The 57,671-nt window shown below is 61.9% G+C and carries 51 protein-coding genes (2 of these 51 only partly in view); 29 read left to right on the top strand and 22 right to left on the bottom strand.

All coding sequences use genetic code 11. From position 1 onward, the window contains the following. From BOP93_RS16400 to BOP93_RS16375, 6 genes are all read left to right on the top strand, one after another. Positions 1-1,180, top strand: the 3' portion of a protein-coding gene (locus BOP93_RS16400; RefSeq protein ID WP_104503456.1) for an autotransporter assembly complex protein TamA. It extends 548 nt beyond the left edge of the window; only the last 1,180 of its 1,728 coding nucleotides appear in the window; its start codon lies off the left edge, out of view; the stop codon is at positions 1,178-1,180. After that, on the top strand, positions 1,180-4,866 hold the full coding sequence (locus tag BOP93_RS16395) for a translocation/assembly module TamB domain-containing protein (RefSeq protein ID WP_205885758.1): 3,687 nt from the start codon (positions 1,180-1,182) through the stop codon (positions 4,864-4,866). The genes BOP93_RS16400 and BOP93_RS16395 overlap by 1 nt, the downstream gene beginning before the upstream one ends. A gap of 238 nt (positions 4,867-5,104) precedes the next feature. Then, on the top strand, positions 5,105-5,578 hold the full coding sequence (locus tag BOP93_RS16390; protein ID WP_104503454.1) for a MarR family winged helix-turn-helix transcriptional regulator: 474 nt from the start codon (positions 5,105-5,107) through the stop codon (positions 5,576-5,578). Then, a complete protein-coding gene (locus BOP93_RS16385; protein ID WP_104503453.1) occupies positions 5,575-7,026 on the top strand; it encodes an efflux transporter outer membrane subunit in 1,452 nt (483 codons plus the stop codon). Before BOP93_RS16390 ends, BOP93_RS16385 begins: the two co-directional genes overlap by 4 nt. 15 nt (positions 7,027-7,041) lie before the next feature. Then, positions 7,042-8,241, top strand: coding sequence for an efflux RND transporter periplasmic adaptor subunit (locus BOP93_RS16380; RefSeq protein ID WP_104503452.1), 1,200 nt, complete (start codon positions 7,042-7,044; stop codon positions 8,239-8,241). Further along, a complete protein-coding gene (locus BOP93_RS16375; RefSeq protein WP_104503451.1) occupies positions 8,241-9,770 on the top strand; it encodes a DHA2 family efflux MFS transporter permease subunit in 1,530 nt (509 codons plus the stop codon). Before BOP93_RS16380 ends, BOP93_RS16375 begins: the two co-directional genes overlap by 1 nt. Positions 9,771-10,623: 853 nt before the next feature. Here the strand turns inward: BOP93_RS16375 and lpxH are convergent. Both lpxH and BOP93_RS16365 read right to left on the bottom strand, forming a co-directional pair. Further along, entirely contained in the window at positions 10,624-11,373 is a 750-nt protein-coding gene (gene lpxH, locus BOP93_RS16370) for a UDP-2,3-diacylglucosamine diphosphatase (protein ID WP_065894900.1), read from the bottom strand. Beyond that, on the bottom strand, positions 11,370-11,873 hold the full coding sequence (locus BOP93_RS16365; RefSeq protein WP_104503450.1) for a peptidylprolyl isomerase: 504 nt from the start codon (positions 11,871-11,873) through the stop codon (positions 11,370-11,372). Before BOP93_RS16365 ends, lpxH begins: the two co-directional genes overlap by 4 nt. 261 nt (positions 11,874-12,134) lie before the next feature. Between BOP93_RS16365 and BOP93_RS16360 the strand changes: the two genes are divergently transcribed. From BOP93_RS16360 to BOP93_RS16340, 4 genes are all read left to right on the top strand, one after another. After that, a complete protein-coding gene (locus BOP93_RS16360; RefSeq protein ID WP_104503449.1) occupies positions 12,135-13,835 on the top strand; it encodes a glutamine--tRNA ligase/YqeY domain fusion protein in 1,701 nt (566 codons plus the stop codon). A gap of 22 nt (positions 13,836-13,857) precedes the next feature. Then, positions 13,858-15,246: a cysteine--tRNA ligase gene (cysS, locus tag BOP93_RS16355; protein ID WP_104503448.1), complete on the top strand. Its 1,389-nt coding sequence runs from the start codon at positions 13,858-13,860 to the stop codon at positions 15,244-15,246. Positions 15,247-15,669: 423 nt separating this feature from the next. Next, positions 15,670-16,434, top strand: a complete 765-nt coding sequence (locus BOP93_RS16345) for a GNAT family N-acetyltransferase (protein ID WP_104503446.1) — start codon at positions 15,670-15,672, stop codon at positions 16,432-16,434. Between the two features lie 166 nt (positions 16,435-16,600). Further along, positions 16,601-17,611 carry an acyl-CoA dehydrogenase family protein gene (locus BOP93_RS16340; protein ID WP_157943513.1) on the top strand — a complete coding sequence of 337 codons (1,011 nt, stop codon included), beginning with the start codon at positions 16,601-16,603 and terminating at the stop codon, positions 17,609-17,611. Positions 17,612-17,721: 110 nt separating this feature from the next. On the opposite strand, the gene BOP93_RS16335 is transcribed toward BOP93_RS16340, so the two are convergent. The 7 genes from BOP93_RS16335 to BOP93_RS16305 form a co-directional block, all read right to left on the bottom strand. Beyond that, positions 17,722-18,060, bottom strand: a complete 339-nt coding sequence (locus tag BOP93_RS16335; RefSeq protein ID WP_104503444.1) for a Na+/H+ antiporter subunit G — start codon at positions 18,058-18,060, stop codon at positions 17,722-17,724. Beyond that, on the bottom strand, positions 18,057-18,335 hold the full coding sequence (locus BOP93_RS16330; protein ID WP_104503443.1) for a K+/H+ antiporter subunit F: 279 nt from the start codon (positions 18,333-18,335) through the stop codon (positions 18,057-18,059). Before BOP93_RS16330 ends, BOP93_RS16335 begins: the two co-directional genes overlap by 4 nt. Further along, positions 18,332-18,820, bottom strand: a complete 489-nt coding sequence (locus tag BOP93_RS16325) for a Na+/H+ antiporter subunit E (RefSeq protein WP_104503442.1) — start codon at positions 18,818-18,820, stop codon at positions 18,332-18,334. The genes BOP93_RS16330 and BOP93_RS16325 overlap by 4 nt, the downstream gene beginning before the upstream one ends. Continuing rightward, positions 18,817-20,499 (bottom strand): monovalent cation/H+ antiporter subunit D, encoded by a 1,683-nt coding sequence (locus BOP93_RS16320; protein WP_104503441.1) that lies wholly within the window; start codon positions 20,497-20,499, stop codon positions 18,817-18,819. The genes BOP93_RS16325 and BOP93_RS16320 overlap by 4 nt, the downstream gene beginning before the upstream one ends. After that, entirely contained in the window at positions 20,496-20,840 is a 345-nt protein-coding gene (locus BOP93_RS16315) for a Na+/H+ antiporter subunit C (RefSeq protein WP_003192163.1), read from the bottom strand. The genes BOP93_RS16320 and BOP93_RS16315 overlap by 4 nt, the downstream gene beginning before the upstream one ends. Beyond that, positions 20,840-23,764: a monovalent cation/H+ antiporter subunit A gene (locus tag BOP93_RS16310; RefSeq protein ID WP_104503440.1), complete on the bottom strand. Its 2,925-nt coding sequence runs from the start codon at positions 23,762-23,764 to the stop codon at positions 20,840-20,842. Before BOP93_RS16310 ends, BOP93_RS16315 begins: the two co-directional genes overlap by 1 nt. 266 nt (positions 23,765-24,030) lie before the next feature. Further along, entirely contained in the window at positions 24,031-24,960 is a 930-nt protein-coding gene (locus BOP93_RS16305; protein ID WP_104503439.1) for a DMT family transporter, read from the bottom strand. Between the two features lie 92 nt (positions 24,961-25,052). Between BOP93_RS16305 and BOP93_RS16300 the strand changes: the two genes are divergently transcribed. The 12 genes from BOP93_RS16300 to BOP93_RS16245 all read left to right on the top strand — a co-directional run bounded on the left by BOP93_RS16300 (position 25,053) and on the right by BOP93_RS16245 (position 37,738). Continuing rightward, entirely contained in the window at positions 25,053-25,616 is a 564-nt protein-coding gene (locus tag BOP93_RS16300) for a helix-turn-helix domain-containing protein (protein ID WP_104503438.1), read from the top strand. Between the two features lie 226 nt (positions 25,617-25,842). Further along, the gene (locus BOP93_RS16295) at positions 25,843-27,357 is read left to right on the top strand and encodes a hypothetical protein (RefSeq protein WP_157943512.1); all 1,515 of its coding nucleotides are present in this window, start codon (positions 25,843-25,845) and stop codon (positions 27,355-27,357) included. Positions 27,358-27,554: 197 nt separating this feature from the next. Further along, positions 27,555-28,751, top strand: a complete 1,197-nt coding sequence (locus BOP93_RS16290; protein ID WP_104503436.1) for an SfnB family sulfur acquisition oxidoreductase — start codon at positions 27,555-27,557, stop codon at positions 28,749-28,751. A 13-nt stretch (positions 28,752-28,764) separates the two neighbouring features. Further along, positions 28,765-29,103 (top strand): acyl-CoA dehydrogenase, encoded by a 339-nt coding sequence (locus BOP93_RS16285; RefSeq protein ID WP_104503435.1) that lies wholly within the window; start codon positions 28,765-28,767, stop codon positions 29,101-29,103. Continuing rightward, positions 29,103-30,536 carry an LLM class flavin-dependent oxidoreductase gene (locus BOP93_RS16280; RefSeq protein ID WP_104503434.1) on the top strand — a complete coding sequence of 478 codons (1,434 nt, stop codon included), beginning with the start codon at positions 29,103-29,105 and terminating at the stop codon, positions 30,534-30,536. The genes BOP93_RS16285 and BOP93_RS16280 overlap by 1 nt, the downstream gene beginning before the upstream one ends. Positions 30,537-30,647: 111 nt before the next feature. Continuing rightward, positions 30,648-31,496, top strand: a complete 849-nt coding sequence (locus tag BOP93_RS16275) for an AMP-binding protein (RefSeq protein ID WP_104503433.1) — start codon at positions 30,648-30,650, stop codon at positions 31,494-31,496. Then, entirely contained in the window at positions 31,493-32,263 is a 771-nt protein-coding gene (locus tag BOP93_RS16270; protein WP_104503432.1) for an ABC transporter ATP-binding protein, read from the top strand. The genes BOP93_RS16275 and BOP93_RS16270 overlap by 4 nt, the downstream gene beginning before the upstream one ends. After that, entirely contained in the window at positions 32,263-33,144 is an 882-nt protein-coding gene (locus BOP93_RS16265) for a branched-chain amino acid ABC transporter permease (RefSeq protein ID WP_104503431.1), read from the top strand. Before BOP93_RS16270 ends, BOP93_RS16265 begins: the two co-directional genes overlap by 1 nt. A gap of 4 nt (positions 33,145-33,148) precedes the next feature. Further along, positions 33,149-34,198, top strand: a complete 1,050-nt coding sequence (locus BOP93_RS16260; RefSeq protein WP_104503430.1) for a branched-chain amino acid ABC transporter permease — start codon at positions 33,149-33,151, stop codon at positions 34,196-34,198. A gap of 21 nt (positions 34,199-34,219) precedes the next feature. Beyond that, entirely contained in the window at positions 34,220-35,560 is a 1,341-nt protein-coding gene (locus BOP93_RS16255) for an ABC transporter substrate-binding protein (RefSeq protein WP_104503429.1), read from the top strand. Between the two features lie 3 nt (positions 35,561-35,563). Next, on the top strand, positions 35,564-36,331 hold the full coding sequence (locus BOP93_RS16250; protein ID WP_104503428.1) for an ABC transporter ATP-binding protein: 768 nt from the start codon (positions 35,564-35,566) through the stop codon (positions 36,329-36,331). 12 nt (positions 36,332-36,343) lie between these two features. Beyond that, positions 36,344-37,738, top strand: a complete 1,395-nt coding sequence (locus BOP93_RS16245; protein ID WP_104503427.1) for an FAD/NAD(P)-binding protein — start codon at positions 36,344-36,346, stop codon at positions 37,736-37,738. Positions 37,739-37,789: 51 nt separating this feature from the next. Here the strand turns inward: BOP93_RS16245 and BOP93_RS16240 are convergent, their stop codons facing one another. From BOP93_RS16240 to BOP93_RS16225, 4 genes are read right to left on the bottom strand one after another with little or no spacing between them, the layout of a single operon-like run. After that, positions 37,790-39,037, bottom strand: a complete 1,248-nt coding sequence (locus BOP93_RS16240) for an efflux RND transporter periplasmic adaptor subunit (RefSeq protein ID WP_104503426.1) — start codon at positions 39,035-39,037, stop codon at positions 37,790-37,792. After that, positions 39,027-40,505, bottom strand: coding sequence for a TolC family protein (locus BOP93_RS16235; protein WP_065897537.1), 1,479 nt, complete (start codon positions 40,503-40,505; stop codon positions 39,027-39,029). Before BOP93_RS16235 ends, BOP93_RS16240 begins: the two co-directional genes overlap by 11 nt. Further along, positions 40,498-41,697 carry an ABC transporter permease gene (locus tag BOP93_RS16230; protein WP_104503425.1) on the bottom strand — a complete coding sequence of 400 codons (1,200 nt, stop codon included), beginning with the start codon at positions 41,695-41,697 and terminating at the stop codon, positions 40,498-40,500. The genes BOP93_RS16235 and BOP93_RS16230 overlap by 8 nt, the downstream gene beginning before the upstream one ends. Continuing rightward, a complete protein-coding gene (locus BOP93_RS16225) occupies positions 41,694-42,401 on the bottom strand; it encodes an ABC transporter ATP-binding protein (protein WP_104503424.1) in 708 nt (235 codons plus the stop codon). Before BOP93_RS16225 ends, BOP93_RS16230 begins: the two co-directional genes overlap by 4 nt. 354 nt (positions 42,402-42,755) lie before the next feature. Between BOP93_RS16225 and BOP93_RS16220 the strand changes: the two genes are divergently transcribed. Then, positions 42,756-43,508 carry a TetR/AcrR family transcriptional regulator gene (locus tag BOP93_RS16220; protein ID WP_104503423.1) on the top strand — a complete coding sequence of 251 codons (753 nt, stop codon included), beginning with the start codon at positions 42,756-42,758 and terminating at the stop codon, positions 43,506-43,508. Between the two features lie 167 nt (positions 43,509-43,675). Here the strand turns inward: BOP93_RS16220 and BOP93_RS16215 are convergent, their stop codons facing one another. Both BOP93_RS16215 and BOP93_RS16210 read right to left on the bottom strand, forming a co-directional pair. Beyond that, positions 43,676-44,737 carry an FUSC family protein gene (locus BOP93_RS16215; protein WP_104503422.1) on the bottom strand — a complete coding sequence of 354 codons (1,062 nt, stop codon included), beginning with the start codon at positions 44,735-44,737 and terminating at the stop codon, positions 43,676-43,678. Between the two features lie 264 nt (positions 44,738-45,001). After that, positions 45,002-46,618: an NADP-dependent glyceraldehyde-3-phosphate dehydrogenase gene (locus BOP93_RS16210; protein ID WP_104503421.1), complete on the bottom strand. Its 1,617-nt coding sequence runs from the start codon at positions 46,616-46,618 to the stop codon at positions 45,002-45,004. Between the two features lie 138 nt (positions 46,619-46,756). Between BOP93_RS16210 and BOP93_RS16205 the strand changes: the two genes are divergently transcribed. The 3 genes from BOP93_RS16205 to BOP93_RS16195 all read left to right on the top strand — a co-directional run bounded on the left by BOP93_RS16205 (position 46,757) and on the right by BOP93_RS16195 (position 49,580). Further along, positions 46,757-47,632, top strand: a complete 876-nt coding sequence (locus BOP93_RS16205) for a Dyp-type peroxidase (RefSeq protein WP_104503420.1) — start codon at positions 46,757-46,759, stop codon at positions 47,630-47,632. A gap of 80 nt (positions 47,633-47,712) precedes the next feature. Beyond that, a complete protein-coding gene (locus tag BOP93_RS16200; RefSeq protein ID WP_157943511.1) occupies positions 47,713-48,099 on the top strand; it encodes a hypothetical protein in 387 nt (128 codons plus the stop codon). Between the two features lie 116 nt (positions 48,100-48,215). Further along, the gene (locus BOP93_RS16195) at positions 48,216-49,580 is read left to right on the top strand and encodes an MFS transporter (RefSeq protein ID WP_104503418.1); all 1,365 of its coding nucleotides are present in this window, start codon (positions 48,216-48,218) and stop codon (positions 49,578-49,580) included. A gap of 27 nt (positions 49,581-49,607) precedes the next feature. Here the strand turns inward: BOP93_RS16195 and BOP93_RS16190 are convergent, their stop codons facing one another. Further along, positions 49,608-50,129 carry a DUF3087 domain-containing protein gene (locus tag BOP93_RS16190; RefSeq protein ID WP_104503417.1) on the bottom strand — a complete coding sequence of 174 codons (522 nt, stop codon included), beginning with the start codon at positions 50,127-50,129 and terminating at the stop codon, positions 49,608-49,610. A gap of 113 nt (positions 50,130-50,242) precedes the next feature. On the opposite strand from BOP93_RS16190, the gene BOP93_RS16185 reads away from it, so the two are divergent. Both BOP93_RS16185 and BOP93_RS16180 read left to right on the top strand, forming a co-directional pair. Further along, positions 50,243-50,422: a hypothetical protein gene (locus BOP93_RS16185; RefSeq protein ID WP_104503416.1), complete on the top strand. Its 180-nt coding sequence runs from the start codon at positions 50,243-50,245 to the stop codon at positions 50,420-50,422. A gap of 14 nt (positions 50,423-50,436) precedes the next feature. Continuing rightward, entirely contained in the window at positions 50,437-50,646 is a 210-nt protein-coding gene (locus BOP93_RS16180; protein WP_104503415.1) for a DUF6021 family protein, read from the top strand. 30 nt (positions 50,647-50,676) lie between these two features. Here the strand turns inward: BOP93_RS16180 and BOP93_RS16175 are convergent, their stop codons facing one another. Beyond that, positions 50,677-50,913, bottom strand: coding sequence for a DUF6555 family protein (locus BOP93_RS16175; RefSeq protein WP_065884944.1), 237 nt, complete (start codon positions 50,911-50,913; stop codon positions 50,677-50,679). 250 nt (positions 50,914-51,163) lie between these two features. On the opposite strand from BOP93_RS16175, the gene BOP93_RS16170 reads away from it, so the two are divergent. After that, entirely contained in the window at positions 51,164-51,916 is a 753-nt protein-coding gene (locus BOP93_RS16170) for an outer membrane beta-barrel protein (RefSeq protein ID WP_065894933.1), read from the top strand. A 61-nt stretch (positions 51,917-51,977) separates the two neighbouring features. Here the strand turns inward: BOP93_RS16170 and BOP93_RS16165 are convergent, their stop codons facing one another. The 5 genes from BOP93_RS16165 to nuoK form a co-directional block, all read right to left on the bottom strand. Beyond that, positions 51,978-52,292 (bottom strand): helix-turn-helix domain-containing protein, encoded by a 315-nt coding sequence (locus tag BOP93_RS16165; protein WP_104503414.1) that lies wholly within the window; start codon positions 52,290-52,292, stop codon positions 51,978-51,980. A gap of 278 nt (positions 52,293-52,570) precedes the next feature. Further along, entirely contained in the window at positions 52,571-54,034 is a 1,464-nt protein-coding gene (nuoN, locus tag BOP93_RS16160; RefSeq protein ID WP_104503413.1) for an NADH-quinone oxidoreductase subunit NuoN, read from the bottom strand. A 7-nt stretch (positions 54,035-54,041) separates the two neighbouring features. Beyond that, positions 54,042-55,574: an NADH-quinone oxidoreductase subunit M gene (gene nuoM / locus BOP93_RS16155; protein ID WP_065884948.1), complete on the bottom strand. Its 1,533-nt coding sequence runs from the start codon at positions 55,572-55,574 to the stop codon at positions 54,042-54,044. A 49-nt stretch (positions 55,575-55,623) separates the two neighbouring features. After that, positions 55,624-57,477, bottom strand: a complete 1,854-nt coding sequence (nuoL, locus tag BOP93_RS16150; protein ID WP_065894935.1) for an NADH-quinone oxidoreductase subunit L — start codon at positions 57,475-57,477, stop codon at positions 55,624-55,626. Beyond that, positions 57,474-57,671 carry the 3' portion of an NADH-quinone oxidoreductase subunit NuoK gene (nuoK, locus tag BOP93_RS16145; RefSeq protein WP_003174727.1) on the bottom strand. The gene runs 111 nt beyond the window's last position, so the window shows 198 of its 309 coding nt (coding positions 112-309); its start codon lies off the right edge, out of view; its stop codon occupies positions 57,474-57,476. The genes nuoL and nuoK overlap by 4 nt, the downstream gene beginning before the upstream one ends.

Here is a 57,671-nt window from a genome sequence, read left to right as displayed (position 1 = left end):
CAGCGGCCCGCGCTACAACATGGGCAAGGTCAGCTTCAGCGGCGACACGCCCTTTGACGAAGAGCTGTTGCAGCGCATGGTGCCGTTCAAGCCAGGTACACCCTATGACTCCGAACTGATCGCCGAACTCAACCAGAACCTGCAGGCCAGTGGCTTTTTCGAAAGCGTGCGCGTGGACGCCAGCCCCGCGGCCTCAAGCAATGACGTGATTCCGGTGGCCGTGCAACTGGACACGCGCAAGCCCCGCACCATGGGGCTGGGCCTGGGGTTCTCGACGGACGTCGGCCCGCGGGGCAAGGCCAACTGGACGCGCCACTGGGTCAATCCCCAGGGCCACAGTTATGGCTGGGAAGCCGAGTTGTCCGCGCCGCGCCAGAACGTCGGCCTGTGGTACGACATTCCGCTGGACCCTCCGCTCACCGACAAATTGCGTTTTGCCGGCGGCTATCAGAATGAAGAGATCGCCAACACCGACACCCTGAGCAAGCTGCTCACCCTCGGCCCCGAATGGCACAGCAAGTTGCCCAGCGGTTGGACCCGGGTCATCTCGCTCAAATACCAGCGTGAAGAGTATCGCCTGGGCAATGACTCGGGCTTGAGTAACCTGGTGATGCCGGGCATCAGCTACTCCTACCTGCGCAGCGACAACCGCATCGATCCGCACAACGGCTATCGCCTGATGTTCGACAGCAAAGTCGCCAAGGAAGGGCTCGGTTCCGACACCAACCTGCTGTATGGCACCGCCACGATCAAGGGCCTGACCACCTTGTGGGATAACCACCGGTTCCTGGGCCGCGCGCAAGTCGGCGGCAGTGCCACCAATGGCTATCAGTCGGTGCCGCCGTCGCTGCGCTTCTTCGCCGGTGGCGACCAGAGCGTGCGCGGTTATGAATACCAGACCCTGTCGCCGGAAAACGACCGTGGCGACCGCATCGGCGGCCGCTACATGGTGGCGCTGAGCGCCGAGTATCAATATTCCATCACTGAGAAATGGCGGATCGCGACCTTTATCGATCAGGGCAACTCGTTCAATACGCTGGACATGCCCAGCCTGAAAACCGGCGTGGGTGTGGGGGTGCGCTGGGTCTCGCCCGTGGGTCCGATCCGCCTCGACCTGGCCCATGCCCTGGAAGATCCGGGCGGCATTCGATTGCACTTTTCCATGGGGCCTGAGCTGTGATGCGTGGTTTGAAAATAGCGGGGCTGGCATTGATCGCCGTCCTCGCGCTGTTGCTGTTGACGCTGTGGGCGCTGCTGGGTACCCAGGCCGGCAGTCGCTGGGTACTGGGCCAGGTGCCGGGCTTGAGCGTGGAGAATTTTCACGGACGCCTGGGCGGGCAGTGGAGCGCCGACCACCTGCTGTGGCAGCAGGACGGCAGCCGCGTCGAGCTCAATGCGCCGACGTTTGACTGGTCGCCGGGTTGCCTGTTGCGCATGACCTTGTGCATCAACCGGCTGGATGTGGACCAGGTCAGCCTGACATTTGCACCCAGTACCGAAGAAAGCGACAGCGGGCCGATCCAACTGCCCGACCTGAAGCTGCCGGTTGCTATCCAATTGGGCGATGTTCGTATCGGCAGCCTGCTGTTCAACGGCAGTGAAGCACTCAAGGGCTTGCAACTGGCGGCGCATTGGACCGCCGCCGGCATGCAGATCGACTCCGTTCATGTGCAGCGCGACGACCTGGTGCTGGACCTCGCCGGCCTGCTGCAACCCACAGGCGATTGGCCGCTCAATGCCACCGGCACGCTCAGTTTGCCCTACGCTCCGGGTGGCGCACCCTGGACCGTCACGCTCAACATCAACGGCGACCTGCTCAAGACCCTCAAGCTCGACGCCGACAGCAGCGGTTACCTGCCGGCCAAGCTCAGTGGCGAGCTGCAACCCCTGGCGGAAAACCTGCCGGCGCAGTTGCGCATCACCTCCGAGGCGTTCAAGCCCAGCGCCGATCTGCCCGACACCTTGCAACTCAACCAGTTGGACCTGAGCGCCAAGGGCGACCTTAAAGCGGGTTATCAGTTGCTGGGCAAGGCGGTATTACCGGCGCAAAAAGGCCCGGTGGATTTACTGCTGCAAGGCAAGGTCGACGCCAAGGGCGCGCAGATCGCCGGCCTCAACTTGAATGCCGGCGACAAGCAAAGCCTCAAGCTCAGCGCCAACCTGGACTGGCAGCAAGGTTTCAGCGCCGATGCCAAAATCGACTGGCTGGACTTCCCCTGGCAGCGCCTCTATCCGCTGATCGACGAACCGCAGGTGGCCTTGCGCACCTTCAACGGTGAAGTTTCCTATAAGGATGGCAACTACCTGGGCAACCTCAAGGCCGACCTTGACGGCCCGGCGGGCGCCTTCACGGTGGTCACGCCGTTCAGCGGCGACCTCAAGCAAGTGTTCCTGCCCGAACTGAAATTGAGCGCCGGCCAGGGCAAGGCCGAGGGCCATCTGAACCTACAGTTCGCCGACGGTATCGCCTGGGACACCGCGCTGGACCTGTCGGCATTGAACCCGGCGTACTGGGTCGCCGAATTGCCCGGCACCCTGGCCGGGCCGCTGCGCAGCAAAGGCGAATTCAAGAACGAGCAGCTCCAGCTCAACGCCGACCTCGACCTCAAGGGTCGCCTGCGCGGACAGGCCGCCGTGTTTGCAGCCAAGGCCGAAGGCGCGGGGCCGCAATGGACCCTTGCCAACCTGGACATCCGCCTGGGCGACAACCGCATCAACGGCAGCGGCAGCCTGCAGCAACGCCTGGCCGGGCAGATCGACATCAAACTGGCGCGCCTGGCCCAGCTCTGGCCGCAACTGCGCGGGCAGGTCAATGGCCGCCTTGATGTCGCCGGCACCTTGCAGGCGCCCCAAGGCAAGCTTGCCCTCAAGGGCCAGCAACTGGCATTGGCCGACAACCGCCTGCAAAGCCTCAACCTCGACGCCACACTGGACAGCGCCCAGCGCGCCAGGCTCGACCTCAAGGGCAGCGGCATCCAGAGCGGCGAGACCCAGGTCGGCACGCTCACCGCCAGCGCCCAGGGCGATATCAAGAACCAGAAGGTTCAACTGGACCTGGCCGGACCATTGCTCAAATTGGCCCTGGCCCTGGATGGCAACCTCGACAACGGCAACTGGCGTGGGCGCCTGGCCAGTGGTGACGTACAAGCCGGCGGCCAGGACTGGCGCCTGCAAGCCCCGGCGAAAATCGAGCGCCTGGCCGATGGCAAGCTGACCTTCGCCGCGCACTGCTGGGTGTCCGGTGGCGCCAGCCTGTGTGGCGAAGACCAGCGCCTGATGCCCGAGCCCAAGCTGCGCTACCACCTCAAGCAATTCCCTATCGACAGTCTTGCGGCGTTCCTGCCCAAAGACTTCGCCTGGCAGGGCAGGCTCAATGCCGACGTACAACTCGACCTGCCGGCCAGCGGCCCGAAGGGCGTGGTCTCGGTAGACGCCGGTGGCGGCAAGCTGCGGGTGCGGGACAAGGGCCAATGGCTGGATTTCCCTTACGACACCCTGAAGCTGGAAACCACGCTCAACCCCAAGCGTATCGATACCCAGCTCAACTTTCGTGGCGGCAAGCTCGGTGAACTGCTGTTGCAGGCGCAGATCAACCCGCTGCCGGCCAACAAGCCGATCACCGGCAACTTCAGCCTCACCGGCCTGGACCTCGCCGTGGCGCGACCCTTTGTGCCGATGGTGGAAAAGCTCAACGGCAAGCTCAACGGCAATGGCCGCATCTCCGGCGGTTTGCTCGCGCCCCTGGTTAACGGCAACGTGAATCTGGTGGACGGTGAAGTCTCGGGTCCTGAACTGCCCATCAGCCTCGAGGGCCTGAACCTGCAGGCGCAGATCGCCGGCGAAAGCGTGCAGCTTGACGGCGGCTGGCACAGCGGCAAGGCCGGGCAGGGCAGCCTCAAGGGCCAGATCGACTGGGGCCGCGCCCTGGTGGTCGACCTCAGCCTCAAGGGCTCGCAACTGCCGGTCACCGTCGAGCCCTATGCCAAGCTGGAAGTGGCTCCCGACCTGAAGATCAGCCTCAAGGACGACAAGCTGGCGATTGCCGGCAAGGTGCACATTCCGCGCGGCGATATCACTGTGCGCGAGCTGCCGCCCTCGACGGTCAAGGTGTCCGATGACACGGTGATCGTCGGCAGCCAGACCGAAGAAGGCAAACCGCCGATGGCGATGGCCATGGATATCGACGTGGAAGTGGGCGAAGACCAGCTCAACTTCGCCGGCTTCGGCCTCACCGCCAAAGTGCAGGGCCATGTGCATATCGGCGACAACATGGACACCCGTGGCGAGCTGTGGCTCAACGACGGCCGCTACCGCGCCTACGGCCAGCGCCTCAACGTGCGCCGTGCACGGCTGTTGTTTGCCGGGCCGTTGGACCAACCGTTCCTGGATATCGAAGCGGTGCGTGTGGTGGTCGAATCGTCCCGCACCGTGACCGCCGGGATTCGCCTGAGCGGCAGCGCCGAGCAGCCGACCACGCAGATCTTCTCCGAGCCCGCCATGGCGCAGGAGGACGCGCTGTCCTACCTGGTGCTGGGACGTTCGCGCACCAACAACGGTGAAGACAACAACATGCTTGCCGAAGCCGCCCTGGGCCTGGGCTTGATGGGCAGCGCAGGCGTGACCTCGGATATCGCCAACAAATTGGGCATTCAGGATTTCGATCTGGATACTCAAGGCACTGGCAACAGCACGGCCGTGGTGGCCAGCGGCAAGATCAACGAGAAGCTCAGCCTGCGTTATGGGGTTGGGGTGTTCGAACCGGCCAACACCATTGCCTTGCGTTATTTGTTGAGCAAGAAGGTGTACCTGGAAGTGGCCACAGGCGTGGCCAGCTCCCTGGATATCTTCTACAAGCGCGACTTCTAAGCCGTATTCGGTGAAAAAATGTGGGAGGGGGCTTGCCCCCGATAGCGGTGGGTCAGCTATAGATTAGCTGACTGAAAGATCGCAATCGGGGGCAAGCCCCCTCCCACATGGACAACTATTTTCACTCAAGCTTTCCGCCAACTACCAAGCAACCTAACTATTCCATTTGACATTCGCTGCCTAAGCAGTAATATCGTGTCACACATTCACTGCCTAGGCAGTAATAAGGTGACTTTCGATGCCTCACTTCACCCCTGACAACTTCCACAACTGCCATCTCGGCCTGTTGCTGGGCCGCGCTGCGATTCTCAAGGACCGCATCATCGACACCCATATGGAACCCCACGGCATCACCGCCGCGCAGTTCAAGGTGTTGATCATCATGGCCCAGTTCGGCGTCGATACCCCGGCCGAGTTATGCCGTCACCTGTCTCTGGACAGCGGTTCGATGACGCGCATGCTCGACCGGCTGGAGCAGAAAGACTTGCTCAGCCGCAGACGTTCCGAACTGGACCGCCGCCAGGTGCAGTTGGTGCTGACCGCCGACGGCCAGCGCCTGGCGGACATGCTGCCGCACATCGGCGCCCAGGCCCTCAATCAACTGGCCGGCGTTCTCGAGACGGGCGAGTTGGAAACCCTGGAACGCATCCTCAAGAAAATTCTGATCGCCGCAGGTGACCCCATCACGATCCAGCGGGTAGGTAACCAATGAATATACGCGCACTCAGCCTGGTGCTGGCGGCGATGACGCTGGCCGGTTGCGCCAACTACAGCGGCCTCGACACCCAGGGCCAACGCCTCGACGCCAATACCCTGCAAACAGGTAAATCCCTCAGCGGTGTGACACTGTCGAGCGCCGCCTGGCCGGCGGCTGACTGGTGGAAAAGCCTCGGCGACCCACAGCTCGACGGGTTGATCCAGGAAGCGCTGCAAAACAGCCCCGACATGCAAGTGGCCGACGCGCGCGCCCACCAGGCCGAAGCGGCGGCCTATGCCGCCAACGCCGCGCGCATGCCTACTCTGGATGCCAGCGCAGGTGTGAGCCGCTCGCGCCTGGCCAAGGACCAGGACCCACGCGGGCAGGGCGATGCCTATTCGACGGTGCGCAACATCGGCGCCAGCTTCAACTACAACTTCGACCTCTGGGGCGGCCAGCGTGCAGCCTGGGAAGCCGCCCTGGGCGAGGCCCGGGCCGCCGAAGTCGACCAGCAGGCCGCGCGCCTTACCCTGGCCGCCAACGTCGCCAAGGCCTACAGCGATCTGGGCCAGGCGCACATCGTGCGTGATCTGGCGGTCGATGACCTCAAGCGCACCCGTCAGATGCTCGACCTGAGCAAGCGCCGCCTGAGTTCCGGTATCGACAGCGAGTACCAGTACCAGCAGACCGAAAGCCTGGAAGCCAGCTCCCAGTCACAACTGATTGACGCGGAAAAACAGCTGCAAAGTGCCAAGATCGCGTTGGCTGTGTTGCTCGGCAAAGGCCCGGACCGCGGTGACGAGTTGGCTCGCCCAACGGTGCTCAAACCCAGCGCCGTGGCCGTGCCCGCAGTGTTGCCTGCCGAGCTGCTCGGCCGTCGCCCGGACCTGGTCGCCGCACGCTGGCGAGTAGAGGCAGCGAGCAAGAACATCGACGCCAGCAAGACCCGTTTCTACCCCAACCTCAACCTGAGCGCGAGCGCAGGCGCCGAGTCGTTGCTGGGTGATGCGATGTTCGGTTCGGCCAGCCGCTTCTTCAATATCGCGCCGACGATCTCGTTGCCGATCTTCGACGGCGGCCGCTTGCGCGCCGACCTCGATGCCCGCGACGCCGACTACGACCTGGCCGTGGCCCAGTACAACAAGACCCTGGTGCAAGCCCTCGGCGATATCGGCACCACCCTGTCGCAACTGCGCGACACCGGGCGGCAGATCCAGGCCCAGCAACACGCCGCCGACATCGCGCAGCAGTCCTACGACACCGGGGTGCAGCGCTACAGCTCCGGCATCGGTAATTACCTGGATGTGCTCAGCATCGAGCAGCAACTGCTGCAGGCCCAGCGTCAGTTGGCAAGCCTGAATGCTGCGCAGATCGATCTGTCGATTCAATTGATGCAGGCCCTGGGTGGCGGGTTCAACGCCAACAACGTCGCCGCGACCACCCCAGCCACCCGCACGGAATAATTTGAGGTATTTGTCATGGCCACTGCCGACAGCAACAATGCAACTGAACAACCCAAAGACAACAACCCGCGCAAACGCAAAGTCATGCTGATCGGCCTGGCGCTGATCGTCATCTTAGGTGTCGTTGGCGTGTGGGCCTGGTACGAGTTGTACGGGCGCTTCAATGAAAGTACCGATGACGCCTATGTAAATGGCAACGTGGTGGAAATCACTCCGCTGGTCACCGGCACCGTGGTCAGCATCGGCGCCGACGATGGCGACCTGGTCCATGAAGGCCAGGTGCTGGTCAACTTCGACCCCAACGACGCCGCCGTCGGCCTGCAAAGCGCCCAGGCCAACCTGGCCCGCACCGTGCGCCAGGTGCGTGGCTTGTACAGCAACGTCGATGGCATGAAAGCCCAGGTCAACGCGCAGAAAGCTGACGTGCAGACGGCCCAGGACAACTACAACCGACGCAAGACCCTGGCCCAGGGCGGGGCGATTTCCCAGGAAGAACTGTCCCACGCCCGCGATAGCCTGACCGCGGCGAAAAACGCCTTGACCAACCTTGAGCAGCAACTCAAGACCACCAACGCCCTGGTGGATGACACGGTGATTTCGTCTCACCCGGATGTGCAAGCCGCCGCCGCGCAACTGCGCCAGGCTTACCTGACCAACGCGCGCAGCACCTTGATCGCGCCCGTCACCGGTTATGTGGCCAAGCGCACCGTGCAACTGGGCCAGCGCGTCCAGCCGGGTACCGCGCTGATGGCGGTGATTCCGCTGGACCAGCTGTGGATCGATGCCAACTTCAAGGAAACCCAGCTGCGTGATATGCGCATCGGCCAGCCGGTGGACATCGAGTCGGACATCTACGGCAGCGACGTGAAGTACAGCGGCACCGTCGACAGCCTCGGCGCCGGTACCGGCAGCGCATTTGCCCTGTTGCCCGCGCAGAACGCCACCGGCAACTGGATCAAGATCGTGCAGCGCGTACCGGTGCGCATCCATATCAATGCCGAAGAACTGGCCAAGCACCCGCTGCGCGTTGGCTTGAGCACCGTGGTCAATGTGGACCTGCACGACCAGAGCGGCCCGGTCCTGGCGCAACAGCCGCCGCAGAAGGCCTCGTTCACCACCAACGTGTATGACCGTCAACTGGCCGAGGCCGATGCCATGATCAACCAGTTGATCCATGACAACAGCGTCGCCGCCCCCAAGGCTGCGCAACGCTGATGAGCAATAACGCCTCGTTCACGCCACCCAGCCTGTTGATGGCCACTATCGGGCTGTCGCTGGCGACCTTCATGCAGGTGCTCGACACCACCATCGCCAACGTGGCGTTGCCGACCATTTCCGGCAACCTGGGCGTGAGTTCGGAGCAGGGCACGTGGGTCATTACCTCGTTTGCGGTGAGCAACGCCATTGCCTTGCCGCTCACCGGTTGGTTGAGCCGGCGCTTCGGCGAGGTGAAGCTGTTCCTGTGGGCGACCATGCTGTTCGTGCTGGCCTCGTTCCTGTGCGGTATTTCCACCTCGATGCCCGAGTTGATCGGCTTTCGCGTGCTGCAAGGGCTGGTGGCGGGGCCGTTGTACCCGATGACCCAGACGCTGCTGATCGCGGTCTACCCACCGGCCAAGCGCGGCATGGCCCTGGCGCTATTGGCGATGGTCACGGTGGTGGCGCCGATTGCGGGACCGATCCTCGGCGGCTGGATCACCGACAGCTACAGCTGGCCGTGGATCTTCTTCATCAACGTGCCGATCGGCATCTTTGCGGTGATGGTGGTGCGTGCGCAGTTGAAGAAACGCCCGGTGGTCACCAGCTACCAGCCGATGGACTATGTGGGGTTGTTGAGCCTGATCGTCGGTGTCGGCGCCTTGCAGATCATCCTCGACAAGGGCAATGACCTGGACTGGTTCGAATCCAACTTCATCATTATCGGTGCAGTGATCTCGGCGATTGCCCTGGCGGTGTTCGTGATCTGGGAGATGACCGACAAGCACCCGGTGGTGAACCTGCGCCTGTTCGCCTACCGCAACTTCCGCATCGGCACCATTGTGTTGATCGGCGGGTACGCGGGCTTCTTTGGCATCAACCTGATCCTGCCGCAGTGGCTGCAAACCCAGATGGGCTACACCGCCACCTGGGCCGGCCTGGCGGTGGCGCCGATCGGCATTCTGCCGGTGCTGATGTCACCGTTCGTGGGCAAATACGCGCACAAATTCGACTTGCGCCTGCTGGCGGGGTTGTCGTTCCTGGCGATGGGCTTGAGCTGCTTCATGCGCGCAGGCTTCACCAATGAGGTGGACTTCACCCATATCGCCCTGGTGCAGCTGTTCATGGGGATCGGCGTGGCGCTGTTCTTCATGCCGACCTTGAGCATCCTGATGTCCGACCTGCCGCCGCAGCAGATTGCCGACGGCGCGGGGCTGGCAACGTTCTTGCGCACCTTGGGCGGCAGCTTCGCGGCCTCGCTCACCACCTGGATCTGGATTCGCCGCGCCGATCAGCACCATGCGTACATGAGCGAGAACATGACCACTTATGACTCGGCCACGCGCGAGGCGATACAGGCGCTCGGCGGGGCGGGGCACAAAGCGTATGCGCAGTTGGACCAGATCCTCACTAGCCAGGCCTACATGATGTCCACCGTGGACTACTTCACGTTGATGGGGTGGATCTTCGCGGGCTTGATGTTGCTGGTGTGGCTGGCCAAGCCGCCGTTTACCGCGAAAGCGGGGCCTGCGGCTTCGGGGCACTGACTGCCCGGGGCTGAAATGCAATCAACTGTGGGAGGGGGCTTGCCCCCGATGGCGGTGGGTCAGTCACAGATGCATCAACTGACACTCCCTCATCGGGGGCAAGCCCCCTCCCACATTGGATGTGTGTTGTCAGGTACCAAGCGCCTGGCAGCGCCAACTGTGGATTGTTGCTGGTATGGCTGGCCAAGCCGCCGTTTGGCGCGAAAACCGGGCCGGAAGCAAGCGGCCACTGATCCGAACGGATTGGAACGCAATCAACTGTGGGAGGGGGCTTGCCCCCGATGGCGGTGGGTCAGTCACAGATGCATCAACTGACACACCCTCATCGGGGGCAAGCCCCCTCCCACATTGGATGTGTGTTGTCAGGTATCAAGCGCCTGGCAGCGCCAACTGTGGATTGTTGCTGGTATGGCTGGCCAAGCCGCCGTTTGGCGCGAAAACCGGGCCGGAAGCAAGCGGCCACTGATCCGAACGGATTGGAACGCAATCAACTGTGGGAGGGGGCTTGCCCCCGATGGCGGTGGGTCAGTCACAGATGTACCAACTGACACTCCCTCATCGGGGGCAAGCCCCCTCCCACATTGGATGTGTGTTGTCAGGTATCAAGCGCCAGGCAGGGCCAACTGCGGATTGTTGCTGGTATGGCTGGCCAAGCCGCCGTTTGGCGCGAAAGCCGGGCCGGTAGCAAGCGGCCACTGATCCGAACGGATTGGAACGCAATCAACTGTGGGAGGGGGCTTGCCCCCGATAGCGGTGGGTCAGTCACAGATGCATCAACTGACACTCCCTCATCGGGGGCAAGCCCCCTCCCACAGTTTGATCTCTGTTCACATGGGATCAGTGGTGTTGCGGATCAAGCGCCGGGAAGGGCCAACTGCGGATTGACGAAGTCAAACGCCGCCAGTTGAAAGCCTTGCTCATCCACCTGCAACGCCCAGCCTTGCTTGTCCCAATCCCCCAGCACAATCCGCTTGGCCGCCTGGTCGCCAATCTGCAACTTATGAATGGCGGGGCGGTGGGTATGGCCGTGGACCAGGGTGCGCACGCCGAATTGCTGCATCACTCGCGGTACTTCTTCGGCGGTGACATCGACAATGTCGTTGGCTTTCATGCGCGTCTGTGCACGGCTCTCGCTGCGCAGCTTTCGCGCCAGCTTGTGGCGTGTGCCCAGAGGCAGATGGCGCAGGATAAACAGTACAATCGGGTTACGCAGGATGCGCCGCAGCTTCATATAGCCGAGGTCGCGGGTGCAGAGGCTGTCGCCGTGCATCAGCAGCACGGGCTCGCCATAAAACTGCACGACACTCGGGTCCTTGAGCAAGCTGGCGCCTGCGGCTTTACAGAACGCCTTGCCGATCAGGAAATCGCGGTTGCCGTGCATGATGAAAATCGCGGTGCCGCTGTCGCTCAGTTCGCGCAGCGCGTCACAGATGGAACGCTGGAACGCGGTCATCCCATCGTCGCCAATCCAGGCTTCGAAGAAGTCCCCCAGAATGTACAACGCCTGGGCACCACGGGCGCGGCCGTGGAGCAGATCCAGAAACGCCCGGGTGATGTCCGGGCGTTCCTCTTCCAGATGCAAGTCTGAAATCAGCAATATCACCCAACGATCTCGGCTTTCTCGACGATCACGTCTTCGACTGGAACGTCCTGGTGACCGGCTTTGGACGTGGTGGACACGCCTTTGATCTTGTCGACGACGTCCTGGCCTTCGGTGACTTTACCGAATACGGCGTAACCCCAGCCCTGCACGTTCTTGCCGCTGTGGTTGAGGAAAGCGTTGTCAGCCACGTTGATGAAGAACTGCGCGGAGGCCGAATGCGGCTCCATGGTACGGGCCATGGCGACGGTGTACTTGTCGTTGGAAAGGCCGTTGTCCGCTTCGTTCTGGATGCTTGGGCGCTTGTCTTTCTTCTCTTTCATGCCTGGCTCGAAACCGCCGCCCTGGATCATGAAGTTGCCGATGACACGGTGGAAAACGGTGTTTTCGTAGTGGCCGGCGTTGACGTACTCGATGAAGTTGGCGACGGTGATCGGCGCTTTCTCGGCGTTCAACTCGATGACGATGTCACCGTGGTTGGTGGTCAGTTTGACTTGAGTCATGTTCACTACTCTTTTCAGGGAATTCGTGGGTTTGAGTGCCCGGGGCACCTTACCTGTCTGGCTTAAACGACGGCCAAGGCGCGCAGTTTAGCGTGCCCCGCAGGAATTTCGAGGTGGTTTTTTACCGCCCCGGCCATAAAAGCAGTAATTAAACAGCAGTTTTCGGTCCCGGCCTGTCAGTGTCTTGACTGCATCGGCTATTATGAGCCCTTTGTTTTATCTGGCCCCACCTGGCCACGAACCTGTCTGTTCAAGGATCCTATGAGCAAGCCCACTGTCGACTCTACCCCGAATGCCAAGGCCGGACCTGCCGTCCCGGTCAATTTCCTGCGCCCGATCATCCAGGCGGACCTGGATTCGGGCAAGCACACGCAGATCGTCACCCGTTTCCCGCCAGAGCCCAACGGCTACCTGCACATCGGTCACGCCAAGTCGATCTGCGTGAACTTCGGTCTGGCCCAGGAGTTCGGTGGCGTCACTCACCTGCGTTTCGACGACACCAACCCGGCCAAGGAAGACCAGGAGTACATCGACGCCATCGAAAGCGACGTGAAGTGGCTGGGCTTCGAGTGGTCCGGTGAAGTGCGCTATGCCTCGCAGTACTTCGACCAGTTGCACGACTGGGCCGTGGAGCTGATCAAGGCCGGCAAGGCCTACGTTGACGACCTTAGCCCGGAACAGGCCAAGGAATATCGTGGCACGCTGACCGAGCCGGGCAAGAACAGCCCGTTCCGCGACCGTTCGGTGGAGGAGAACCTGGACTGGTTCGCCCGTATGCGCGCCGGCGAATTCCCGGACGGCGCCCGCGTACTGCGCGCCAAGATCGACATGGCCTCGCCGAACATGAACCTGCGCGATCCGATCATGTACCGCATCCGCCATGCCCACCACCACCAGACCGGTGACAAATGGTGCATCTACCCCAACTATGACTTCACCCACGGTCAGTCGGACGCCATCGAAGGCATCACTCACTCCATCTGCACCCTGGAGTTCGAGAGCCATCGTCCGCTGTACGAATGGTTCCTGAGCAACCTGCCGGTACCGGCCCAGCCGCGCCAGTACGAGTTCAGCCGCCTGAACCTGAACTACACCATCACCAGCAAGCGCAAGCTCAAGCAACTGGTGGATGAAAAGCACGTGCATGGCTGGGATGACCCGCGCATGTCGACCCTGTCGGGCTTCCGCCGTCGCGGCTACACCCCGGCGTCGATCCGTAACTTCTGCGACATGGTCGGCACCAACCGCTCCGACGGCGTGGTTGACTTCGGCATGCTCGAGTTCAGCATCCGCCAGGACCTCGACGCGAACGCGCCGCGGGCCATGTGCGTGCTGCGTCCCTTGAAAGTCGTGATCACCAACTACCCGGAAGGCCAGGTCGAGAACCTCGAACTGCCGCGTCATCCGCAGAAAGAAGAACTCGGCGTGCGCAAGCTGCCGTTTGCCCGTGAAATCTACATCGACCGCGATGACTTCATGGAAGAACCGCCAAAAGGCTACAAGCGCCTGGAGCCGAACGGCGAAGTGCGCCTGCGCGGCAGCTACGTGATCCGTGCCGACGAAGCGATCAAGGACGCCGACGGCAACATCGTCGAACTGCGTTGCTCCTACGACCCGGACACCCTGGGCAAGAACCCTGAAGGCCGCAAGGTCAAGGGCGTGGTTCACTGGGTGCCGGCCGCTGCCAGCATCGAGTGCGAAGTGCGTTTGTACGATCGTCTGTTCCGCTCGCCGAATCCTGAAAAGGCCGAAGACAGCGCCAGTTTCCTCGACAACATCAACCCTGACTCCCTGCAAGTGCTCACCGGTTGTCGTGCCGAACCCTCTTTGGGCGACGCACAGCCGGAAGACCGGTTCCAGTTCGAGCGCGAAGGTTACTTCTGCGCGGATATCAAGGACTCGAAACCGGGTCAGCCGGTATTCAACCGTACCGTGACCTTGCGAGATTCGTGGGGCCAGTGATTCAAGTTTTAAGGGAAACATCGTGCTAACCATCTACAACACGCTCAGCAAGACCAAAGAAGTCTTCAAGCCGCTCGATGGCAACAAGGTGCGCATGTACGTGTGCGGCATGACCGTGTACGACTACTGCCACATCGGCCACGGCCGCAGCATGGTTGCCTTCGACCTGGTGACCCGCTGGTTGCGCTTCAGCGGCTATGACTTGACCTATGTGCGCAACATCACCGACATCGACGACAAGATCATCAATCGTGCCAACGAGAACGGCGAGGCGTTCGACGCGCTCACCGAGCGCATGATCGCCGCGATGCACGAGGACGAGGCACGCCTCAATATCCTCAAGCCGGACATGGAGCCGCGTGCCACGGACCACATTCCGGGCATGCACGCGATGATCCAGACCCTGATCGACAAGGGCTACGCCTACGCCCCAGGCAATGGCGACGTGTACTACCGCGTCGCCAAGTTCATGGGCTACGGCAAGCTGTCGCGCAAGAAGATCGAAGACCTGCGCATCGGCGCGCGCATTGAAGTCGACGAAGCCAAGCAGGACCCGCTTGACTTTGTGCTGTGGAAAGCCACCAAGCCCGGCGAGCCGAGTTGGGAATCGCCGTGGGGCGCCGGGCGTCCGGGCTGGCACATCGAATGCTCGGTGATGTCCACCTGCTGCCTGGGCGAGACCTTCGACATTCATGGCGGCGGCAGCGACCTGGAATTCCCGCACCACGAAAACGAAATCGCCCAGAGCGAAGCCGCCACCGGCAAGACCTACGCCAACGCCTGGATGCACTGCGGCATGATCCGCATCAATGGCGAGAAGATGTCCAAGTCCTTGAACAACTTCTTCACCATCCGCGACGTGCTGGAAAAGTACCATCCGGAAGTGGTGCGTTACCTGCTGGTGTCCAGCCACTACCGCAGCGCCATCAACTACTCGGAGGACAACCTCAAGGACGCCAAGGGCGCCCTGGAGCGGTTCTACCATGCGTTGAAAGGCTTGCCCGCAGTGGCCCCGGCTGGCGGCGAAGCCTTCGTGGCACGCTTTACCGACGTCATGAACGACGACTTCGGTACGCCGGAAGCCTGTGCGGTGCTGTTCGAAATGGTGCGTGAGATCAACCGTCTGCGCGAGACGGATATCGACGCAGCGGCAGGCCTGGCGGCGCGCTTGAAAGAGCTGGCCAGCGTGCTGGGCGTATTGCAGATGGAAGCCGATGACTTCCTGCAGGCAGGCGCCGAAGGTCGTGTGGATGCCACGCAGGTGGATGCGCTGATCCAGGCGCGTCTGGCTGCGCGGGCTGGTAAAGACTGGGCGCAATCGGACCGTATCCGTGACCAACTGACCGCGATGGGTGTGGTCCTGGAAGACGGCAAGGGTGGGACGACATGGCGGTTGGCGGATCAGGCCTGATTGTTCACCCGATCCAAATGTGGGAGGGGGCTTGCCCCCGATAGCGGTAGTTCAGTCAGTTCATCTGCAACTGACCCACCGCCATCGGGAGCAAGCTCCCTCCCGCTTTTTTTTCCGTGCTCACTTGCTCAGTCTTCGGGTTCAGATCTATCTCTACGCTGCGCATGGGAATGCATCCCGTGACGCTCTGCGTCACACGTACGCACCTGAGTTGTTGCAGCGACCGCTGAACGCTGTGCAGCCATTTCCCGAACAAGAACCCTGAACGCTGTGGGAATTTACTGGCGGTCAACGGGCTGCTTTTTCCCATATGTTTAGTCTTACCGAATTCACCCGAGGTTTCAGAGTTTCCTTACAGTCCCCCCCTCAAGAGTGGCAGGTAATGTTTTGTTTGTTACTTGGTGTAATAAGAAGGGGACATATATGCAAATGCTCACACAGACCGCGGATGCGGGTTCGGGCTTGCCGCCTCATATTGGTAAGTTGATTATTGGTCTTGCCAATACGCCAGAGCAACTGCGAGAGGTACAAGCCCTTCGTTATAGCGTTTTCAATGAAACATTCCAGACACCGGCACTTGCAAATGCGCAAGCACTGCATGTCGACGAGTTTGATGACTATTGCGACCATTTGATGGTGCGAGATACCACCACGGGGGTTGTGGTCGGTACGTATCGTGTCATGAGCCCGACGGCCGCCCGACACATGGGACACTACTATTCGGACAAAGAATTCGACCTGAGCCGACTGGATCCTCTACGTGCCCATATTATCGAAGCGGGGCATGCCTGCGTGCACCCTGACTACCGAAGCGGTAGCGTCATCATGCTGCTATGGTCGGGCTTGGCAACGTATATGCAACGTGAAGGCTGTGATTACTTGATGGGGTGTGCCAGCGTCAGTCTGGCGGATGGCGGTCATCACGCATCAGCGATCTATCATTCGTTTACACCCGAACAATTTGCGCCGCCTGAATATCGTGTCATTCCCTATGCGCCGTTTGCGGTTCATGAAATCCAAGCTGAAAAACCTGTATCCATGCCGCCTTTGTTAAAAGGTTATTTGCGCAGTGGTGCGTGGGTGTGTGGCAAGCCTGCCTGGGACTCGGACTTCCAGACTGCTGATTTCTTTATGTTGTTGCCGTTATCGAATTTGAACCAGCGTTATGCGCGCCACTATTTGAAGTGAATAGCCGCACTGCATCCGGAAGGTTGGATATTTAAGACTAATGAAGGGTTTGAACAGTATGTTTTTGACAGAAGAACGAACTACGGCGTTGGAGTTGGTACCGCAACTGGCAGCGTGTCTTGAGTCCGCATCGCTGTTGGAACTTGAGCGAGGAGCGTCTCAGCGATTGGCTGATCTGTTTCGAACAGCGGGTCGGCCTGGGCTTGCCATTGCGCAGGTGCTGGGTGGCGGGGGCGTCAGTGCACGTAAGTTGGCGCAGTTGCATACGTGGGTCGGCGCTCATTGCCCTTCTCTGGCGGTGATGATGACCATGCACCACCACACCGTCGCGGGCATGATGGCGGCCAGTCACTTCTTTCCTGACCTTGAAGGGCTGCTGAGCATCGTTGCACGCAACGACTTGTTGGTTGCGTCCGGGTTCGCCGAAGGCCGCGCGCATTCGGATATCCTGGCCTCGACCATGGCCGTGGAAAAAACCGCCGAGGGTTACGTGGTCAATGGCAGCAAGAAACCTTGCACCATGACCCATCATTTCGACGTGATTACGTTTGGTGTCAATTACGTTGATTCAGAAGGTCATACTCATTTAGGCATCGGCGCGGGGCTGGCGGGTGATCCCTGTATCGAGCGGAAAAAGTTCTGGTCCGTTCCCCATTTGCAGGCAGCTGACAGCCACGAGGTCCGGTTCAATAACCTGGTGGTTCCTGAGTCCATGATGCATTTCAGCAAAACCGTGGATGAGCAGCTCGGTGAGGATAAACAGGGAACGGGTAACCATTTGTTTGCGATCTGGTTCCAGTTGCTGGCTTCAGCATCCTACCTGGGCATGGCGAGCGCATTAGCGTCGCGCGCACTGACGGCGGGTAAAGGTTCGGCGCAGGATCGGGCGCAGTTGTTGATTGATCTGCAAGGGGCGAAGATGGCGTTGCAGGGGTTGGCGACGTCGATAGATGAAAACCGATTCCTGCGCGCTGACCTGGCGCGTGCTCAGGCCACACGCTTCTCGGTGCAGGAGGCAGTCAACCGTATTGGCACGCGCGCTTTCGAACTCATGGGGGGTATGGCGTTCATGTCATCTGAAGAGGTCGCCTATCTGCTGGTGGCAACGCGAGTGCTGGCGTTCCATCCGACGTCCAAGGTCGCCAGCAGTGCATTTCTGTGTGAGCAGTTGAGCTAGTGTGGGAGTGGGCTTGCTGCGATAGCGGTGGATCAGTCAGCTCATCTGTAACTGACCCACCGCAATCGGGGGCAAGCCCCCTCCCACATTTTTAACCGTGCCCGCTTTAATCAGCGGCGACTGCTGACCTCGGCAGGCACGTCATCGCCGGCCATACGCTTGCGGAACAAGGCAGTACGCGCCAGCAGCAGGGTGGTCACTGGCACGGTGATCGACAGCAGAATCGGAATCAACCAGCCGTGCAGCACCGGCCCGGACTTGAGCACCGAAAAATAGATGATCGACGCGAGCGCCACGCACCACGCGCCCAGTGTCGAAGCCAGCGCCGGCGGGTGCATGCGCTGGAAGAAATCCTTCATGCGCAACAGCCCAAGCGCGCCGATCAGCGCAAACAGGCTGCTCAGGACCAGCAGCAAACCGACGACGATTTCCATCCATAACGGCATCATTCAATCACCTCCCCACGCAACAGGAATTTGGCCAGGGCGAACGAGCCGACAAAGCCGAACAGCGCTATCAGCAGCGCCGCTTCAAAGTAGGTGTCGCTGGCATAACGGATGCCCAACACCAGCATCATCAGCATCGCCAGGATGTACAGATAATCCAGCGCCAGTACCCGGTCCTGGGCTGACGGGCCTTTGAACAGGCGGATCAACGTCAGCACCATCGCCAGGGAGAACAGGAACAGGCTGCACAGGATCGCATTGGAGAGCAGGGCGCTCATTCGAAGATCTCCATCAGGGGCCGTTCGTAGGCGGATTTGAAGTGCTCGATAAACTGCGCCTCATCGTCCAGATCGAACACATGCAGCAGCAGGACACTGCGGTCCAGCGCCAGTTCCGACCAGATCGTGCCAGGAATCACCGTGGTGATCATCGACAGCGCCGCGAGGCCGTTGGGACTGCGCAGGTCGATGGGGATTTTGATGAAGCGCGCGCGCGGCGGGCGTGAGCCGCACGTCAGGACACCCCAGGCCACTTGCAGGTTGGAAACGATGACGTCGCGCCCCACCAGCAGGAACAGGCGCAGGATCACGCCGGGACGGCGCAGGCTGATCGGTTGCGGGCGCAGTGGGGCCATCATCAGCGGTGCAAGCACGCCCAACAGCACACCGAGCAGCAGGTTGCCGGGGCTCACGGACAGATTCAGCACCAGCCACAGCCCGAGCAAGGCCAGCGACAACCACGGGGCGGGAAACAGGCGCTTCATGGTTGCACCTCCAGGGCCGCTGCCTGGGCTTCGGGACTCGGCACCGGGCGCGTCGCCATCACCGCCATCACGTAGCTTTCCGGGTTGTTCAGGCTCTTGGCGGTGGCCAGCGTGTAGCGCATCAGTGGCTCGGCCTTGAAGGTCAGCGCGATGCTCAGGCCCAGCAGCAGGAAGATCGGTACACACTCGTAGCGGCGCAGCAGGGGCGAGGGCCGTTCTTCCGGGGTCCAGAAACGCTGGATGCCAAGCCGGGCGAAGGCAATCAGCGAGGCCAGCCCCGACAGGATCAACAGCGCCACCAAGCCCCAGGCCGCCGGGCGGATGGGCTCATCCACCGCGTTGCCGAGGCCCAGCGGATTGACCAGCGCATGCAGCAGACTGAGCTTGCCGATAAACCCGGACAGTGGCGGCATGCCGATGATCAGCAGCGCGCAGGCCACAAAACTCAGGCCCAGGAACGCCATGGTCCAGGGGATCACCTGGCCGATCACGGCTTTCTGTTCATCGTCGAGGTTGACGCCGGGCCGTGGATGCAGGGATTCCATGGCCTTGGGCAGGGCGTCGATTTCCTCGTCCAGCGGCAGGTCATTGGCCGAGCGCGAGCGTTCGATCAATTCCGCGAGCAAAAACAGCGCGCTCAACGCCAGGGTGGAGCTGACCAGATAGAACAGCGCCCCGGCCGTCAGGCTGGGCTGGGCGAACCCCACGGCCGACAGCAGGATGCCAGCCGATACCAGGATGCTCAGGCTTGCCATGCGCTCCAGGCGCTGCGCCGCCAGCATCGCCAGCGCCGCGCAGATGATCGTCGCCATGCCGCCGTACACCAGCCAGTCACCGCCAAACAACGCCGACGCGCCGGCCTGGCCGGAAAACAGCAAGGTCCACAGGCGCAGCACGGTGTACACGCCCACTTTGGTCATGATCGCGAACATCGCCGCCACCGGCGCGCTGGCCGACGAGTAGGCGGGGGCCAGCCAGAAGTTCAGCGGCCACATGCCGGCCTTGGCCAGGAACGCGGTGGCCAGGATCGCCGCACCGGCGTGCAGCAGGCCGCGATCGGCCTCCGGCACCAGAGGAATTTTCAGTGCCAGGTCAGCGAAGTTCAGTGTGCCGGTCACGCCGTAGATCATCGCCGCACCGATCAAAAACAGCGACGACGCCAGCAGGTTGATCGCGATGTAATGCAGCCCCGACGATACTCGGGCGCGGCCGGAACCGTGCAGCATCAGGCCGTAGGAGGCCGCCAGCAACACCTCGAAGAACACGAACAGATTGAACAGGTCGGCGGTGAGGAAAGCACCGTACAGGCCCATCATCTGCACCTGGAACAGCGCATGGAAACTGGTGCCGGCACGGTCCCAGCGGGCCATGGCGAACATCAGCGCGCTGACGCCGATGATCCCGGTCAGCACCAGCATCAGCGCTGACAGTTGATCCACCACCAGCACGATACCGAACGGCACTTGCCAGTTGCCCGGCAGGTACACGCCGATCGAGCCGGGGCCGCCTTGTTGTGTCCAGTACAGCAGCAATACGGCGATGCCCAGGCCGATGATGCTGGAGAACAGATTGATCCTGGCTTTGAGCGGGCGGCGCTTCTCGCCGAGCATCAGCATCAGCGCCGCAGTCAGTAACGGCAGCAGGATCGGCGCAACGATCAGTTGGTTGACCCAATTCATTCCTTGGGCTCCCGGCCGTCCACATGGTCAGTACCGGTCAGGCCGCGGGAGGCCAGCAGCACCACCAGGAACAACGCGGTCATGGCGAAGCTGATCACGATGGCCGTGAGCACCAGCGCCTGGGGCAGGGGGTCGGTGTAGTTGAGCAGGTCTTGGGGCACGCCGTCCTTGATGATCGGTTCCTTGCCGATAAACAGGCTGCCCATGCTGAAAATGAACAGGTTGACTCCGTAGGACAACAGGCACAGGCCCATCACCACCTGGAACGTCCGTGGGCGCAGGATCAACCAGACGCCGGAAGCCGCCAGGACCCCAATGGCAATTGCAATGACTTCTTCCATCAGGCGGCAGCTCCTTGTGGGTTGACGACGGCTTTGGGCTGGTTGCTCGGTTTATGCGCGCGCACCGACTGGTGGCCGAGGGCGGTGAGCATCAGCAGGGTCGAGCCTACGACCATGGCGTACACGCCGACATCGAAGAACAACGCGCTGGCGATATGGATGTCGCCCAGCACCGGCACGCTCAGATGCCAGGTATGGGTGGTGAGGAACGGGTAGCCGGCAAACAGCGCGCCGAGCCCGGTGAGCGTCGCCGCCAGCAGGCCGAAGCCCATCCAGCGCATCGGCCGCAGGCTCATCTGCGCTTCGACCCACTGCGTGCCGGCCACCATGTATTGCAGGATAAACGCCACCGACATCACCAGCCCGGCGACAAAACCGCCGCCCGGCTGGTTATGGCCGCGCATGAACAGGTAGAACGACACCACCATCGCGATCGGCAACAGCAGGCGTACCAGCACCGCCGGCACCATCATGAAGCCCAGGGCGGTGTCGCTGGCCTGGCGCGGGTTGACCAGGTCGGTGGCCACGTCCGGCGCCAGCTGGCGCTGTTGCGGCGGCAGTTCCATGCTTTCTTTCGACGGGCGAAAGCGTCGCAGCAGGGCGTATACGGTCAGTGCCACCGCACCGAGCACGGTGATTTCGCCAAGGGTATCGAAGCCGCGGAAGTCCACCAGCATCACGTTCACCACATTGCTGCCGCCACCCTCGGGCAGGGCGCGACTGAGGTAGAACGAGGAGATATCGTTGGGGGTCTGGCGGGTCAGCATCGCATAGGACAACAGCGCCATGCCGCCGCCGACCACGGTGGACAGCAGGAAGTCGCGCACCCGGCGGATCCGCGCCTTGCGCAGGGTGTTGGGCAGTGGCCACACTTCTTCGATCCGTCGTGGCAGCCAGCGCAGGCCGAGCAGGATCAACACGGTGGTGACCACTTCCACCACCAGTTGCGTCAGGGCCAGGTCCGGCGCCGAGAACCACACGAAGGTAATGCAGGTCATCAGGCCGCACACGCTGACCATGGTCAGGGCCGCCAGCCGGTGATACTTGGCCTGCCAAGCGGCGCCCAGCGCGCAGGCAATCGCCAGCACCCACAGGGTGACGAACACGACGGAGCCGGGGATTTTCGGCCGGTCACCCCAGGTCAAACCGCTGTTGAGCATCGGGATCATGGCGCCGATCACCGCCACGATCACCAGCAGGAACAATTGGGTTTGCAGGCGCTTAGTGCTGATGCGTTTTTCGATCTTGCGCACGCCGCGCATCATCACCACCAGGCAACGCTCGAAGCCGCGCTTGCCGTTGAAATAGCCAATCAGCGGCGGGTAGGTGAAACGGCCACGCTTGAGTTGCTTGCGCAGCATCAGATACAGCACCACACCGCCGGACATGGCCACCAGGCTCATGATCATCGGCGCGTTCCAGCCGTGCCAGATCGCCAGGCTGTATTCAGGCAGCGCGCCGCCCACCACCGGCAAGGCGGCGGCAGCCAGGATCGAGCCGACCATCTGCGCCGGGAAGATGCCCACCAGCAGACAGGTGAACACCAGCAGTTCAACCGGTGCGCGCATCCAGCGTGGCGGTTCGTGCGGGGTATGCGGCAGGTCGGTCGCCGGTGGGCCGAAGAACACGTCCACGGTGAACCGCAACGCATAGGCCACGCTGAACGTACCGGCGATGGTCGCGATCACGGGCAGCATGACTTCCACCCATTTTGTCGACGAGATGAATACGGTTTCGGCGAAGAACATCTCTTTGGACAGGAAACCATTGAGCAACGGCACGCCGGCCATCGAGGCACTCGCTACCATCGCCAGGGTGGCGGTAAACGGGATCAGGCGCACCAGCCCACTGAGCTTGCGGATATCCCGCGTGCCACTTTCGTGGTCGATAATGCCCGCCGCCATGAACAGCGAGGCCTTGAAGGTGGCGTGGTTGAGAATATGGAACACAGCCGCGACGGCGGCCAGCGGGCTGTTGAGGCCCAGCAGCAACGTGATCAGCCCGAGGTGGCTGATGGTGGAATAGGCCAGCAAGCCCTTGAGATCATTTTGAAACATGGCGCAGTAAGCGCCGAGGAGGAGGGTGAGCGCGCCGGCACCGCCGACGATCCAGAACCACTCTTCGCTGCCGGACAGCGACGGCCACAGGCGGGCCAGCAGGAACACGCCGGCCTTCACCATTGTCGCCGAATGCAGATAAGCCGAAACCGGAGTGGGCGCGGCCATGGCGTGGGGCAGCCAGAAATGGAAGGGGAACTGCGCGCTTTTGCTCAAGGCGCCGATCAGCACCAGGGCCAGCATGACCGGGTACAGTGAGTGCGCGCGAATCTGATCGCCCGCCGCCAGCACCTGGTCCAGGTCGTAGCTGCCGACGATATGCCCCAGCAGCATCACCCCGGCCAGCAGGCACAAGCCGCCTGCGCCGGTGACCATCAGCGCCATATACGCACCACGCCGCGCATCGGCGCGGTGGTGCCAGTAACCGATCAACAGGAAGGAAAACAGGCTGGTCAGTTCCCAGAAAAACACGATCTGGATCAGGTTGCCGGAAATCACCAACCCGAGCATGGCGCCCATAAAGGCCAGGAAAAACGCGAAGAAGCGCGGCACCGGATCGTCCGGCGACATGTAGTAACGCGCATACAGCGACACCAGAGTCCCGATGCCCAGCACCAGCATCGAGAACAGCCAGGCAAACCCGTCCATGCGCAGCACGAAGTTCAGCCCAAGACTGGGCAACCACATGAATTCTTCACGGATGACGCCACCGTGGGCGATCTGGGGGTAGAGCAGGGCGACTTGAACGGTGCCGACCAGAGCCACCAGGCCGGCCAGCAGGGATTCGCTATTACGTGCATTGTGCGGCAGCAAGGCCGCCAGACAGCTGCCAATGAATGGCAGAAGCAGTAGAACTATCAGGGACATAGGCTTCTAATCTGCGGGAGTTTGGGATGCATCATACGTGCCGCTTTCGCGATCACCAAACGGCAAGATGTGGCAGGATCCTACAAGGTAGGCTGAAATTGCTCATTTGGCATTAGATCGTTCCCACGCTCTGCGTGGGAATGCCTCCTGTGACGCTCTGCGTCACCATGGCGCAGGGCTCAAGTTGCGAGCTTGGACGCGGAGCGTCCGGGGCTGCACTCCCACGCAGAGCGTGGGAACGATCAAGCCACCGCTACATTCGGACCCTACCCTTGCTGTTCCTGTTCCCTTTCATCGCGCAACTCGACGGCTTTTTGGCCCCGCGTTTTCAACTCGCTCACAATCACCGCCACCACAATCAACACCGCGCCTGCCATCGCGATCGGCGGGAAGCGCTCGCCGGCAATCCGCCCGACTACGCCGGCCCACACCGGCTCGCCGGCATAGATCAAGGTGGCCCGGGTCGGCGACACGCTCTGCTGCGCCCAGTTCATCGCCACCTGGATTACCGCACTGGTCAAGCCCAGGCCCACCGCGCTGAACAACAGCAGCCAGGAAAAGCCCGGCAACGGCTCGCCCATCGGCACCACCATCAGGAATGACAGCAGCGACGCCGTGGCCAGTTGCACCACGGTCACCCGCCGCACGTCCACTTGCCCGGCAAAAGCGCTGATCAGGATGATTTCGGCGGCAATCGCCACGGCACCGATCAGCGTGGCGATTTCACCGGAGCTGAAATTCAGCGAAGCACCGGCCGGGCCGGTCAACAGCATCAACCCGGCAAACGCCAGCATGATGCCAATGCTCGGCATTAACCCCGGACGCCGACCCAGCACCAGCCACTGCAATAAAGGTACAAACGGCACATAGAGCGCGGTGATGAACGCCGACTGGCTGCTCAGGATCGTCTGCAGGCCAATGGTCTGCAAGCCGTAGCCGAACATGATCGCCACGCCGATGAACACCCCGGCCTTCAACTCGAACAGCGTCAGGTCGCGTAGCGTACGCAGGGAGAAAAAGCCGACCACAATGGCCGCTGCCGCAAAGCGCAGGCCGACGAAAAACATCGGCCCGCTGACGCTCATGGCATGCTGCACCAGCAAGAAGGTGCCGCCCCAGATCATGGTGATGACCACCAGGATGCATTCGGCTTTGCTGAAACGATTGAAACGCGAAGGGGAGTGCTGGGCAGTCATGGCGGCTCGGTCTTGCAAGGGAAAGGCACGGACCGCACAATGCGCCGCACGCTGGGCAGTATACTGCGCACACCTACCCATTGAGCAATATAGTGCACAAAGAAAATCCACACCGGGCTTCGGTCCTGCAACACGTCAGCCAGAACGTTCGGCGCCTGCGCCACGCAGCCGACTTGAGCCAGACCGCGCTTGCGGAAAAGTCCGGGGTCAGCCGGCGCATGCTGGTGGCCATCGAGGCCGGTGAAAAGAACGTCAGCCTGTCCACCCTGGACCGTGTGGCCGAAGCGCTGGAGGTGGCGTTCAGCGATCTGATCCAGGCACCGGATGCCGGCGACCACAGTCGCATCAATGAGCTGGCCTGGGCGGGGGATATCCCCGGCAGCAAAGCCGTGTTGCTGGCCAAGGCCACGGCGCGGCGTGAAGTCGAACTGTGGGAGATGCGTCTGGAGCCGGGTGATCGCTATCGTCCGGAACCTGATCCGCAAGGCTGGAGCGTGCAGGTCTTTGTGTTCGACGGCTGTTTGACCCTGACGTTGGATGGCACGAACAAACACATAGCGGCGGGTGAGTTTTTTATGTTTTCCAGCGATCAAGCCCACGTCTATTGCAATGATGGCGTCGGGGCTGTTCGGTTTGTTCGCAATGTGGTGATTTGAAGCAACACCGAAAGCTCTGTCGCGATTCTCGGATTAGTCATCGCGACGTCCCAAGTTGGGTGCATTACTTTTTTCCCGAGTTCTCCAGATCGGATCAACGCGATAAAAAGCACAACATACCTCACGTAGGGCTGGTTTGCGCGGCTGGCATGCAGGCGCGCGTGGCTGGCTGTTCGCATAATTGAGTCCTGCGCTGCTTTTTGTAACTGCCCTTCGCCGACCTTGAGTGGATGAAGCAATCATTGGGATGTGTCTATTTTATACAGAGGTGATGGCTATGTTAGTTTCTTCAGGTTCACCGGCGTTGGCTTCCTATACCTTGGCGACCGCGCCTTCAAGTATGCCAACAACAAACACCGATACAGAGCAAACTCGCGGGACGGAGCCGAAGGCACCTGTCAATCTCTCGGGTGGTGTGCCCGTGGAGCGCAGCAGTAATGGGATTTTATTCACGCGTGATGCCCAGTTTATCGAACATGATAATGAGCTATACCGCGTAAAAAACCCTTACTACACCAATTACGTCGCCGCTGAAGAAGTGGTAATGGGTAATCTGTTCTCGATGACCGGCTTGGGCGCGCCCAAGATGATGCTGTGCAATGGTTGTGAAGGTTTTTTTGACTTTAATAAAACCACCAGAGGGGACTTTTCCGCGAATGCGGACTTGTCAAAATTTGCGTGTGTTGCGTCCAAGGTCGAGCCGAGCTTCAAGGACCTTGGTACATTCCTGTTAGATACCAAGGTGATGCCTGAATTACTCAAGGCCGAAGGTGAAAAGTCGCTCGTCAGCGCGCCAGCCGTCAAGAAAGTCATCGATTCTTATCATGCGCTCGTTCAATCCTATAAAAACGCGGACAGTCGTCTTGAAGATATTTATCAAGCTTTTCCTGACGGCCAGCATCGGCAGGCGCCGGGCGTGCTGGATAAAGTAAAGGCTGAAAACCTGATCAAGTTTTCGGTGCTGGAGAAACTCAATGACTTGTTGCCGCCAGCACTCAAGCAGGAACAGCAGCAGCACTACTTTGCCTCGCGATTGATTAATAACTGGGATTACCTGAATTTTTCATTTTGCAATTTTGGTTATTTTCAACCCGACACGGCCAAAGACCAATACAGGGGCATGACGGTTGATTTTGGCGGGAGCGGGACGTTGGGATTTGGCGGGCTTTCCAAGGCGGAGAGCTTTGAACGTGCAACCCAGGGCGCGCGCCCGGAAAATCCGTTGCAATCGACCAGCTTGTTCGAGCGCAAGGATTCCACATTCTCCAGCGATTTTCCGCCCTCACTGACGGGCATCAGCACCATCCCGCGCAGCAGGCCGCTTCTTTCCACCATCAAGGATATGGTCAAGACCGAAAACGATATTTATGAGGCCAAAAATATCCAGAGCCACGAAAAGGCGCTCGGGCCTGCTCTTGAAGTCGCCTACAGATTATCGGTATTGCCCGAGCCCGCACTCCAGCAATTTTTTACCGAAAACTGGGTGGCGGGCGGTCAGGACTTCCCGTACCGCGACAAGAGCCCGGAACACAATGTCGACACACAACAAATGACAACCATCATGGCCGACAGGAAGAACGCCTTTATCGATCAATTCGGGCGGCGAAATATTGAACGCTGGGAAGCCAATAACCCTGAGCGCGCAGCACAGGCGAGGGCTGAGGTGGAGCATGCGGTCAATAGCGTGGTCGAGGGCAAGTATGAGGTCAGACCCCTTGGCGCTGGTAGCCAGACCATCTGACGCGGCGTGTTGCAGGCTTTCCATAAAAACGCCGCCCGGTTCAGCTGTTGGTAGCGCAACAGCAATTGAACATTTTGCTGCCCGGAGATCGCGAAAAACAGCGCTTGTTTCTACAGCCTGTTGATTTTCAAGGTGATTTATAAACGGCACGACTCCTGCAAAGGCTCCGTTATTCATTCGGAGCCTGGAGTCGGCCCATGTCAGCCCACCCTCAACACTCAGCCCATATCATCCGCTCGGACGCGGAAGCCATCGAGGTCGCCACGCGGCTGGCGGCGCGGTTTGCCCTGGAGGCCAGCGAGCGCGACCGTGAGCGGCGCCTGCCGGTGGCGGAACTCGACGAGTTCTCTGCCAGCGGCCTGTGGGGCATCACCATTCCAAAAGCCTACGGCGGCGCCGAGGTTTCGTATGTGACCGTGGCCGAGGTGATCAAGCTGATCTCCGCCGCCGACCCGTCACTGGGGCAGATTCCGCAGAACCATCTCGGCGTGGTGGATATCCTCCTGCAAACCGGCACCGAGGAGCAGAAGCGCCACTACTTCGGCAAGGTGCTGGCGGGCTATCGCTTCGGCAATGCCTTTTCCGAAGCCAAGAGCAAAAACGCCGGCACGTTCGACACGCAGATTCGCATCGACGGCGACTTCGCCCGCGTTGACGGCGAGAAGTTCTACTGCACCGGCGCGTTGTTTGCGCACATCGTGCCGACCGTCGGCAACAACGAGCACGGGCAGGCGCTGATTGCCTTTATCGAACGCGATGCGCCCGGCCTCACGGTGATTGACAGCTGGGACGGCTTCGGCCAACGCACCACCGCCAGTGGTGGCGTAACCCTCGACGGTGTGAGCGTGCCCTTGAGTGCGGTCATCCCCGCACACCTGGCGTTTGATCAACCCACTGCCAACGGCCCGATCTCGCAGATCATCCAGGCGGCAGTCGATACCGGCATTGCGCTGGGCGCGCTGGAGCAGGCGAAGATTCACGCCCGACAGGCTCGGCCCTGGATCGACAGCCAGCAGGATCACGGCTGGCAAGACCCATTCACCCTTGCCGCCATCGGCGATCTGGCGTGGCGCGTGCACGGCACCGAAGCGATTCTCGCCAAGGCGGGCAGGGCGGTCGACCTGGCCCTCGCCGAACCGACTGAAGACACCGTCGCCAACGCCTCGCTGATCGTCGCCCAGGCCAAGGTGCTGTCCGCCGAAACGGCCTTGCTCGCCAGCAGCAAACTCTTCGAGCTGGCCGGCACTCGCTCGGTCACCGGCAAGCACAACCTCGACCGTTTCTGGCGTAACGCGCGCACCCACACCTTGCACGACCCGGCGCGCTGGAAATACCACCTGATCGGCAACTTCGTGCTCAACGGCGTGAAGCCTGCACGCCATGCCTGGAACTGAGGAAGCTGACCCGATGACCGTACTGAGCCACACACTGAACCACGCACGCCAACTGCTGGAAACCACGCGCCGCTTTGTCGAGCGCAGCGACGACCCTTACGTGATCAGCCGCTTCGGCGATTTACAGATTCGTGTCGACGTGGCTGCGGCCCTGTTCGAGCGCTCCGAAACCGACCCGAGCCCGGTGGCTGTCACCGAGGCACAGATCGCCGCCGCCGAAGCCCTTATCGCCGCCAGCAATGCGCAGTTCGAATTGACCGGCCACCGCACCGCGCTGCCGTCGCCGGTGGATGACCCGCTGCGCGTGAAATACCGGATCGTCGGCAACTACCACCTCAACGGAGTGCTTTGATGTCTCGCGAAATTCGCCTGAATGCCTTCGACATGAACTGTGTCGGCCACCAGTCTCCCGGCCTGTGGGCGCACCCCCGGGACCGTTCCTGGCAGTACAAGGACCTGGAATACTGGACGGACCTGGCGAAAATCCTCGAGCGCGGCAAGTTCGACGGGCTGTTCATCGCCGATGTGCTGGGTATCTACGACGTCTACAACGGCAATGGCGACGCGGCGATCCGCCAGGCGACACAAGTGCCGGTCAATGATCCGCTGTCGCTGATCGCGCCGATGGCCCTGGTCACCGAGCACCTGGGGTTCGGCCTGACGGCGTCGCTGTCCTTCGAGCATCCGTACCCGTTCGCGCGCAGGCTCTCGACCCTCGATCACCTGACCAAGGGCCGCGTCGGTTGGAATATTGTCACCTCCTATCTGGAAAGCGGCGCCAGGAACCTGGGGCAAAAAGCCCAGACCGAACACGATGCGCGCTATGACTATGCCGAGGAATACTTGCAGGTTTGCTACAAACTCTGGGAAGGCAGCTGGGAGGAGGGCGCGGTAGTGCGCGACCGCGAGCGCCGGGTGTTCAGCGACCCGCGCAAGATTCACGAGATTCGTCATGTGGGCAAACACTTCCAGGTGCCCGGCATCCACCTGTGCGAACCCTCGCCGCAGCGCACGCCGGTGTTGTATCAGGCCGGCGCCTCCAGCCGTGGCAAGCAATTCGCCGCCGAACAGGCCGAGTGCGTGTTCGTGGCGGCGCCGTCCAAGGTCCTGCTGAAAAAGACCGTCGCCGATATTCGCCGGCGTGCGGCCGAGGCGGGGCGCGATCCGCGCAAAATCCTGATTTTCAACCTGCAGACGGTGATCGTCGGCGAGACCGACGCGCAGGCCAAGGCCAAGTTCGATGACTATAAGTCCTATGTCAGCTACGAAGGCGCGATGGCGCTGATCTCCGGCTGGACCGGTATCGATTTCAGCCAGTTCAAACCCGACGAGCCGCTCAAGCATGTGCACACCAACGCCATCCAGTCGGCGGTGGAAGCCTTTTCCACGGCCGATCCCGACAAGGTCTGGACGCCGAATGAACTGGCCAACTGGGTTGGCATCGGCGGCTTTGGCCCGCTGTTTGTCGGCGGCCCGCAGACGGTGGCGGACCTGCTGCAGGAGTGGGTCGAGGAGACCGATGTGGACGGCTTCAACCTGGCGTATGCGCTGACCCACGAGACCTTTGTCGACGCCGTGGAGTGGCTGGTGCCGGAGCTGCAGAAGCGTGGCGTGTACAAGACCGAATACGCCCAGGGCACGTTGCGCGAGAAGCTGTTTGGCGAGGGCCCGAGGTTGGGCGCCAATCACCCCGGCGCCGGCTACCGCGACCTGTCCGCTTCACACAAAACCCCTGTGGGAGGGGGCTTGCCCCCGATAGCGGTGGGTCAGTCAACAGTGGTTTAACTGACACACAGCCATCGGGGGCAAGCCCCCTCCCACATTTGCCCTGTGTCGTTTTGAATATTTCAGCCAGCGGACCACCGCACGCTTGAACACCCAATAGGAGTCATCCCTATGAGCGTGCCCGTACCCCAAGCCGCCCTGGAACGCCTGCACCACTGGGCACAGCTCACACCCTTGCAGATCGCCCTGCGCCACAAACGCCAGGGCCAATGGCATGCCTGGCGCTGGATCGATGTGTTGCGTGACGTCGAACGCGTGGCTGACGGCTTGCGCCAGCAGGGTTTCAGCGAACAGTCGCGGCTGGCGCTCAGCGGCGCGTTTGAGCCGAACCTGCTGCTGCTGGCGCTGGCCGCCCAATCCGTGGGCGGGCAGGTGCTGACGCTGGCCGATAATCTGGAGCCGCCAGCCCTGGAGCAACAGCTCTGGCGCCTCCATCCCAGCCACGCCTGCGTCCAGGGTCGGCAAGCCGATTGGGCATTCACCCAGCGCGTGGACTTCGCTCAACTGCTCGGCCCGTCCGACCCGGCGCAACGCCTGCAACGCTGGTGGCAGCCCGGCGCTGAAACCGTGCTGTGGAGCGAGGAGGGCACCCAGTGGCAAGGCGGTCTCGCCGTGGTGCTGGAGCAATGGCTCAACAGCGGCCACGGCCTGGCGTTTCCGGAGACCCTGGCCTCGGCGCCACGCGACCGCAGCGAAGTCGCCCCCACTGGACTGCTGCTGTCACCTGAGCGTTTGCAACACCTGGCCGACGAGATCGAAAGCCGCCTCGCCGCCCACGGCACCTGGCGCCGACGCCTGTGTGAATGGGCAATCGCCCATCCACAGGGCGGTCTGCGCCGGTTGCTGAAAAACCGTGTGCGCAAGCTGCTCGGGTTTCAGCGCCTGGGCTATATCTGGCAGCCGCTTAAAACCACCGCCGAGCCAACTTGGCTGGCCGAATTAAAACGGGACATTGCATGAGCCAGGCCATTTTGCAGGTGCGCGATATTTCGCTGTCGTTCAAGGGCGTCAAGGCGATCAATGCGCTGTCGTTCGAGGTGCGGCGCGGCGAGATCTGCGCGCTGATCGGCCCCAACGGCGCGGGCAAGAGCTCGTTGCTCAATGTGCTCAACGGTGTCTACCGTTTCGATGCCGGTGAGATTGTGTTCGAGGCGCAACACTTGCAGCGGATCGACCCGCTGGGCGCCGCCCGCAGAGGCATCGCCCGTACGTTCCAGAACAACGCGTTGTTCAAGAAAATGAGCGTGCTCGACAATCTCCTCACCGGCCTCTCGCGGCATATGCGCACCAGCCTGATCGAACAGGCCCTCGGCCTGCCGCGTGCGCGGCGTGAAGCCGAGGCGTTTCGCCTGCGCGGGCAGGGCATCCTTGAGTTTCTTGAGCTGCAAGCCCAACGCGATGTGCTGGTGGGCAACCTGTCCTACGGCCTGCAAAAGCGCGTGGAGTTGGGCCGTGCGCTGATCGCCGGGCCCAGCCTGTTGCTGCTCGACGAACCCATGGCCGGCATGAACGCGCAAGAGAAACAGGACATGGCGCGTTTCGTCGCCGACGTCAATCGCGACCTGGGCACCACCGTGGTGTTGATCGAGCACGACATGGGCGTGGTCATGGGCCTGTCCGACCATGTGGTGGTGCTCGACTACGGGCGCAAAGTCGGCGACGGCACGCCGGCCCAGGTACAGGCCAACCCCGACGTGATCGCGGCCTATCTGGGAGCGGTGCACTGATGATCTTTTTCTTCGAAACCCTGCTTGGCGGTTTGCTTGCCGGCACCCTGTACTCGCTGGTCGCCATCGGCTTCGTGCTGATCTACAAGGCCAGCGGCGTGTTCAATTTCGCCCAGGGCGCGATGCTGCTGTTTGCCGCGCTGACCTTCGTCAGCCTGCACGACCAGGGCGTGCCGTTTGCCCTGGCACTGCTGCTGACGGTGGTGGTGATGAGCGTCGGCGCCTTGCTCATCGAGCGGCTGGTCCTGCGCCCGCTGGTGAACCGCTCGCAGATCACCCTGTTCATGGCCACGCTGGGCCTGTCGTTCATCATCGAAGGCCTGGCCCAGGGCCTGATGGGCTCGCAGGTCCGCGCGCTGGACCTGGGCATTGACGACGTGCCGCTGTTTGTCGGCCCGCTGATGCTCAGCCAGTTCGACCTGATCGCTGCGGCGGCTGCGGTGGTGCTGGTGAGCATCCTCGCGCTGCTGTTCAACAAGACCCGCATCGGTGTATCGCTGCGCGCGGTGGCGGATGACACCACGGCGGCGCTGTCCATCGGCATCAACCTCAATCGGATCTGGCAGATCGTCTGGGCGGCGGCCGGCATCGTCGGGCTGGTCGCCGGGCTGTTGTGGGGCGCGCGCCAGGGGGTGCAGTTCTCGTTGTCGCTGGTGGTGCTCAAGGCCTTGCCGGTGTTGATTATCGGCGGCTTTACCTCGATTGGCGGGGCGATTGTCGGCGGGCTGATCGTCGGTGCCGCCGAGAACCTCGCCGAGGTGTACATCGGCCCGTTGATCGGCGGCGGTATCACGCCGTGGTTCGCCTATGTATTAGCGCTGGCCTTCCTGTATATCCGTCCCGCCGGCCTGTTCGGCGAGCGTGCCATCGAGCGAGTCTGAAACCATGTCGATTCCTGTCGTTCAAGAAACCGCACCGCTCGTGCTGGTGCAACGCCGCGTTCCCAGGGGCCTGCTTGGTCTGCTGGCCCTGGCCTTTGTCGTGGTGCCGCTGTGGGGTAACGACTATTGGCTCAATGCGATCCTGATCCCCTTTCTGGTGCTGTCCCTGGCCGGGCTGGGCTTGAACCTGCTGACCGGCTACACCGGGCAAACGTCGGTGGGCGCGGCAGGCTTCATGGCGGTGGGCGCGTTCGCCACCTACGGGTTTTTGCTGCGCCTGCCCGAGCTGGGCTTGCCGGTGGCGCTGCTGGGCGGCGGGATTATCAGCGCCTTGGTGGGCCTGTTGTTCGGCCTGCCCAGTTCGCGGATCAAGGGCTTCTACCTGATGGTCACGACGTTGGCGGCGCAGTTCTTTCTCGAGTGGCTGTTCGTCAAGTTCCCCTGGTTCTATAACTATGGCTCGTCCGGGACCATCTCCGCACCGCAGCTGACGCTGTTGGGTCACGACCTCAATACGCCGTTGGGCCGCTACTGGCTGACCCTGGTCACGGTACTGCTGCTGACCTGGACCGCCGTCAACCTGGTGCGCAGCCAGGTCGGGCGCAACTGGATGGCGATCCGCGACATGGACACCGCCGCCGCCGTGGTCGGCATCCCGGTGGTGCGCTACAAGCGCCTGGCGTTCGCGGTCAGCTCGTTCTACTTAGGCATTGCCGGTGCGTTGTGGGCGTTCGCCTACCTGGGCACGGCCAGCGCCAGCAGCTTCGATATCAACCGCTCGTTCCAGATCCTGTTCATCATCATTATCGGGGGCATGGGCAGCATTGCCGGCAACTTCGTGGGCGCGGCCTTCATCAGCCTGCTGCCGATCCTGCTCAGCCACGCCGGGCAGGCGCTGTTCGGCGGCTCGGTCGATGCGGGGCAGTTGCAGAACCTGCAGAAAATCATTTTTGGCGTGTTGATCATCGTGTTCCTGATCAAGGAACCCGAGGGTTTGATTCGCTTGTTGCACACCCTGCGTGACCGTCTGCGGCAGTGGCCGCTGCGTTTCTAACCTTTGCTCAAGAGAACTTCCATGCCTGCATCCTTGAAACGTTCCCTGCTCGGCACCGCGTTCGCGCTGGTGGCCCTGGCCGGTGTTGTGCCCCAGGTCGTGGCTTCGCCCGACCAGCAATTCATTCCCCTGGCGACTTACCGGGTCGGCGCCTATGCCTCCAGCGGCGTGCAGGTGTGGGCCGGGATGATCGACTACCTGCGCTATATCAACGAAGTCGAGGGCGGCATCAATGGCGTGAAGCTGGTGTGGCAGGAGTGCGAGACCGAGTGGACCGCGGAGAAGGGCATCGAATGCTACGAGCGCTTCAAAAATGGCCTGGATGGCGCGCCGGTCGCGGTCTACCAGCCCAACGGCGCGCCGGCCGCCTATGCACTGAGTGAACGGGCGGAAGTGGACAAAATTCCGCTGATTACCCTCGGTTACGGTCGCACCGAAGCCACCGACGGCACGGTGTTTCCCTACAACTTCCCGGTGATGCTGACTTTCTACAGCGAGGCCTCGACCCTGGTGAACTACATTGCCGAGCGCGAAGGCGGCTTCGACAAACTCAAGGGCAAGAAGATCGCCACGGTCTATCACGACTCGGCCTACGGTCGCGAAACCCTCGGCCCGTTGAAGTTGCTCGCCGACAAGTACGGCTTCGAGAATATCCAGATTCCGGTGGCCGACCCCGGCAACGAGCAGTCGGCGCAGTGGCGCCACGTACGCCAGGCCAATCCGGACTGGGTATTCCTGCGCACCTGGGGCGTGTCCACCCCGGTGGCGGTGAAGACGGCGGCGCGCTTCGGCTTTCCGGTGGACCATATCATCGGCGATATCTGGGCCAGTTCCAGCGAAGACGTGCTGCCGGCCGGTGCTGCCGCCAAAGGCTATCTGGCGCTCACGCCCTACCCGGCAGGCAGCGACTTCGAGATCCACAAGCGTCTCAAACAGTCGGTCCTCGACAAGGGCCACAGCGACCTCAAGGACCTGAAGAATTTCGGCAGCGTCTACTACAACTCGGGCCTGGTGAACGCCGCCGTGGCCGTGGAGGCGATTCGCACGGCCCAGGCCAAATTTGGCAAGCGCCCGCTCAATGGCGAAGAAGGGCGCTGGGGCCTCGAACACCTGAACATTGATGATGCGCGCCTCAAGGACATGGGCTACCTGGGCCTGATGCAAAACCTCAAGCTGTCGTGCCGCGACCATGAAGGCGGCGGTTCGGCGCGAGTGCAGCAGTGGGACGGTACCAACTGGACACTGATCAGCGACTGGATCGCCGCCGACCGGGCGTTGTTGCGTCCGCTGATCGATGAAAAATCCGCCGCGTTCGCCAAGGAAAAGCACCTGACGCCGCGCACCTGCAGCGGGGATGAATAAACCATGAGCCAGCCTGCCACCGAGCCCGGGCACCCGGCGCTGCTGACGGTCGATGACATCGAAGTGATCTATGACGGGGCGATCCTGGCGGTGGCCGGGGTGTCGCTGTGTGTGCCCAAGGGCGCAATCGTTGCGTTGCTCGGCGCCAATGGCGCCGGCAAAAGCACCACCCTCAAGGCCGTTTCCGGGCTGGTGCGGGCCGAGCGCGCCGAAGTCAGCCGTGGCCGGATCGACTACGCAGGCCTGAACCTGGCGGGCGTAGAGCCCAGCCAACGGGTACGCCGGGGCATGGTGCATGTGCTGGAAGGCCGGCATGTGTTCGGCCAGCTCACGGTGGAAGACAACCTGCGCAGCGGCGGCTTTGTGCGGCGCCTGAGCCGCCGGGAACTGGCTGAGGATCTGGAGCGCATCTACACCTGGTTCCCCAGGCTCAAGACCAAGCGCCACACCCGCGCCGGCCTGACCTCCGGTGGCGAGCAGCAAATGGTCGCCATTGGCCGGGCGTTGATGACCCGTCCGACCCTGGTGTTGCTCGACGAGCCGTCGATGGGCCTGGCGCCGATGATCGTGCAGGAGATTTTCGCGATCATCGCGCAGCTCAACCGCGAGCAACAGGTGAGCTTTTTGATCGCCGAACAGAATATCAATGTCGCGCTCACCTATGCGTCCCGGGGCTACGTGCTGGATACTGGGCGAGTGGTGTTGAGTGGCAGTGCCGCCGAGCTGCTGGGACGGGGTGACTTGCATGACATTTACCTGGGCAAACAGTAAGGGCGAAGGTGCATGAGTGAATCCATCCGCAACGCTGATGTATTGATCATCGGCGGCGGCCTGAGCGGGACGATGCTGGCGGTGCAACTGCTGCGCCTGCCGGGCCGGCGGCGCCTGCTGGTGATCGAACCGCGTGCGCAACTGGGGCGCGGCGAGGCCTACAGTGCGGTCGAACTGGGTCATACCCTGAACGGCAATGCGGCGCGCATGAGTGTCGACCCGGACAATGCCGATGACCTGACCCAATGGCTCACCGACTACATTGGCGCCGGCGGGTGGCCGGAGTCGGCGCAACAGCCGGTGCCCATCAGCGAACTGTTCCCGCCACGGGGTATTTTTGGCCTGTACGTGCAGCAGCGCCTGGCGCAGGCCGAAGCGCTGTCCGCATCCACCGTCGAGCATGTCCGTGCAGAGGCGGTCGACGTGCACATCGACGCGGCCGGCGTCCTGTTGACCCTGGATTACGGCGAACGCCTGCGGGGCACCTTTGCCGTATTGGCCACCGGCATGTTCCCGGCGGCGCGTACGCCGCAGACCGAATCCAGCGGCGTGAACGCGGCGGCGCTGGACCCCTGGGATGTACAGGCCATGACCCGGCTCGACCCGCAATCAAGCGTGCTGATCATCGGCTCCGGGCTGACCATGGTGGATGCCGTGGTCTCCCTGGAACAAGCAGGGCATCGCGGGCCGATCGAGGTGTTCTCGCGCCATGGCCTGTTGCCCCATGTGCGCCGCCAGCCGCCGGGCTGGGAGGATTTTCTCGGTGCCGATCACACGCTGCGCAGCCCTCGGCAACTGTTGCGTGAAGTGCGGCGCCAATGCCGCAGGGCGCTCGATCAGGGCGTGGATTGGCAGGCGCCCCTGGACACGGTCCGGGTGCATATCGCCCGGTTGTGGAGCCAGGCGAGCGAACGCGAGAAGCGTCAGTTCGTGCGGCATGTGCGGCCGTGGTGGGAGAGTCACCACCACCGTTCGCCGCCGTTGAGTGCGCAGTTGGTGGAGCGGTTGCACGCGCAGGGGCGGTTGCGGATTCACGCCGCGTCGTTCAAGGGGCTGGTGCCTTCGGCCAGCGGCGTAACCATTGGCGTGCGTTATCGTGGCGAGCAGAGCCTCACCCCGGTATCCGGCGCGGCGCTGATCAATTCCAGCGGCATCGAATACGACTGGCGCCGCGTGGCCCGGCCGTTGCCGCAACAATTGCTCAAGCGCGGGTTGGTCCAGCCTGGGCCGTTGGCGCTGGGGATTGCGGCGGACACTTCAGGCGCGGTGCTGGATGCCCAGGGCCAGGTGAGCGGGCGGCTGTTCGCCATGGGCCCGCCGCTGCGCGGGATGTGGTGGGAGAGCACGGCGGTGACGGATGTGGCGATCCAGGCCAAGGCGCTGGCCGCCAGGCTCACGCAAATTTAAATGTGGGAGGGGAGCAGGCTCTGATGCCCCCTCCCACATTTGGATCTGCATTTATTTTGAGATTTTCACCAGTCCGGGCTTGAGGCCAAACACTTCAACGCCCTGGGGCGTCGATTGCCCGGTTGTCACCTTCACCCGTTCCACCGGCTGGTCCATCGCCGCACGGTACTCGACGATGTTGTCCGCCTGGATCGCCTCGCTTGGCACCACAATCGCCTGCGCATTGTTGTACGTCACAATGGTCAACCGCGCGCTCATTCCCAGGCGCACTTGCTGCAATTGCTGCGGCGTGAGGCTGGGGATCGACAACGTCACCGGAAACTGCGCGCTGCCCTGGCTGTCATTGGCGATTGCCAGGCCGCTGACCACGCTCACCGAACCGGTCAGCCGCTCACCGTCAAAACCATCCCCCATCACCTCCACCGCCTGGCCCTGGTGCAGTTGATTGATGTCCAGTTCGGAGACCCTGGCGACGATTTTCAAGCGTTCGATATTGGCCAGGCCAAACAACACCTGGCCTTGGCTGACCTTGCTGCCGGCTTGTACCGGTGCGTTGTTGCTGGCGCCGCTTGGGGAGGCCGTGCTGTTGCCGGGTGCGGGCACGACGATGCCGGAGAAGGGCGCCTTGACCTCCTTGCCCTCGAGCAGCTTGTGCAGGGCGTCGTATTTGACCGTGGCGTTGGTCAGCTCCATATCGGCGATCTGTCGGTATTCGCCCTTGCCCTGTTCCAGCGCCTGTTGCAGTTCACTGCGCGCCGCTGCCAGGTCCAGTTGCTGCTGCTGGGTCTGTTGCTTGAGGTCGTCGAGTTCGTTGCGCGGAATGATGCCGCGCTTGAACAGGTTTTCGCTTTCGGTCAGCTTGCGCCGGGTGTTGCCGGCGTTCATTTCTGCGGTGCGCAGGCTGCGCCGGGCGCGGCTGACGGCGGCGCTGCTGTCCCAGTCCTGCATTTCCTGCACGGTGCGTCGCGCCTTGAGCTGGGCCGAGAGGGCGTCGCGCAGTTGCACTTCGAGGGTGGCCGGGTCCATGCGCAACAGCACCTGGCCGGCCTCGACGCGCTGGCCTTGCTCGACCAGATTGACCAGTACATTGCCGTCGAACGGTGCGGTGAGGGTGACGGTGGTGTCGGGCTCGATCTTGCCCACCAGGCCGATCTGATGTACCAGCGCGTCGGGCTTTACCGCCAGCCACTGTTCACCGGTGGCGGCCGGACTTTCGGCCGAGGGGCGCAGGGCCAGCCCGAGGCCTGCCACCAGCAGAATCAATACCGCGCCCAGCAGGCGTTTGCGATTAGTAGTCATTGAGGGCGATTTCCCAACTTTCCAGGGTCATGCCCAGCGTCAAGTCAAGCTGGGTCTGAGCGTTCAAATAAGCGATCAGCGCATTGAGCCGCGCGTTTTCGGCGTTGCGCAGGTCAGTTTCGAAACTCAACACCTGGAAGTTGGTGGAGCGCCCGGCGCTGAGTTTTTCCCGTTCAATCTCGATCTTGCGCCGCGACAGGTCCACGGCGCGCTGGGCGATCTCGTACTGGCGCCAGCGGGTGCCGAGGTCGCGCACCACATCGTTGACGGCGCGCTCGAGTTCCTGGCGGGCGTCGGTGATACGGATTTCCTGGTCCTCGACATCCACCCGGGCCCTGACTTCGGCCTGGCGCGTGCTGATATCGCCGATGGGAATCTGCACCTGCACGCCGGCGTAGCTGTCCCAGTTGCGGTTATGGGTGCGGCCATTATCGCTGTCGTTGGCGTCGCGCACCTGGTTCGCGCCCGCCACCAGGTCCACTTGCCAGCGTCCCGAATCCTTGGCGATCACCAGATTGAGGTCGGCCCGCTGGCTGCCGAGCAGGGCGGCAAGGTATTCCGGTTGCTGGGTTTGCGCGAGGTTGAACGCCTGGCGCTTGTCGATTTCCATGGGCCGGGCTTCCAGCGCTTCGGTGGCGCGAATCGGTGTGGACAGGTCCAAGGCCAGCAGGCGCAGCAGGGCCAGGCGACTGGTATCGAGCTGGTTCTGCGCTTCCTCCACGCCCAATTGCTGGGTGGCGATGTCGGCTTCGGTCTGCACAATCTCGAATTCGGCCATGCGCCCGGCACTGATCAACGCCTTGTTCACCTCCAGCAAGGTGTTGGAGCGCTTGAGCGCGTCCTGCACGATCACCTGCTGCTCCTGGGCCCGCAGCAACTCGCGGTAGGTGGCGATGATCTGGCTGATGGTTTGTGCCACGGTGGCCTTGAGGTTGAGACGGTTGGCCTGTTCCGCCAGGCGCGACAGGCGCAGCGGCGCGGTGGTGGCGTCCCAGCCGGCGCCACGCATCAACGGCTGGATGATGGCCAGGTCAAGGCCGTCGCTGCGGTAACGGCCGGCACGGTCGGCGTTGTTCAGTTGCTGGGTCCAGGCCATGCTCAGGCGGGTGCCGTATTCGCCGAGCAGGCTGGTGGACGGCGCCAGGTTGGCGTTGCGCGCGCTGTCCTGGGAACCGCGTGTGCCCCGGTAGTAACTGTTGAGGGTGAGCTTGGGGTTGAACACGTCTTCGGCGACCCGCAGGTCGAACTTCTGCGCGACCCGCTGCAGGTAGGCGCTGCGGATCGCCGGGTTGTTGCGCAGGCCCAGGTACACGGCGTCGCCCAGGGTCAGGGTGGTCACCTGGGCGTTCAGCGACACGCCGCGATCATAGCCGCTGCGGGTGGTGCTGGGCGCCGAGGGTTTGATCACCACCTCGGCGGCCCCGGCGGGCAGGCTGAGCAGCGCCAGCAGCAGTAACCATTTACTCATCGCGCAAGGCCTCCACCGGCTGCAGGCGTGAGGCCGAGACCGCCGGGTAGATGCCAAAGAACAACCCCACCAGCAATGTGCTGCCCACGCCCAGGGGCAGGGCGGCCACCGCCAGGGAAAATACCCAGCCCGACAGCCAGGCGTAGAACCAGGCGGCGGTCATGCCGAGCACCGCGCCGCACAGCGCGCCGACGGCGGTCAAGGTGACGGCTTCGAGCAGGAACAGGTTGCGGATATCCCGTTGCCGAGCGCCCAGGGCCATGCGGATGCCGATCTCGCGACGGCGCTCGGACACGTTCATCAGCATCACATTCATCACCCCCACACCGCCGCCCACCAGGGAAATCGCGCCGAGGGCCAGCAGCAGGTACGCGAAGGTGCGGCTTTGGCGGGTCATGCCATCGATCATTTGCTGGGGCACCGTGATGTCGACGTTGTGCTCGGTCAGTTGCGGTTGCAACGCAGCGGCGGCGTCCCGTGCCACACGTTCCATGTCCTGGCCTGGCCGGGCACGGATGATCAGGTTGTTGATCTGCGGGTTGGCAAAGATACGCCGCATGCCCTCGGCGGGAATGAACAGCGATTCATTGGCTTGCACCGGCATCAGCATCGCGCGTGGCTGGTTCTGCAGAATGCCGATGATCAGGAACAGGTAGTCGTTGATGCGCACGCGGTCGCCCGTTTTGAGCGGTTCACCGGGTGCGCCGAGAGCCTGGGCGACCTGGTCACCGATCACCGCATAGGTCTGGTTGGCATCGAAGGCCGACAGGAAACGCCCTTCACGCACCGCCAGGCGCATGGCGGCCCGCACATCCGGGGTGCTGCCGACGAAGTTGGCATTGGCGGTGCGCCCATGGAACACAATGGGCCCGCTGAACAGGCTGAGCGCGCCGATGTGCGCAATGCCCGGTACGGTCTGGCGCACCGCGCCCAGGTCGAGCCGGGTGCGCATCGGCACATTGGCGCTGCCTTTGGGCGGGAACTGGACGACCAGGGTGTCGGTGCCCATGTCCTTGAAAATCATGGCGGCATCCACCGCAGCGTTATGGCCGATATTGATCAAGGCGACCACCGACGAACTGCCGATCACGATACCCAGCAGCGCCAGCACCGAGCGTTTGCCCAGGGTACGCAGGCTGATGAAGGCTTCATGCAGCAGTTGGCTCAGACTCTGTTCGACCCGCAGGCTCATAGGCGCTCGGCCTCGTGCACCACGCCGTTGCGCACCAGGATCTTGCGCTCCAGCCGCTCGGCGATATGCGCATCGTGGGTGACGATGATCAGCGTCACCTGTTGCTCGCGATTGAGCGCCAGCAGCAGGTCCATGATGTCCTGGGCGGTGCTGCTGTCGAGGTTGCCGGTGGGTTCGTCGGCGAGGATTACCGAGGGCTTGCCGACCAGCGCCCGCGCGATGGCGACACGCTGGCGCTGGCCACCGGAAAGGTCGGCCGGGCGGTGGTGGGCGCGCTCGGCCAGGCCGACCTGATCAAGCATGCGCAAGGCCTGTTCCACCGATTCATGGCGGGATACGCCACGGTAACTGAGGGGCAGCGCCACGTTGTCCAGAGCGCTGAGGCGCGGCAGCAGGTTGAAGCTCTGGAACACGAAACCGATCTGCTGGTTGCGGATCGCCGCCAGTTCATCGGGACTGCTGTTGAAAATATCGTGACCGGCGAAGCGGTACTGGCCGCAGTTGGGCAGGTCCAGCAGCCCGAGGATATTGAGCAGGGTGCTTTTGCCGGAGCCGGACGCCCCGAGGATGCCGCAGCTGTCACCGCTGGCGATGGACAGGCATACGTCATTGAGAATGGACAGGTGTTGCCCGGCAAGCTGATAGCTTTTGCCGATGCCCTTCAAGGAGATCAAACTGGGTTGCGCGGGGGGCTCTGTGATCATGACTACGCCTGCCGTCTCAACGGTACGCTGCTGCCCCGTAAATCTTTGTAACAAGTTGGGGGGTTGCCAGTGCCCGTCAGGAACTCATTATTTTCTTGTTTTTAAAAAATTGTTTGAATAGTAACTGCGTTCATCGCGCTTCGCCAGCGGTGGATTTAGAGCGGTTTGATGCACCGAAATGGCCTCTTCAAACCCATCGCGCAGTGTGTAAAAAGCCGTTGCTCACCTCCGACGTCGCGGCATGCGAAGGCTCTGGTCCATATGGCACCGTGTCATTACTTGCATTCGAACGAAGGCCCCGGTATAAAAAATCAAAATATTTTTTAAAACAATATTTCCCCCCGTGGAACCCCTATGGCCGCGAAGAAACTCAGCGCTCCAAACATTACCAAGACTCGACTGCTGGATGCGACAGAGGCGCTCTTTATTAAGTACGGATATGACGCCGTTTTATTACGGCAGATTACCGAGCGTGCCCAAGTCAACCTGGCTGCGGTGAACTACCACTTCGGGGACAAGGATTCCCTGATGAAAACCCTCTTGATGCAGCGCCTCGAGCCGCTCAATGAGCAACGCCTGGAGTTGCTGGCGCGTTGTGAGGCCCAAGCTGACGGCCCGCTCGACTGCGACACGCTGCTGGGTGTGCTGTTCGCTCCCGCCATGGGGATGGAGCGCAGCGATCCCGCCAGCGGGGAAGGGCGTTCGTTCATTCGCTTCCTGGGCCGGGTCTATAGCGACACCTCGCCCTTTATCCAGGAATACCTCAAGGTCCATTACCAGCCGGTGTTCCAGCGTTTCTTCGAAGCGTTTGCCCTGGCGCTGCCGGACCTGCCGCGCAACGAATTGGGTGTGCGCCTGCAATTTGCCCTCAAGGCGATTTCCGGGGTGATGGCCGGCACCGAATTGCGCCTGCTGATGAACTCCATGAGCCTGGGCCGCCCGGCCACGGACGCCGAGGTGATGGCCAAGCTGATTACCCTGGTGTCGGCGGCGATTCGGGTGCCGCAGCAAAGCGCCGAGGCCGAGACTGCGTTGGCCAAAGTGCTGGAGACCCAGCGGGCGATTCGTGAGCAAGCGAATGCACCCGCCGCCAAGGTTGCGCGCTAGGCCAACTCCAGGGCAAAAAAAAGCCCGCTGGGGCGGCGGGCTTGATATGCAACGTTTGTAACGGATGAGGCTTCACACTACGTCCTGGCTTGTGAATAAAACGTGAAAAATATGTAAGAGAAAGTATGAATACGTTAACGCAGACAAACTGACGCCCGTAGCGAACGCTAAATTTTCCAGCGAGGGGCACTTTTCGCCAGGCGCTGACGCATCTGATCCACGTTGGCCGCCAGTTGCACGGTCAACAACCGATAGCCGTCCAGTGCGCTGTACACCGGAGCGTCCAAGGGTGTCTGGACAGCGCTGGTATTCTGGGAGCGGTCCAGGCGCTCCGTGACGCCCGATTTCAACGCCCGTGCCATGCCCACCAATTGAACCCGAATCTGCCGGTGCTCGGCCTTGAGCGTCAGGCGCATGCGGGCGCTGGCTTGTTCATCGCGTGGGTCCGGTCGGGTATTGCCAAGAATTTCCAGGGTGCTGATGCACATGCGCAGGTGTCGCTGGAGTTTGTCCAGCTCGGTCATGGAAATCCGCACTTCCTTGGACACCGACGGCATCAGCGAGCGCAGTTGCAGCATCGCCGCGTTCAAGCGGTTGAGCAGCTTGAGGTGTTCATCGTCGGTCACCGACTGGCCATTGATGATGCGGCTGTAGATCGCCGCACAATCGCGCAGGGCGCTGGCCAGGTTGTAGCGCCACGAGTACACCGCGTACAGCGGCAGGGCGAAGGAAAACGCCAGGGCCAGGGCGATGCCGATCAGGATGTCGACGGTGCGCCACAGGCCATCGGAGATCGGGTTGTCGCCGTGCCCGGCCACGATAAATACCGTGATCGCCGACAACAGCGCGATATAACCGCCCTTGCCGATGGCATGGTAGGAAAAGAACCCGCACACCGCTGACATCAGCAGGTACGTCAGGAAGGGCTGGCCGAAATAGGCTTTTTGCACCACCAGCAGCAACCCGACGCTGGCGCCGATCAGCGTACCGTACGCACGCTCCACGGCTTTCTTGCCGATATTGCCATGGTGCTGCAAACCGCCGATCACGATCAGCATGGTCACCGACGCCCATTCGCCATGGGGCAGGTTGAGGCCGGTGGTCAGCAGGATCGTCGCCAGCAAGCCAATGGACACGCGCACGGCATGGATCAGCTTGGCGTGGCGATAGCGCCGGTACGGGTCCAGCAAAGGCCGCAGCAGACGCCGGGCAAAGAGGGGCAGGTTCATCGGTATTGGGGCTCATTAGTCAGGGCAAACCCGATCCAATGTGGGAGGGGCTTGCTCTAATGTCAGTCAGTCAAACGTACACCGCCGTCTGTGGGAGCGAGGGGGGCGCCTAGCTCTTGCTCGCGAAAAGCGTCAACGATAACGCGTGCTGTCTGAATGAACGCGGTGCCTGTGAGTTTTTCGCGAGCAAGCTCGCTCCTACAAAAAGTCTTAACTGCCTGGCATCAGGGCAAGCCCCTTCCCACATGTTTGACCGAGGTGATCTTAGAAGATGTAGTCGGTGCTGATGAAGCTCGAGTCACGGTTGCGCAGGATCTCGCCGAGCAACGCCTTGTTGCTTTCCTGGAACTTGGTCGCCACCAGGGTGCGGATCGAGAACACGCGCAACGCGTCATGTACCGACAACGTGCCCTCGGCCGAGTTCTTGCGTCCGTTGAAGGGGAAGGTGTCCGGCCCGCGCTGGCACTGGGCGTTGATATTGATCCGGCCGACCTGGTTGGCGAAGGTGTCCACCAGCCGTCCGATCTCCACGGCGTTGGTGCCGAACAGGCTCAATTGCTGGCCGAAGTCGGAGTCCAGTACGTAGTCGATCACCGTCTCCAGGTCACGGTAGGGCACGATCGGCACCACGGGGCCGAATTGTTCTTCGTGGTACACGCGCATCTGCGGGTTCACCGGGTACAGCACGGCCGGGTAGAAAAATGATCCACGGCTCGCCCCGCCGTCGGCATTCACCACCCGGGCGCCGTGCTGCGCGGCATCGGCCACCAGGTCGTTGAGGTAATCCACCTTGCCCACTTCCGGCAGCGGGGTCAGCGCCACGCCTTCATCCCAGGGCATGCCGGGTTTGAGCGTCGCCAGCCTGGCGTTGAATTTTTCGATAAAACGGTCGACCACATCCTCATGCACAAACAGGATCTTCAAGGCCGTGCAACGCTGGCCGTTGAACGACAGCGAGCCGGTGAGCGCTTCGCTGACCGCGTTGTCGAGGTCGACCTCGGGCAGCACGATGCCCGGGTTTTTCGCATCCAGGCCCAATGCGGCGCGCAAGCGGTGGGGTTTGGGGTGCAGTTTTTTCAGGTCGCTGGCGGCCTTGTTGGTGCCGATGAAGGCAAAGATATCGATCTTGCCGCTGGCCATCAGCGCGCTCACGGTTTCGCGGCCGCTGCCATAGATCACGTTGATCACCCCGGCCGGGAAGCTGTCGCGGAACGCCTCCAGCAACGGGCGGATCAACAGCACACCGAGCTTGGCCGGCTTGAACACCACGGTATTGCCCATGATCAACGCCGGGATCAGCGTGGTGAACGTTTCGTTAAGCGGATAATTGTAAGGCCCCATGCACAGCGACACGCCCAAGGGCACGCGGCGGATTTGCCCAAGGGTGTCCTGCTCCAGCTCGAAGCGGCTGCTGCGGCGGTCGAGTTCCTTGAGGGCGTTGATGGTGTCGGTGATGTAGTCGCAGGTGCGGTCGAACTCCTTCTGTGAGTCTTTGAGGTTCTTGCCGATCTCCCACATCAGCAGCTTGACCACCGCGTCGCGCTGTTCGCGCATGCGCCGCAGGAAGGCTTCCACATGCTGGATACGGTCGGCCACGCGCAGGGTCGGCCACTTGCCCTGGCCCCGGTCATAGGCGCGCACGGCGGCGTCGAGGGCGGTGAGGGCGGTCTCGGCGTCCAGCAGTGGCGTGCTGCCGATGTGCACGCGTTCGTCGCCCAGTTGCACAGGGCTTTGCACGCGAGCCAGCGGGCCATTCCAAACGCGCAACTGGCCATCGACCAGGTAATCACGCTGTTCAATCGGCGCCCCCAGGCGAAATTGCTCCGGGATTTCGGCGAGGGTGGAGGGAAACAGCTCGGCGAGCAGGTTGCTGGTGGTCATGGCGCTACCCCTGGAATAGTTGCAAAACATGACTAGAGAGTCACCCATACAAGGGCTCTGTGGCAAGGCTTGCGCGCTTTCCCCTGCGCATTGCGCGGGCTTCGGGATAAACTGCGCGGCTTTCCTGAAGGAGTTCACATGAGTCACTACCAGCCGGGCATTCTTGCCGCACCGGTGCCGTTGCAGGCACGCCATCTGTTTTTTGCCCTCGAGTCCCTGGATGCCTTGCCCGCAGCGCTGGATGCGCTGGTGCAGCTGACGGATTCCGCGGCGGTGGTCGGTTTCGGCGAACCCCTGGTACAAGCGCTGGGCGCAGGCATCGAAGGGTTGCGTAGCTTCCCGGCCGTCAGCGGCCCGGGCGCGCATAACCCGTCCACTCAGCAGGCGCTGTGGGTATGGTTGCACGGCGTGGACCGTGGTGAATTGCTGTTGCGCAGCCGTGCGTTCGAAAAAGCCCTGGCGCCGGCGTTGCGCCTGGTGCAGATGACTGAAGGCTTTCGCTACAAGACCGGCTTCGACCTGACCGACTACGAGGACGGCACCGAAAACCCTCACGACGACGCGGCCGTCGAAGCGGCCTTCACACACGGCGGCGCCAGCTTCGCGGCCATCCAGCAGTGGCAGCACGACCTTGACGGGTTCGCTGCGCTGCCCGCCCAGGAGCGCGACCACATCATCGGCCGTCGCCATGGCGACAACGAAGAACTCGACGACGCCCCCGATTCCGCCCACACCAAGCGCACCGCCCAGGAAAGCTTCACCCCGCAGGCGTTCGTGGTGCGTCGTTCAATGCCCTGGGCCGAGAACGGTCAGGCGGGCCTGATGTTTCTCGCGTTCGGGCATTCCTTTGACGCATTCGAAGCGCAACTGCGCCGCATGAGTGGACTGGAAGACGGGATTGTCGATGGTTTGTATCGCATCAGCACACCGTTGACCGGTGGCTACTATTGGTGCCCGCCCTTGAAAGAAGGCTGTCTGGACCTCAGTGCGATCACACCGGCAACGCCGTTCTGAAGGTGCGCGCACCCTGGAACTGACCTGAGGACGCTGGCCACTTAACAGCGACCTCGGCACACTTCCAGGAGCACTCAATCATGATGGTCTCACGCATTTCCGTGAACGTTTCACCGGCGCGTCCGAATCCGAAGGATTACTCATCGATGTCGGACTCGGACCTGGCCAAGGCATTTGGCGATAACTTCCAGGCGTTCAAGCACCCGACGACCCCGAACGCAACCACGGATAAAATCCGTGAAGTGGCGGGACGCTCGCTGACCGGCGACGCGCAGAAAGATAATGAAATCCAACTGGCCCGCGAGCTGCTCAAGCGTGACAACGTCATGAAGGCGCTGGATTCAGTGGATGACAACGGCAAGCGCGACGGCGTGATCGGGCCGTGGAATCCGAAGATGGCGGCTGATCAGTTAGCCTGTCATTGCCGCCCGAACCCGCCCATTACCACGCTGCAAATCACTTATTGAGCCGGGCCTGGCCAGCCCTTGGCAACATGAAAAGATTGACAGGCAAGCCAACGAACGCTGAAAAAAATCCGCACTGGCCGTACTCTAGGCACCCTTGCCACCTGTGCGGATTGTTCATGTCTCCTGTTGCCGATGGGCTGCCCCTCGATAAACGCTTGCCAGCCGTGATTGCCCTTTCCCTGGGCATCGGCATGGCGACGCTGGACACTGCCATCGTCAATACCGCCTTGCCGACACTGGCGCAGGGCATCGGTACTGACTCGGCCTCGGTGATCTGGGTGGTCAACGCCTATCAGTTGGCGATTATTGCAACCGTGCTGCCGTTTGCTTCGCTGAGCGATGTGCTGGGGCATCGCCGCGTATACCTCGGCGGGTTGCTGCTGTTCATCGTCTCGTCGTTATTGTGCGGGCTGGCCGATTCGCTGCTGACCCTCACCGCCGCGCGGGTGGCGCAGGGCCTGGGGGCGGCCGCGCTGATGAGCGTCAACACCGCGTTGCTCAGGCATATCTACCCCGCGAAAATGCTCGGGCGTGGCCTGGGCTATAACTCGCTGGTGGTGGGGCTGGCGTTCACTCTCGGGCCCACCGCCGCGTCGGCGATTCTCTCAGTGGCCAGTTGGCATTGGCTGTACCTGATCAATGTGCCACTCGGGCTGCTGGCATTGGGCCTGGGTCTGCGCTCGTTACCGACGCTGCCGATCACCGGGCACGCGTTTGATCGGTTGGCGGCGCTGTTATGTGCCGGCTTGTTCGCCTTGTTGGTCCTGGGTCTGGGCGCCGCCGTACATGGCGCACAAGGCGCGCTGACCCTGGGCCTGATCGCGCTGGCGCTGGTGTTCGGCGCTTTACTGCTGCGCCGCGAGGCCGGGCATCCGGCGCCGATGCTGGCAGTGGACCTGTTCAAGCGCCCGGTATTTGCGTTGTCATCGCTGACCGCTATCTGCGCCTTCAGTGCCCAGGGCCTGGCGTTTGTCGCATTGCCGTTCCTGTTGCAGTCGGCGCTGGGCCACAGCCAGGTGGAGACCGGCTTTCTGATGACGCCGTGGCCGGCCGTGGTGGCGGTCATGGCCCTGGTCGCGGGACGCCTGGCTGACCGCGTGTCACTGGGTTTGCTGTGCGGTATTGGCTTGTTGATGCTCAGTGTCGGCATGGCCGCGCTGGCAACCTTGAGCAATGATGCCTCGGCCTTCGATATCGGCTGGCGCATGGCCTTGTGTGGCGCCGGTTTCGGTTTTTTCCAGTCACCCAATCTCAAGGCGCTGATGACCAGTGCACCCCTGGCCCGCAGCGGCGGGGCCAGTGGCATCGTGGCGATCTCGCGGTTGCTGGGCCAGACACTTGGCGCCTCGTTGGTCGCCTTGTGTTTCCATCTGTTTGTGGACAGTGGCCCAGTCTCGGCATTGTGGCTGGGTTGCGGGTTTGCGCTGATCGGCGCTGTCGCCAGTGGCCTGCGTTTATTGCCCTATAAACGAACAGTTTAGCCCTTGTTGATGGCGCACACGCAGTGCTCACCGGTTTTTGATGCTCTCCAGCCAGGCCGGATCGAGGCGAGTTTGTTCGGTATCGATCCCCAATGCCTGCATCTTGTCCTTGTGTGCGTCCACCTCACCGACCAGTTGCGCGTGGGCGCTGGAGTTTGCATCCAGGGCATGCATCTGCGTCAGCGCCAAGTGGTAGAAGCGCAACACTTTGATAGCGTTCGGGTCCCCGGCCTGCACCTGTTCGCGGACCTTGTGCATCACATTGGTCACGCTCATCAGGCTGCGCTTGAGCTGCCAGCCATAGACCGCCGGTGCCAGCCAGGGCTGGCGCCAGAAGGGGCCGCGCACCAGAGCCACGGTGATCAACACCCCTGCAAACACGCCACCGACATTGAAGCGAAAGTTGTCCCCGCCAGGCTCACCGAACAGCATCACCGCCAAGCCTGACAACAACATGGCCACGGCCAGGAATACCACGGCGACGATCAGCGTGCTGCGGCGGGTTTGTCGGCGATAGAGGGCAGGGTCACAGGGTTTGAGTTCGAACATTCGGGTCAGGTCTCCAGCACGGGAGGGCATCTTCTCACGCTTCACGCAATCAAGTTGAACGATGGCCAACGGGGTTTCCTCTAAATCCTGAAGTCACGATGAGGTAAGCCATCATGTCCGAACACAAGCAACCGCCGCCAGGCACGCCCAATCCCGACCGCACGCCCGGTGAAGAGGAGCGTGATAACAATGCGCTGCGCCCCAACGATCCGGCCGAGCGCGACGAAAACGATGATGTGGAGCAGGCCGAACACGACCTGGAAAACCTCCACGACAAAGCCCGCCCGTTGTAAGCAAGGAGGTCTGTATGAGCAATCCCCCGAACGGCCCACGCTCCGACGATCACGCCACCGGCAAGGATGAGCTGGGATTCGATCCCGATTCGCCGGATGTGTCTGACCCGCAGGTCGATCCCATTGGCCCGGCCATTGCGCCATTGGACGAGCAAAAGCAGCACAAGCAAAAACAGCCGGAAAAAAAGCCGCCCTACGATCCGTTGGGCGACTTGAAGAGGTAAACCAAAGCCCCGCAATGTGCGGGGCTTCGTTTATTTTGGAGGATTCCAGCTCACATCGGTGATGCCGTATTTTTCCGCCCAGGGCCGAGTGGTCTTTTTCACCTGCTCGTGCCCCACGCGGCCGATGCGGCTGACGTGTGCGATGTCGGCGTCGACGGCCGCCCAGTGCCAGGCTTCGGTGCTGTTCATCACCTCGGCGCGCACTACAAAAGACTTGGGTTTACCGTGCAGTTGATAGTTGATGGTGTAGATTTTTGCGGTACTCATGTTGCCTCCCTGTCTTGTTATAGATGGATAGGCAGCCGCGCGTAAAGGTTCATTCAAAATGACAATTCGCACGGGCGCGCGACGTAGTGACGCATCCAGTCCGCATCAATGGCCAAGAGTCTTGAGCTAGAGCCTTCGCTGAACCGTTTTTTCTCCATGTTGGTGCACATTCGTTCGAACTTTTTGCAAATGCGAAGGTTCGAACTGATTCCTGAATACTTTGCCCACTCAAAAAATGGAGATGTAAACGATGTCCAAACTATTCGGAAACTTCCTCAAGAACACCTCGTGGCTGGCCCTGGTGGCGGCACCAGGCGTGGTGTTCGCGGCACCGTCTACCGACCCGATTTCCACCTTCGGGATCCTCGGCAGCTATAACGACTTCAAACTCGAAGGCGGTAGCGAAAGCGACAAGGACCACATGCCCGAGGCGGGCCTGTTCTACAACTTCGGCAATAAGCTCACTGCCGAATCCGGCTTCATCTACCAGGCCGGTATCGAAGCCAAGTACGGCGAAAAGAGCGACAACAAGCTCAAGGAAGGCCAGGCCGACCTCGACCTCGGCTGGCGTGCCGCCCTGGACGCACGCAACTTCGTCGACGTGATCGTCGGCGGTGGCTACACCTGGACCCGCTACGAGCCGGACACCAACGGCTACGACCTGAAGCTCACCAACAAGTCGCCGTTCGCCAAGGCTGCCCTGGGCTACAACCATCAGTTCGATGACATGACCCTGCGCGTTGAAGCCGGCGCCCGACATACCATTGATGGCCGCGCCAAACTCAAGGTGGACGGCGTCGGCAGCGACAGCGTGGACCTCAAGGACCGCACCAACCCTTACGCCGAAGTCAGCCTGCTGATGAACCAGAAGGGCAACCTGCCGGTAATGGCGGGCCTGTACTACACCCGCACCGAGTACAAGCTCGATGACGATTCCTATGTAGCCGACAATACCAAGCTCAAGCGTGATGAGTATGGTTTGAAGGTCGGTATCGCGTTCTGACGTTATTGCCCTATAAAAAACGCCCCGAACATTCGGGGCGTTTTTTTGCAGCTGTTTCAGGTCAGCCCAGTGCCGCAAGTTGCGCCACGGTCTCGGGAAAACGCGCCACCAGTCGTATCAACGTGACAGCCTGTGCATTGGGCTTGGCCCGGCCTTGTTCCCAGTTCTCCAGGGTGCGGGTGTTGGTACGCAGGTACATGGCGAATACCGACCGGGAGAGGTTGAGTTGCTGGCGCACTGCAACCACTTCTCCGGCGGTGAGGGGGTCGAGCTTGTTGAGCTGCGCCTTATGAGTACGCAGGGTGATCTTGCCCTGGCGTTCATCGGCCAGGGCGTCGAAGCCTTCGATTAGCTCTGAAGCGGTATCGCGAGTCATAGTCACTCCTACGTAGATTGCGTATGAGCGGGTCACTCTAAGAAAGGAAGTTGGGACCGTATGTCAGACGGAGTTGTGTATTAGGTAAGGCGCTTCCGTAGTGCCCGTTCAGGCGCCTTCGCGGGCAAGCCCGCTCCCACATTTGGAATGCATACCCCTGTGGGAGTGGGCTTGCCCGCGAAGACGATAGTGGTTGCACTGCATCTCTATTGTTTCCCTCTGAGACGCAAGAACGGCGCCCAAGGGCGCCGTTCTTTTTACTGCACCAACCTAAACGATCAAACCCCCAGCACCGCATGCTGCACCAAGGTGAGCAACGGTTGCGGGTACACGCCCAGGAAGAACGCGAGCAGGGCGATGGCCAGCAGCATCACGCCGCCTGCCTTCTGTTCCCAATGCAGCTCGGCGTCCACACGGCGCAGGTTCGGCTCGATCAGGTACAGGGTGACCATCACGCGCAGGTAATAGAACACACCAATGGCGCTGCCCAGCACCAGTGACGCAACCAGCCACCACTGGTGGGCCTCGACGCCGGTGGCGACGATGTAGAACTTGCCGATAAAGCCGGCCGTCAGCGGGATACCCGCCAGGGACAACATCATCACGGTCAGCACGGCGGTCAGGTACGGACGGCGCCAGAACAGGCCGCGGTATTCGTACAGGGCGTCGGCGTCACGGCCTTTGTACGGCGACGACATCAAGGTGATGACGCCGAACGCACCCAGGCTGGTGATCACGTAGGTGACCAGGTACACGCCGATGGCTTCCACGGCCAGGCCTTTGCTCGCCACCAGGGCGATCAGCAGGTAGCCGAAGTGGGCGATGGAAGAATAACCCAGCAGACGCTTGAGGTTGTTCTGGGTCAGCGCCAGCAGGTTGCCGAACAGGATCGACGCAATGGCGATCACGGTCAGCACGTTGCTCAGCACGCCGGTGTTGGCCGCAGGCGAGATCTGGAACAGACGCACCATCACCGCAAACACGGCAACCTTCGACGCCGTGGCCAGGAACGCGGCCACGGGCGCCGGGGCGCCTTCGTACACGTCCGGGGTCCACAGGTGGAAGGGCACCAGCGACAGCTTGAACGCCAGGCCGATCAGCATCATTGCCAGGCCCAACTGGGCGATTGGCGCCGGGCTGTTGGTGGCGGCCAGGGCGTGGCCGATACCGGTGAAGCTCAGGCTGCCGGCTTCGGCGTAGAGCAGGGCCATACCGAACAACAGGAACGCGGAACCTGCGGCCGACAGCACCATGTACTTGATGCCGGCTTCCAGGGAGCGCTTGCTGAAGAAGGCATACGCCACCAGGCCGTAGGTCGGGATCGACAGCAGTTCCAGGCCGATGAACAGGCCGGCCAGGTGCTGCGCGCTGACCAGCACGATACCGCCGGCCGCAGCCAGCAGAATCAGCAGGTACAGCTCTTCCTTGTTGCCCGGGTAGCCGGCGGCGCCTTCGCCGAGGTAGGCATGGGCGAGCGTGACACAGGCCAGGGTCGCCACCAGGATCAGGGCGATGTACAGCAGGGCGAAGTCATCGACCATCATCAATGGCGTGACCGCCAGTGGCGCGACCTTGAGGGCCGGGATGATCGATAGCAGGGCCAGGTTCAACCCGGCACAGGACAGCAGGAACGTTTGCGAATGATTGCGGCGCCAGGCGATCGCCAGCATCACCACCACAATGGTGAGGCTGGTGATCAGCAGCGGCGCAAGCGCGATAAAGTGTTGGATCGTGAATTCCATAGCGCTCTTACCGGGCCGAAGCGAGTTGAGAGAAGGCGGTGCCGAACCACTGCTGCACGCCATGCATCGTGGCGGCAGACGTGTCCAGGAACGGCTGCGGGTATACGCCGATGTAGATCAGCAGCACCGCAAGGCCGAGCACCATGATCAGTTCGCGCGCATCCATCCCTTGCAGGACGGTGTCGGACTTGGCCGGGCCGAAGTAGGCGCGGTGGATCATGATCAGCGAGTAGACCGAACCGAACACCAGGCCGGAGGTAGCAATGGCACTGATCCACGGCGTCTGCACGAAGGCCCCCATCAGGATCAGGAACTCGCCGATGAAGTTACCGGTACCCGGCAGGCCCAGGGACGCAGCGGCGAAGAACAGGCTGATTGCCGGCAGGTAAGCGATGCGCGACCACACGCCACCCATCTCACGCATGTCACGGGTGTGCAGGCGCTCATACAGCTGACCACTCAGGATAAACAGGGCAGCGGCCGAAACACCGTGGGCCAACATCTGGATCACCGCGCCTTGCAGCGCCAGCTGGCTGCCGGAGTAGATACCGATCAGTACGAAACCCATGTGGGAAACGGACGAGAAAGCAATCAGACGCTTGATGTCGGTTTGCGCAAAGGCCAGGAACGCGCCGTAGAAAATCCCGATCAGACCCAGGGTCATGGCAATCGGCGCAAATTCGGCCGAGGCATTCGGGAACAGCGGCAGTGCGAAACGCAGCAGGCCGTAGGCAGCGGTTTTCAACAGGATACCGGCGAGGTCGACGGAACCGGCCGTCGGCGCCTGGGCGTGAGCGTCAGGCAACCAGGAGTGGAACGGCACCACCGGCAGCTTCACCGCGAACGCGATGAAGAAGCCCAGCATCAGCACGTACTCGGTGGTCAGCGACATCTTGGTCTTCAACAGGTCGGCGTAGTTGAACGTGATCACGCCGGTGCTGTTGAAGTTGACCAGGACCAGGCCTAGGATCGCCACCAACATGATCAGGCCGGAGGCCTGGGTGAAGATGAAGAACTTGGTCGCCGCGTAGATCCGGGTTTTCTTGCCGTCCGAAGAACTGTGACCCCAGAGCGCGATGAGGAAGTACATCGGCACCAGCATCATTTCCCAGAAGAAGAAGAACATGAACAGGTCCAGCGCCAGGAACACGCCGACAACGCCGCCCAGGATCCACATCAGGTTCAGGTGGAAGAAGCCCACGTGACGCTGGATCTCTTTCCACGAGCAGAGTACCGAGAGGATACCCAGCAGGCCGGTCAGCAGGATCATCAACAGCGACAGGCCGTCCAGCGCCAGGTGCACGTTGATGCCGAAGCGCTGGATCCACACGTGCTTGAATTCAAGCGCGAAGGTGGGATCGACACCCGGTGCCGGAGCGAATGAATAGTCGCCGTGGGCCCACAGCCAGAGGCCGAGCGCGAGTTCCAGGGACATGGTCAGCAACGCAATCCAGCGGGGGAGGGTGGCGCCGAAGCGTTCACCCATCCAGCAGAGCAGGCCGCCGATAAAGGGGATCAGGATTAGCCAGGGCAGAATCATGACAGGCTCGTTTCCTTTCGCAAGTTTGCAAAGTTCGCAAAGTTCATAGTCATACCGCCACCACCACGATGGCGCCGATCACCAGCACGGCACCGGCCGCCATGGACGCTGCGTACCAACGCAATTGGCCGGTCTCGCTGCGGCTCAGGGCGGTGTGACCGGCCTTGGCGGCGCGCGGGATCAAACCGATGGTCTGGTCGAGCGGGTCTTTGCGCAGCACGTGGCTGATCGCAAGGTAAGGTTTGACGAACAGTTTGTCGTAGATCCAGTCGAAGCCCCAGGCGGCGAACCACCAGGCCGAGAGGAAACGGCCAATGCCACTGTTGGCCACGGCGGTTACCAGGCGACGCTTGCCGAGGAACAGCAGGGCTGCGAGCAGGATACCGGCGATGGCGATGGCGCCCGAGGCGATCTCCAGGCTGTGCTTGTCGGCGCCGCCGGCATGGCCGACGCTTTGCGGCAGTACACCGGCCAATGGCGGGGTGATCAGCGCGCCGATGAACGTCGACAGGATGATCAGCACCGACAGCGGCAACCAGTGCGAGATGCCATGGCCTGCGTGGGCTTCGGTCTTGGCTTCACCGTGGAAGGTGATGAAGATCAGGCGGAAGGTGTACAGCGAGGTCATGAACGCGCCCACCAGGCCTGCGTACAGCAGGTTATGGTTACCGCTGGCAAACGCTTCCCAGAGGATTTCATCCTTGGAGTAGAAGCCTGCGGTCACCAGCGGCAGGGCGGCCAGGGCGGCACCACCGACGATGAAGCTGGCGTAGGCCAGTGGCAGTTTCTTCCACAGGCCACCCATCTTGAAGATGTTCTGCTCGTGATGGCAGGCAACGATCACCGCACCGGAAGCAAGGAACAGCAGGGCCTTGAAGAAGGCGTGGGTCATCAGGTGGAAGATCGCCGCGTCCCAGGCGCCGACGCCCAGGGCCAGGAACATGTAGCCGATCTGGCTCATGGTCGAGTAGGCGAGGATACGCTTGATGTCGGTTTGGACCAGCGCGGCAAAGCCGGCCAGTACCAGGGTCACGCCGCCGACGATGCCGACCAGGTGCAGGATGTCCGGCGCCAGGGTGAACAGGCCGTGTGTACGGGCAATCAGGTAGACACCGGCGGTGACCATGGTCGCGGCGTGGATCAGTGCCGACACCGGGGTAGGACCGGCCATCGCGTCCGCCAGCCAGGTCTGCAGTGGCAGTTGCGCGGATTTACCCACGGCGCCGCCCAGCAGCATCAGGGTCGCCAGGGTGATCCAGAAGTCGCCGACCTGGAATTTCTGCGGTGCCAGCACCAGCAGTTCCTGGATGTTCAGCGTGCCCACCTGTTGGAACAGGATGAACAGGCCGATGGCCATGAACACATCGCCGATCCGCGTGACGATAAACGCCTTGAGTGCGGCGTTACCGTTGTTGCGGTTGCTGTAGTAGAAACCGATCAACAGGTAAGAGCACAGGCCCACGCCTTCCCAGCCGAAGTACAGGAACAACAGGTTATCGCCCAGCACGAGGAACAGCATGCTGGCGATAAACAGGTTGGTGTACGAGAAGAAGCGCGAGTAGCCCGCTTCACCGCGCATGTACCAGGACGCGAACAGGTGGATCAGGAAGCCCACACCCACCACCACGCCGAGCATGGTGATCGACAGGCCGTCGACATAGAGGGCGAAGTTGGGCTTGAAGCCCTCCACCGACATCCACTGCCACAGCACCAGGGTGTAGTGACCGCCTTCAGGCGGCGCTACGTTGAATTGCCAGATGACGTAGGCGGCAACGATGGCCGACAAGCCAATCGAGCCTACGCCGATCAGGGCCGAGAGGTTCTCCGACCAGCGTCCGCGAGAGAACGACAGCAGCAGGAAACCGATCAGGGGAAATACGAAAGTCAGAAAGATCATGTTCATCCGCGCATCTCACTGGCAGCGTCGATATCAAGCGTGTGGAAGCGACGATACAGTTGCAGCAGGATCGCCAGGCCAATGCTGGCCTCGGCGGCTGCCAGGCTGATCACCAGGATGAACATGACTTGTCCATCCGGCTGGCCCCAACGTGCGCCTGCCACGATGAACGCCAGTGCCGCAGCGTTCATCATGATTTC

Source organism: Pseudomonas orientalis (genome assembly GCF_002934065.1).
GTDB classification, from domain to species: domain Bacteria; phylum Pseudomonadota; class Gammaproteobacteria; order Pseudomonadales; family Pseudomonadaceae; genus Aquipseudomonas; species Aquipseudomonas orientalis_A.
The sequence above is the reverse complement of the archived record's forward strand: the minus strand, read 5'-3'. Positions and strand labels throughout refer to the sequence as shown.

Bases quoted from the DNA above. Each gene is read 5' to 3' on its own strand.
- BOP93_RS16360 (WP_104503449.1), top strand. From the start codon at position 12,135: ATGAGCAAGCCCACTGTCGACTCTACCCCGAATGCCAAGGCCGGACCT.
- BOP93_RS16210 (WP_104503421.1), bottom strand. From the start codon at position 46,618: ATGACCACCAGCAACCTGCTCGCCGAGCTGTTTCCCTCCACCCTCGCC.
- BOP93_RS16310 (WP_104503440.1), bottom strand. From the start codon at position 23,764: ATGTCCCTGATAGTTCTACTGCTTCTGCCATTCATTGGCAGCTGTCTG.
- BOP93_RS16390 (WP_104503454.1), top strand. From the start codon at position 5,105: ATGCCTCACTTCACCCCTGACAACTTCCACAACTGCCATCTCGGCCTG.
- BOP93_RS16255 (WP_104503429.1), top strand. From the start codon at position 34,220: ATGCCTGCATCCTTGAAACGTTCCCTGCTCGGCACCGCGTTCGCGCTG.
- BOP93_RS16325 (WP_104503442.1), bottom strand. From the start codon at position 18,820: ATGAAGCGCCTGTTTCCCGCCCCGTGGTTGTCGCTGGCCTTGCTCGGG.
- BOP93_RS16250 (WP_104503428.1), top strand. From the start codon at position 35,564: ATGAGCCAGCCTGCCACCGAGCCCGGGCACCCGGCGCTGCTGACGGTC.
- BOP93_RS16365 (WP_104503450.1), bottom strand. From the start codon at position 11,873: ATGACTCAAGTCAAACTGACCACCAACCACGGTGACATCGTCATCGAG.
- BOP93_RS16165 (WP_104503414.1), bottom strand. From the start codon at position 52,292: ATGACTCGCGATACCGCTTCAGAGCTAATCGAAGGCTTCGACGCCCTG.
- BOP93_RS16275 (WP_104503433.1), top strand. From the start codon at position 30,648: ATGAGCGTGCCCGTACCCCAAGCCGCCCTGGAACGCCTGCACCACTGG.
- BOP93_RS16380 (WP_104503452.1), top strand. From the start codon at position 7,042: ATGGCCACTGCCGACAGCAACAATGCAACTGAACAACCCAAAGACAAC.
- BOP93_RS16305 (WP_104503439.1), bottom strand. From the start codon at position 24,960: ATGACTGCCCAGCACTCCCCTTCGCGTTTCAATCGTTTCAGCAAAGCC.
- nuoL (WP_065894935.1), bottom strand. From the start codon at position 57,477: ATGAACATGATCTTTCTGACTTTCGTATTTCCCCTGATCGGTTTCCTG.
- BOP93_RS16260 (WP_104503430.1), top strand. From the start codon at position 33,149: ATGTCGATTCCTGTCGTTCAAGAAACCGCACCGCTCGTGCTGGTGCAA.
- BOP93_RS16385 (WP_104503453.1), top strand. From the start codon at position 5,575: ATGAATATACGCGCACTCAGCCTGGTGCTGGCGGCGATGACGCTGGCC.
- BOP93_RS16345 (WP_104503446.1), top strand. From the start codon at position 15,670: ATGCAAATGCTCACACAGACCGCGGATGCGGGTTCGGGCTTGCCGCCT.
- BOP93_RS16235 (WP_065897537.1), bottom strand. From the start codon at position 40,505: ATGAGTAAATGGTTACTGCTGCTGGCGCTGCTCAGCCTGCCCGCCGGG.
- BOP93_RS16215 (WP_104503422.1), bottom strand. From the start codon at position 44,737: ATGAACCTGCCCCTCTTTGCCCGGCGTCTGCTGCGGCCTTTGCTGGAC.
- BOP93_RS16395 (WP_205885758.1), top strand. From the start codon at position 1,180: ATGCGTGGTTTGAAAATAGCGGGGCTGGCATTGATCGCCGTCCTCGCG.
- BOP93_RS16170 (WP_065894933.1), top strand. From the start codon at position 51,164: ATGTCCAAACTATTCGGAAACTTCCTCAAGAACACCTCGTGGCTGGCC.
- BOP93_RS16330 (WP_104503443.1), bottom strand. From the start codon at position 18,335: ATGAGCGCCCTGCTCTCCAATGCGATCCTGTGCAGCCTGTTCCTGTTC.
- BOP93_RS16180 (WP_104503415.1), top strand. From the start codon at position 50,437: ATGAGCAATCCCCCGAACGGCCCACGCTCCGACGATCACGCCACCGGC.
- BOP93_RS16230 (WP_104503425.1), bottom strand. From the start codon at position 41,697: ATGAGCCTGCGGGTCGAACAGAGTCTGAGCCAACTGCTGCATGAAGCC.
- BOP93_RS16245 (WP_104503427.1), top strand. From the start codon at position 36,344: ATGAGTGAATCCATCCGCAACGCTGATGTATTGATCATCGGCGGCGGC.
- BOP93_RS16335 (WP_104503444.1), bottom strand. From the start codon at position 18,060: ATGATGCCGTTATGGATGGAAATCGTCGTCGGTTTGCTGCTGGTCCTG.
- BOP93_RS16185 (WP_104503416.1), top strand. From the start codon at position 50,243: ATGTCCGAACACAAGCAACCGCCGCCAGGCACGCCCAATCCCGACCGC.
- BOP93_RS16175 (WP_065884944.1), bottom strand. From the start codon at position 50,913: ATGAGTACCGCAAAAATCTACACCATCAACTATCAACTGCACGGTAAA.
- BOP93_RS16285 (WP_104503435.1), top strand. From the start codon at position 28,765: ATGACCGTACTGAGCCACACACTGAACCACGCACGCCAACTGCTGGAA.
- BOP93_RS16195 (WP_104503418.1), top strand. From the start codon at position 48,216: ATGTCTCCTGTTGCCGATGGGCTGCCCCTCGATAAACGCTTGCCAGCC.
- BOP93_RS16225 (WP_104503424.1), bottom strand. From the start codon at position 42,401: ATGATCACAGAGCCCCCCGCGCAACCCAGTTTGATCTCCTTGAAGGGC.
- BOP93_RS16240 (WP_104503426.1), bottom strand. From the start codon at position 39,037: ATGACTACTAATCGCAAACGCCTGCTGGGCGCGGTATTGATTCTGCTG.
- BOP93_RS16280 (WP_104503434.1), top strand. From the start codon at position 29,103: ATGTCTCGCGAAATTCGCCTGAATGCCTTCGACATGAACTGTGTCGGC.
- nuoM (WP_065884948.1), bottom strand. From the start codon at position 55,574: ATGATTCTGCCCTGGCTAATCCTGATCCCCTTTATCGGCGGCCTGCTC.
- BOP93_RS16265 (WP_104503431.1), top strand. From the start codon at position 32,263: ATGATCTTTTTCTTCGAAACCCTGCTTGGCGGTTTGCTTGCCGGCACC.
- BOP93_RS16190 (WP_104503417.1), bottom strand. From the start codon at position 50,129: ATGTTCGAACTCAAACCCTGTGACCCTGCCCTCTATCGCCGACAAACC.
- BOP93_RS16205 (WP_104503420.1), top strand. From the start codon at position 46,757: ATGAGTCACTACCAGCCGGGCATTCTTGCCGCACCGGTGCCGTTGCAG.
- BOP93_RS16375 (WP_104503451.1), top strand. From the start codon at position 8,241: ATGAGCAATAACGCCTCGTTCACGCCACCCAGCCTGTTGATGGCCACT.
- BOP93_RS16320 (WP_104503441.1), bottom strand. From the start codon at position 20,499: ATGAATTGGGTCAACCAACTGATCGTTGCGCCGATCCTGCTGCCGTTA.
- BOP93_RS16270 (WP_104503432.1), top strand. From the start codon at position 31,493: ATGAGCCAGGCCATTTTGCAGGTGCGCGATATTTCGCTGTCGTTCAAG.
- BOP93_RS16200 (WP_157943511.1), top strand. From the start codon at position 47,713: ATGATGGTCTCACGCATTTCCGTGAACGTTTCACCGGCGCGTCCGAAT.
- nuoN (WP_104503413.1), bottom strand. From the start codon at position 54,034: ATGGAATTCACGATCCAACACTTTATCGCGCTTGCGCCGCTGCTGATC.
- BOP93_RS16290 (WP_104503436.1), top strand. From the start codon at position 27,555: ATGTCAGCCCACCCTCAACACTCAGCCCATATCATCCGCTCGGACGCG.
- BOP93_RS16220 (WP_104503423.1), top strand. From the start codon at position 42,756: ATGGCCGCGAAGAAACTCAGCGCTCCAAACATTACCAAGACTCGACTG.
- BOP93_RS16315 (WP_003192163.1), bottom strand. From the start codon at position 20,840: ATGGAAGAAGTCATTGCAATTGCCATTGGGGTCCTGGCGGCTTCCGGC.